Annotated in this window: 38 protein-coding genes, 1 other RNA gene and 1 CRISPR repeat array; of the genes, 7 read left to right on the top strand and 32 right to left on the bottom strand. The window is 63.5% G+C overall.

The features are described from left to right. Window positions 1-382: 382 nt before the first annotated feature. From RYL44_RS03745 to RYL44_RS03730, 4 genes are all read right to left on the bottom strand, one after another. Complete coding sequence (locus RYL44_RS03745; RefSeq protein ID WP_314975130.1) at window positions 383-2,995, bottom strand: leucine-rich repeat protein; 2,613 nt, start codon at window positions 2,993-2,995, stop codon at window positions 383-385. 385 nt (window positions 2,996-3,380) lie between these two features. Next, window positions 3,381-10,004, bottom strand: a complete 6,624-nt coding sequence (locus RYL44_RS03740; protein WP_314975129.1) for a leucine-rich repeat protein — start codon at window positions 10,002-10,004, stop codon at window positions 3,381-3,383. Window positions 10,005-10,353: 349 nt separating this feature from the next. Further along, window positions 10,354-10,671, bottom strand: coding sequence for a heavy metal-binding domain-containing protein (locus RYL44_RS03735; protein WP_073982743.1), 318 nt, complete (start codon window positions 10,669-10,671; stop codon window positions 10,354-10,356). A gap of 117 nt (window positions 10,672-10,788) precedes the next feature. Then, the gene (locus RYL44_RS03730) at window positions 10,789-11,436 is read right to left on the bottom strand and encodes a GyrI-like domain-containing protein (RefSeq protein ID WP_314975128.1); all 648 of its coding nucleotides are present in this window, start codon (window positions 11,434-11,436) and stop codon (window positions 10,789-10,791) included. Between the two features lie 87 nt (window positions 11,437-11,523). Between RYL44_RS03730 and RYL44_RS03725 the strand changes: the two genes are divergently transcribed. Next, on the top strand, window positions 11,524-12,351 hold the full coding sequence (locus RYL44_RS03725) for an alpha/beta fold hydrolase (RefSeq protein WP_390883778.1): 828 nt from the start codon (window positions 11,524-11,526) through the stop codon (window positions 12,349-12,351). Here RYL44_RS03725 and RYL44_RS03720 read toward each other — a convergent pair. The 6 genes from RYL44_RS03720 to RYL44_RS03695 all read right to left on the bottom strand — a co-directional run bounded on the left by RYL44_RS03720 (window position 12,348) and on the right by RYL44_RS03695 (window position 16,458). Next, a complete protein-coding gene (locus RYL44_RS03720; protein WP_314804811.1) occupies window positions 12,348-12,959 on the bottom strand; it encodes a class I SAM-dependent methyltransferase in 612 nt (203 codons plus the stop codon). The two genes, RYL44_RS03725 and RYL44_RS03720, sit on opposite strands and share 4 nt — an antisense overlap. A 214-nt stretch (window positions 12,960-13,173) precedes the next feature. Then, window positions 13,174-13,542 (bottom strand): iron ABC transporter, encoded by a 369-nt coding sequence (locus RYL44_RS03715; protein ID WP_314975127.1) that lies wholly within the window; start codon window positions 13,540-13,542, stop codon window positions 13,174-13,176. A gap of 123 nt (window positions 13,543-13,665) precedes the next feature. After that, the gene (locus tag RYL44_RS03710; RefSeq protein ID WP_073982745.1) at window positions 13,666-13,845 is read right to left on the bottom strand and encodes a hypothetical protein; all 180 of its coding nucleotides are present in this window, start codon (window positions 13,843-13,845) and stop codon (window positions 13,666-13,668) included. 94 nt (window positions 13,846-13,939) lie between these two features. After that, window positions 13,940-14,245 carry a metal-sensitive transcriptional regulator gene (locus RYL44_RS03705; protein ID WP_073982746.1) on the bottom strand — a complete coding sequence of 102 codons (306 nt, stop codon included), beginning with the start codon at window positions 14,243-14,245 and terminating at the stop codon, window positions 13,940-13,942. 2 nt (window positions 14,246-14,247) lie between these two features. After that, window positions 14,248-15,924, bottom strand: coding sequence for an FAD-dependent oxidoreductase (locus tag RYL44_RS03700; protein ID WP_314975126.1), 1,677 nt, complete (start codon window positions 15,922-15,924; stop codon window positions 14,248-14,250). 174 nt (window positions 15,925-16,098) lie between these two features. Next, on the bottom strand, window positions 16,099-16,458 hold the full coding sequence (locus RYL44_RS03695) for an iron ABC transporter (RefSeq protein ID WP_314975125.1): 360 nt from the start codon (window positions 16,456-16,458) through the stop codon (window positions 16,099-16,101). A 114-nt stretch (window positions 16,459-16,572) separates the two neighbouring features. On the opposite strand from RYL44_RS03695, the gene RYL44_RS03690 reads away from it, so the two are divergent. After that, window positions 16,573-16,833, top strand: coding sequence for a hypothetical protein (locus tag RYL44_RS03690; RefSeq protein WP_314975124.1), 261 nt, complete (start codon window positions 16,573-16,575; stop codon window positions 16,831-16,833). Window positions 16,834-16,913: 80 nt separating this feature from the next. On the opposite strand, the gene ssrA is transcribed toward RYL44_RS03690, so the two are convergent. The 15 genes from ssrA to RYL44_RS03615 form a co-directional block, all read right to left on the bottom strand. Further along, window positions 16,914-17,292: a transfer-messenger RNA gene (gene ssrA, locus RYL44_RS03685) on the bottom strand. A gap of 192 nt (window positions 17,293-17,484) precedes the next feature. Further along, window positions 17,485-19,689 (bottom strand): YhgE/Pip domain-containing protein, encoded by a 2,205-nt coding sequence (locus tag RYL44_RS03680; protein WP_314975123.1) that lies wholly within the window; start codon window positions 19,687-19,689, stop codon window positions 17,485-17,487. Next, complete coding sequence (locus RYL44_RS03675; RefSeq protein ID WP_314975122.1) at window positions 19,686-22,520, bottom strand: YhgE/Pip domain-containing protein; 2,835 nt, start codon at window positions 22,518-22,520, stop codon at window positions 19,686-19,688. Before RYL44_RS03675 ends, RYL44_RS03680 begins: the two co-directional genes overlap by 4 nt. A gap of 17 nt (window positions 22,521-22,537) precedes the next feature. After that, window positions 22,538-23,065, bottom strand: coding sequence for an SsrA-binding protein SmpB (gene smpB, locus RYL44_RS03670; RefSeq protein ID WP_073982751.1), 528 nt, complete (start codon window positions 23,063-23,065; stop codon window positions 22,538-22,540). A gap of 86 nt (window positions 23,066-23,151) precedes the next feature. Then, window positions 23,152-24,426, bottom strand: coding sequence for a peptidoglycan DD-metalloendopeptidase family protein (locus RYL44_RS03665; protein WP_276739429.1), 1,275 nt, complete (start codon window positions 24,424-24,426; stop codon window positions 23,152-23,154). Between the two features lie 5 nt (window positions 24,427-24,431). Next, on the bottom strand, window positions 24,432-25,346 hold the full coding sequence (gene ftsX / locus RYL44_RS03660; RefSeq protein WP_073982752.1) for a permease-like cell division protein FtsX: 915 nt from the start codon (window positions 25,344-25,346) through the stop codon (window positions 24,432-24,434). Window positions 25,347-25,351: 5 nt separating this feature from the next. Continuing rightward, the gene (gene ftsE / locus RYL44_RS03655; protein WP_073982753.1) at window positions 25,352-26,041 is read right to left on the bottom strand and encodes a cell division ATP-binding protein FtsE; all 690 of its coding nucleotides are present in this window, start codon (window positions 26,039-26,041) and stop codon (window positions 25,352-25,354) included. Window positions 26,042-26,230: 189 nt separating this feature from the next. Next, complete coding sequence (gene prfB / locus RYL44_RS03650) at window positions 26,231-27,352, bottom strand: peptide chain release factor 2 (protein WP_276739426.1); 1,122 nt, start codon at window positions 27,350-27,352, stop codon at window positions 26,231-26,233. Window positions 27,353-27,497: 145 nt separating this feature from the next. Then, complete coding sequence (gene gdhA / locus RYL44_RS03645) at window positions 27,498-28,859, bottom strand: NADP-specific glutamate dehydrogenase (protein ID WP_073982755.1); 1,362 nt, start codon at window positions 28,857-28,859, stop codon at window positions 27,498-27,500. 502 nt (window positions 28,860-29,361) lie between these two features. After that, window positions 29,362-29,760 (bottom strand): 1-hydroxy-2-methyl-2-(E)-butenyl 4-diphosphate synthase, encoded by a 399-nt coding sequence (locus RYL44_RS03640; RefSeq protein WP_276739421.1) that lies wholly within the window; start codon window positions 29,758-29,760, stop codon window positions 29,362-29,364. Continuing rightward, on the bottom strand, window positions 29,757-30,158 hold the full coding sequence (locus RYL44_RS03635; RefSeq protein WP_276739418.1) for an ABC transporter: 402 nt from the start codon (window positions 30,156-30,158) through the stop codon (window positions 29,757-29,759). The genes RYL44_RS03640 and RYL44_RS03635 overlap by 4 nt, the downstream gene beginning before the upstream one ends. Continuing rightward, the gene (locus tag RYL44_RS03630; RefSeq protein ID WP_200783457.1) at window positions 30,130-30,300 is read right to left on the bottom strand and encodes a hypothetical protein; all 171 of its coding nucleotides are present in this window, start codon (window positions 30,298-30,300) and stop codon (window positions 30,130-30,132) included. The genes RYL44_RS03635 and RYL44_RS03630 overlap by 29 nt, the downstream gene beginning before the upstream one ends. Window positions 30,301-30,327: 27 nt before the next feature. Further along, window positions 30,328-31,224 (bottom strand): type II secretion system F family protein, encoded by an 897-nt coding sequence (locus RYL44_RS03625; protein WP_314975121.1) that lies wholly within the window; start codon window positions 31,222-31,224, stop codon window positions 30,328-30,330. After that, window positions 31,221-32,099: a type II secretion system F family protein gene (locus RYL44_RS03620; RefSeq protein WP_314804992.1), complete on the bottom strand. Its 879-nt coding sequence runs from the start codon at window positions 32,097-32,099 to the stop codon at window positions 31,221-31,223. Before RYL44_RS03620 ends, RYL44_RS03625 begins: the two co-directional genes overlap by 4 nt. Then, window positions 32,084-33,298, bottom strand: a complete 1,215-nt coding sequence (locus RYL44_RS03615) for a CpaF family protein (RefSeq protein ID WP_276739411.1) — start codon at window positions 33,296-33,298, stop codon at window positions 32,084-32,086. Before RYL44_RS03615 ends, RYL44_RS03620 begins: the two co-directional genes overlap by 16 nt. 142 nt (window positions 33,299-33,440) lie before the next feature. On the opposite strand from RYL44_RS03615, the gene RYL44_RS03610 reads away from it, so the two are divergent. Further along, complete coding sequence (locus RYL44_RS03610) at window positions 33,441-34,661, top strand: phosphotransferase (RefSeq protein ID WP_314975120.1); 1,221 nt, start codon at window positions 33,441-33,443, stop codon at window positions 34,659-34,661. A gap of 320 nt (window positions 34,662-34,981) precedes the next feature. Here RYL44_RS03610 and RYL44_RS03605 read toward each other — a convergent pair whose 3' ends face one another. Genes RYL44_RS03605 through rfbA form a run of 3 tightly spaced genes read right to left on the bottom strand, consistent with a single transcriptional unit; the run spans window position 34,982 to window position 37,068 of the window. Continuing rightward, window positions 34,982-35,443, bottom strand: a complete 462-nt coding sequence (locus tag RYL44_RS03605) for a DUF2304 domain-containing protein (RefSeq protein WP_073982763.1) — start codon at window positions 35,441-35,443, stop codon at window positions 34,982-34,984. Continuing rightward, window positions 35,440-36,195 (bottom strand): glycosyltransferase family 2 protein, encoded by a 756-nt coding sequence (locus RYL44_RS03600; protein ID WP_276739406.1) that lies wholly within the window; start codon window positions 36,193-36,195, stop codon window positions 35,440-35,442. The genes RYL44_RS03605 and RYL44_RS03600 overlap by 4 nt, the downstream gene beginning before the upstream one ends. Beyond that, window positions 36,196-37,068 (bottom strand): glucose-1-phosphate thymidylyltransferase RfbA, encoded by an 873-nt coding sequence (gene rfbA, locus RYL44_RS03595; protein WP_073982992.1) that lies wholly within the window; start codon window positions 37,066-37,068, stop codon window positions 36,196-36,198. Window positions 37,069-37,264: 196 nt separating this feature from the next. Here rfbA and RYL44_RS03590 point away from each other — a divergent pair, with 196 nt between their 5' ends. Further along, window positions 37,265-38,692, top strand: coding sequence for a bifunctional dTDP-4-dehydrorhamnose 3,5-epimerase family protein/NAD(P)-dependent oxidoreductase (locus RYL44_RS03590; protein WP_314975119.1), 1,428 nt, complete (start codon window positions 37,265-37,267; stop codon window positions 38,690-38,692). Window positions 38,693-39,651: 959 nt separating this feature from the next. Continuing rightward, a CRISPR array of direct repeats spans window positions 39,652-41,580; the repeat unit is 37 nt; unit sequence GTCTTAATGCACCTTATGGCGCTCGGTGCTTTCTGAC. Between the two features lie 246 nt (window positions 41,581-41,826). Here the strand turns inward: RYL44_RS03590 and RYL44_RS03585 are convergent. From RYL44_RS03585 to RYL44_RS03575, 3 genes are all read right to left on the bottom strand, one after another. Further along, window positions 41,827-43,902 (bottom strand): N-acetylmuramoyl-L-alanine amidase, encoded by a 2,076-nt coding sequence (locus RYL44_RS03585; protein WP_314975118.1) that lies wholly within the window; start codon window positions 43,900-43,902, stop codon window positions 41,827-41,829. A gap of 237 nt (window positions 43,903-44,139) precedes the next feature. Continuing rightward, on the bottom strand, window positions 44,140-45,399 hold the full coding sequence (locus tag RYL44_RS03580) for a glycosyltransferase (RefSeq protein WP_314975117.1): 1,260 nt from the start codon (window positions 45,397-45,399) through the stop codon (window positions 44,140-44,142). Beyond that, window positions 45,393-46,697, bottom strand: coding sequence for a nucleotide sugar dehydrogenase (locus RYL44_RS03575; RefSeq protein ID WP_314975116.1), 1,305 nt, complete (start codon window positions 46,695-46,697; stop codon window positions 45,393-45,395). Before RYL44_RS03575 ends, RYL44_RS03580 begins: the two co-directional genes overlap by 7 nt. Window positions 46,698-46,746: 49 nt before the next feature. Between RYL44_RS03575 and RYL44_RS03570 the strand changes: the two genes are divergently transcribed. Then, the gene (locus RYL44_RS03570) at window positions 46,747-47,889 is read left to right on the top strand and encodes a glycosyltransferase family 4 protein (protein ID WP_314975115.1); all 1,143 of its coding nucleotides are present in this window, start codon (window positions 46,747-46,749) and stop codon (window positions 47,887-47,889) included. A 171-nt stretch (window positions 47,890-48,060) separates the two neighbouring features. On the opposite strand, the gene RYL44_RS03565 is transcribed toward RYL44_RS03570, so the two are convergent. Further along, window positions 48,061-49,329, bottom strand: a complete 1,269-nt coding sequence (locus RYL44_RS03565; RefSeq protein ID WP_314975114.1) for a lipopolysaccharide biosynthesis protein — start codon at window positions 49,327-49,329, stop codon at window positions 48,061-48,063. Between the two features lie 94 nt (window positions 49,330-49,423). Between RYL44_RS03565 and RYL44_RS03560 the strand changes: the two genes are divergently transcribed. Both RYL44_RS03560 and RYL44_RS03555 read left to right on the top strand, forming a co-directional pair. Continuing rightward, the gene (locus RYL44_RS03560) at window positions 49,424-50,554 is read left to right on the top strand and encodes a glycosyltransferase family 4 protein (protein WP_314975131.1); all 1,131 of its coding nucleotides are present in this window, start codon (window positions 49,424-49,426) and stop codon (window positions 50,552-50,554) included. 243 nt (window positions 50,555-50,797) lie between these two features. Next, window positions 50,798-51,378: NTP transferase domain-containing protein (locus RYL44_RS03555; protein WP_314975113.1), on the top strand; the 581-nt coding region annotated here is incomplete at its 3' end.

The following is a 51,378-nucleotide window of genomic DNA, read 5'->3' as shown; positions in this document are numbered from 1 at the left end:
GGCTTTGTAGCAACGAAAGACAGCCCAAAAACCAACACAACCTGACCTATAAGCCCGAACGCCCCACTGGGCGAGCTCACCACAGCCAAGCAGAAACACCGAGGGGCCAACCTCACGGTCGACCCCTCGGCGCATCCCATCAACACAGTGCACGTTCGCCCAAATAGCTCCTCAGAAGATTCATGCCGACGTGGCCGCTATGGCCGACGTCGCCTTTCCTTGTATGCCTCTACTGTAGGAAGCCAACCTTGCCAGAACGACAACACAACCTGAGAATTCCCTGAGACTTTTCATGCGGACACTGCCCGCAGCGACAGCGCCTGCGCCCCCGGAACACCGGCGACGCAGGCGCGCGGAAGAGGCTTGTCGCCCCTCTCCCGACTCAGCGGATTAGCTGACCGGTCTCGGAGAAGCGGTAGTACCGCCACCCGATCCAGACGCGGCCCGTTGCCATCTGGCCGCTGCCGGGCTTGAGGTAGTACCAGGAATCACCGTCCTTGAGCCAGCCGGTCTTCATTGCGCCGGTCTGCGGGTCAAGGTAGTACGAGTGCGAGCCAACCGTGACCCAGCCCGTGGCCATGGCACCCGTACTCGGGTCCATGTAGTACCAGGAGACCCCGTCGAGAACCCAACCGGTGACCTGGGCGCCCGAGACGTCGTGGTAGTACCACGAACCCTGCTCGAAGACCCAGCCGGTGCGCATGTAGCCGTCGGCGTCGAAGCGGTACACCTGGCCGTCGATGGTCTTGCTCGTGTTGGTTGGGTAGGTGCCATCCGCGTAGCGGTACCGCCAGCCGCGAGCGCCCCAGGCCCACTGGCCCTGCGCGGGCGTCGCGTCAGACGAGGCCTTCACGGTCGTCGAGGTCACGGCGTGGGGATCCTGACGCACGTCGAAGCGCAGCGACGCTTCAGCGCTGGTCGGGGTCCAGGTGTAGGAGAAAGTGGACGCGCTCTGGTCCGAGCTGCCCTGCATCGACGCCCAGTCCTGGAGGATCGTTTCGGTGCCGTCAGCGCTGACCTGCACGACGCGCAGCTCGCGCCCGCCCAGGGTGCCGCCCTGCGCGGAGACGTTGATGGTCGTCGGCGTGCCCACGGTGGTGGTGAGCGTGTACCCGGCCCCGGCCTCGTTGATGCCGGTGCCCGACACACTCACCTGAGGGGTCGTGTACTCGAAGAGGCTCTCCGTGTTGTAGCCGGCGTCCTTCATGGCCGTCTCGGTGAGCGTCCACGCCTTCGAGCCCTTGGGGGCGGCGACGTAGATCTCGGTGCCCGCCTTGAGGTCATCGTCCATGTCGGCGGCGAGCTTGATCTCCTCGACGGTCGAGGGCAGCACCAGGACGCGGGGAGTGTCGAACCAGAAGGTGAATCGGGTCATCCCCTCGCCGAAGTAGGCGCTGTCGGGACGCCCGTTGGAGGCCTTGCCCTCGTAGTAGAACTCGCCGTCGTTACCGCCGCGCACGATGATGTGGCGCGGGGTGGTGGTCCCACGCGGGGTCATCCACAGTTCCGTGACCTTCGTTCCCAGCTCGATCGTGTCCAGGCCGTTGTTGACCAGGCCGCGGGCAACCGTCACCGAGTCAGGAATGACGAGATCGGTGAGGTTCGTATCGCCATCGAAGGCGCCGTAGCCGATAGTCGTCAGCCCCTCGGGCAGGACGACGCGGCGCAGGGAAGTGTTGTTCGCGAAAGCAGAGTCAGCGATCGCGACCGTTCCGGCGGGAACCGTGACGTCGGCGTCCGTCTTCGTGGGCAGGTACAGGACGAGGGTGCGCCCCGCGTCATCCTTGCTGTACAGGACGCCGTCTTCTTGCGAGAAAACCGTGTTAGCGGGGTCCACGGTCAGCGAGGAGAGGCTGCTCGCGTCCACGAACGCGGATTCGCCGATGGTGGCAAGGCCCGAGCCCAAGTGGACAGACCTGAGGGCAGTGTTGGAGGAAAACGCCCCCTGACCGATCGAAGTCACCGAGTCGGGCAGCGTCACAGAGATGAGAGCCGTGCCCACGAAAGCATAGTCGCCGACATCGGTCAGTCGGTTCAGGTCGGGGCGGAAGTTCACCTCGGCGAGCGCCTTGTCGTAGCGGAATGCGCTATTGGACAGCGCCGTGGTGCCGCCCAGGTCGACGCGCTCCAGCTTAGGCATGTACCAGAAAGCCGTGTCGTCCATGGACTCGAAGCCGTCGGGCAGGGTCAGGGAGGTGATCTGCGAGCCCACGAACGCGCCCTTGTTCACGGAGCGCAGGCTCGAGGGCAGGGTCAGGGAGGTGATCTGCGCAGAGGAGAAGGCACCCTCGTCAATGGTCGAGGTTCCCTCAGCGACCGCGTAGGCCCCTCCCTTATTCTTTGCCTGCGGGTAAGTCGCCAGGTGTGTGCCGCCCTGCGCGTACAGGACACCGTCGAGGCTCTGGTAGTTCAGGTTCGCGGCGTCAACCTCGATGCTCTCCAGGAGCGGGGTTCGCGCGAATGCGGCGAAGAGGCCATCCTCCTCGACATTCGCACCGATGTGCACGGAGCGCAGCTTCTCCATGTCACTGAAAGTTTCCTGACCCACGGTCTTGACCGATCGCGGCAGCGTGACGCTCTCAAGAGCCGTGTATGTGAAGGCGCGGTCCCCGATCGTCTCCAGCTGCGAGGGGTGCGCATCCTCGTCCTGGAAGGTGACCTGGGTGAGCGGCTGGCCAGCGAATGCAGAGTCGTCGATCGCGCGCACACTCGCGGGAATCCACACGCTCGTCAGCTGCGCATTAGTGAAGGCGTTCGAGCTGATCTCGGTCACGCCCTCGGGGATACGAACGTCCGTCGCAGTGCCCGTGTACGACACGAGTACGCCGTCGGCGTCGATAGTGAATCCATCATTATTGGCTTGCGGCGCGGCGGCTACTTTCACCTGAGCGCCCGCGCTCGGGCTGGCCGCGAAAGCGGCGGGCATACTGACGGCGGTCAGCGACAGCGCACCGGCGAGCGCTAACGCCAGCACCGAAACTTTCCCACGGGACATAAGTGACCCTCTCTGTTGACATTGGGTAAAACAAAGGCCCATGCCATCATAGTGTAAAAACCCTGAACTATATCCCTCGTAGGAATATTCCGTCCGTCGCGAAACCCCCCTTCTTGCCACCCATCGTCTGTTAACCATCCGTTTTCCACGATGTATCAAAAGCAAGCTCATGACAACAGGGATACACGGACACAGTCAGACACGTGTCGCAAATGGCACGATCAATGTCACATAAGCATGCTAACCACATGGTCTGACAAACTCAATGCGCGTGTTTAGCAACGAATCAATCACGCCAGGCCACGCACGCCGCAGGCAGCTACGTCGAGGGGCCGGCCGACCGGCCCCCCGACGCCTTCTCGTCTCAACCGCTATGATCACGCGGTCATGTCCACTGGCCAGAATCAGAGAAGAAATACCATGTCTGCCCGATCCGCACCCACCCGGTGGCCATCGCACCCGAGGCCTTCAGGTAGTACCAGGAATCACCTCGGTGCAGCCAACCGGTGACCATAGCGCCATCAGCAGGATTGAAGTAGTACCAGGTCCCGCGGATCATCATCCACCCCGTCGCCATTGCGCCACTATCGGGATTCAAGAAGAACCACGAGGCACCGTCCCTCAGCCACCCGGTCGCCATCGCGCCACTGCCGGGCGTCATGTAGAACCAGGACGACCCGAGGCGCAACCAGCCAGTAGCCATCGCACCCGTCTCCTCATCCAGGTAGAACCACGACGAACCGTCCCTCACCCAGCCGAGCGCCTGAGCACCCGACTCCTGGTGATAAAACCACAAGCCGCGGTCCAGCACCCATCCAGTACGCATGTACCCATCCGCACCAAAACGGAACACAGAACCACCGATGGTTACCGCTTGGCTCGAGGGGAACGACCCATCAGCGTAGCGGTACCACCAACCCCGCGCATCACAGACCCACGCGCCACTCGTCGGGGCAGGCTCCGGGGCAGGCTCCGGGGTCGGAGCGGGGTCGGGGGTCGGGTCCGGCGTCGGCGCGGGGTCGGGCGTCGGAGCGGGGTCCGGCGTCGGAGCGGGGTCGGGCGTAGGCGCGGGGTCGGGGGTCGGAGCGGGAGCACCCAGCATCGCCAGTCGCACCTTGTTGGTCAGGTACGACGCGTCGCGCACCTCGACGCGCAGAGCCACATCAGTGCCCGACGGGGTCCACGGGAACGTCGCGGACGCACCCGCCGCGCGGTCACCGCCTACGCTCATGTCGGTCCAGTCACGTACCAGCGTTTCGGCGCCATCGGCACCGACCTCGAAAGCGCGAACCTGCTGGGTGCCCGCGATACCGCCCGTCACCGAGGCAGTAATCTCCACCGCAGACCCAGCCGGGTCCGCGAGCGTGTACCCCGCCTCGGCCTCGGCGATGCCCACGCCAGACAGAGCCACGGACGGCGCTGTGTAGGCGTGCAGCTGCGCCACATTAATACCAGCCGCTTCGAGCGCGGCCTTCGCGACAGCCCAAGCCTGCGAGTCCTCGCCGCCCGCAACGTAGACCCGCGTGTCCTCCTTCTTCTCATCGCTCAAATCCTGCTCGAGGTCGAGGCGGGTGAGCGTCGCAGGCAGGACGAGGACGCGCGGAACGTCCACGCCGAAGGAGATAGACGTCATGCCCTCGCCGAAGAAAGCACTCTCGCGACGCCCGTTCGTCGGCCAACCGTCGTACACGAAAGAGCCATCTACGCCGCCGCGCACGACGATGCGACGAGGCATCGGCACCCAGCTGCCCTCCATGCGAATCGAGCGCACCTTCGTACCGTACTCGACCAACTCCACGGAGTTGCCCACGACACCCGTTGAGGTCTCCACCGAATCCGGTATGACCAGCTCAGTCAGGGCCGCGGCACCACTGAAGGCATCGTCTCCGATAGTCCTCACCCCCTCGGGCAGGACGACGCGGGTCAGCGTCTTGTTGTTGGCAAACGCCGAGGCGCCGACCTCGACCGTGCCCGCGCGCACCGTGTAGTCGGTGATGGTATTCGCCGCCGGGGAGAGCAGGAGGTGCAGCCCGTCGGCGCCCGTGCGGTACAGGACGTTGCGCTCGGCCGAGTACACCGCGTTATCGGCGGACACGGTCAACGTGGCGATCGTGCGGTCGTTATACAGGGCGGTCTCGCCGAAGGAGGATACGCCCGCGCCGATGTGGAACGAGGCCAGGGCCGAGTTCTCCGAGAAAGCCTGCTCGCCAACCGTGGTCACCGAGTCGGGCAGACTCACGGTAGGAACCGCGGTGCGGCTCAACGCGAAGTCGCCAATCGTCGTCAGGCGCCCCAGCTCGGGACGGAAATTGACTCCATTCTTGGCGCTCGTGGACTCGAACGCGCTGCCACCCAGGGAGATCGCGCCTCCCAGATCAATGCTGTCCAGCTTGCCAGCAGAGCAGAAGGCACAGGTGCCGACCGTCTCGAACTTCTCGGGCAGGGTCAGCGCGGTGAGCGCGGAGAGGCGGAACGCCTCGTCCCCGATCACGCGCAGACTGTCGGGCAGCGCCACGGCGGTGATGCCCGCCTTCTGGAAGGCCTTGGGTGCGATGCTCGCGACCCCGTCCAGCACCGTGTACGAGCCGCCTGTGTTCTTGGCTGCCGGGTAGAGGATCAGGCGCGAGTGGTCCTTGGAGTACAAGACCCCGTCGATGCTCTCGTAGTTCGGGTTCGCGGGGTCGACCTCGATGCCGGTCAGCGCGGTAGTCTCTGCGTACCCCGAGGTCAGTGCATCAGCGGCGACGTTCGGCCCCAGCTTGATCGACGTGAGCGCCGAGTCGTAGTCGAAGACCTCAGCGCCGATCGTCACCACGGAGCGAGGCAGCTCAATGGCTTCCAGGCTCGTGTTCGCGAACGTGCGCTCACCGATCGTCGTGAGCTGGGAGGGGTGGGCCGGATCGTCCTGGAAGGTGACCTTCGTTAGCGAGGAGTACATGAAGGCCTCGTTGCCGATGCTGCGCACGGCGGCGGGAATCGTCACGTGTTCCACGGTCGAGCTCGCGAACGCACGCTCGCCGATGTCGGTGACGCCCTCGGGGATGACGACGTCGGTCGCACTGCCCTTGTAGGCCGTGAGAACGCCGTTCTCGTCGATCTCGAAGTCGTCGGCGTCGGCTGCTCGCACCGTGACGGGGATCGAGGCGGTCTTGGCAGCGCCCGCCGCGTCGGTGACGGTCGCGCTCAGCGTGCCCGCTCCAGCGTGATCTGCGCCCGTTACCGTGGCGCTCGTCGTTACCGCGACGCCGACGACCGTGGCCAGGTCGGCGGGTTCCACCGACCAGCTAATGTCGCGGCCCTGCAGGGAGGGCGCCAGGTAAGCCTTCACGGTGCCTTCCTCGCCCACCTTGACGGCCAGCGAGGATTGCTCCAGCTCAATGCCCACATCCTCGGAGATCGTGCGCACGTGGACCTGCGCGGCGGTCGACAGGCTCGGCTGGGTCGCGTCGGTTGCAGTGATGGTCGCGTCGCCCGCAGCCACCGCACTCACCTCGCCACTCTCGCTCACGGTTGCCACGGCCTCGTTCGAGGAAGACCACGCGAGGTCGGTGACGTTCGCGTTCGAGGGCTCGTAGGAGGCGGTGAGCACGAGCTTGTCGCCCGCGACGACCGTGGAGGTCTGCGGGGCAAGCGACAGGGAGGTCATCGGGATGGTCTGGAAGCGGATCTGCTGGCGGGTCTGGTTCTTGCCCCAGTCCCACGCGTACAGGTAGGAGGAAGCCGGGTCGGTAGAATCCGCGCGGTCGACCAGATCCTTCCAGGCGATCTCGTAGTGCTTGGAGTATGTGCCGTCAGGCTGACGGTTCGCGCCCGCGGCTTCCTTCTCGTCGTAATAGTGACGAGAGTCGGGAGACTCGGAGAAAGCGATGCCAGCCAGAGGCGAATGATCGGAGACATCGAAGGACACGACGCGCCCCTCGTCCTCGCCCATCACCGCAACGTTCGAGATGACGGGCGCCTGGGTGTCCAGGGAGAACTGCCAGGTCATCCGCTGGGTCGAGGACGAGGGAGCCACGGAGGAGGCCTCGATCGTCAGCGTGTAGCGCCCGTCGGGCAGCTCGTTGCCGGCCTCGTCGAAACCGTCGAAGACCGGATTGTTGCCCTCCTGGCTCTCGACGGGCACAACCGCGCCCGCGGAATAGTTGAACAAGGACTTCTTCGCACGCTCGAAGGCGTAGGAGCGCACAGTCTGGCCGGCCTCGTTCGTGTACGTGTAGGTCAGCTTCGGCGTGTTACGCAGCAGGCACGTGCGCGGCAGCATCTTGCTGGGCGCCTCCTGAGCGTCCGAGCGGGACATGATGAAGGAGGCGGGATCGACGACGCGAACATCATCCGGGTCCTGCCCAACCAGCGGGTTGAGCGCGCCCAGGGGAACGTCCGTCGCCGGGTTCATGAGGGTCGAGGAGCAGGCGTGCGAGTCGTTCGTCGTGCCGTCGTCCCACTTGCCGTCGAAAACGGCGGGCGCGCCCCACGACCCGTAGAAGCCCATGTAGGGAACGGTCAGGTCGGGTTGCCCGTCGCTGCTCGTGAAGGTGACGACTCCATCGATGAAGGTGCCCTTGGGAGCGTTGGCGTTCGCGTAGGAGGCGAAGGCCGAGCGCGGGGTCACCGTGACGGTCACGGTGGCGGTTCCCTGGGCGGGGACTGTCACCGAGTCGGCGGAGAAGGTCAGGTCGATGCCCTGCCCCGCCCAGTTCGTGGAATGCTGCGTGAAGAGCCCGTCCTCGACGATCTCGGACAGCGCCTGGCCGCCCAGGGTGTAGGAGCGGGCCTCGTTCGAGACGTTGGTTAGGCTCACCTGGAAGGTCCAGCCCTGCGTGCCATCCCCCAGGTCGGCCTTGGGGCGCGAGGGGTTCGCGGCGCCCACCACGGTCGGGTAAACGGACGAGGTCGTGGCTGCCAGGGCGTCCACCTGGCCTGCGCCGACGCGACGCGGCGAGTAGTAGGTGCCGTTGTTCTGGTCGACGTCGAGCAGCGGGTGGGCTGTGCCCATCAGGAAGTTCGTGACGATCGAGGTCTTCTCGGAGGCGCTCAGGTCGGCGAACGCGGGGTCCTCATTGATGCGCTGGCGCACGAGTGCGGCGATGCCCGCGACCTGCGGGGTCGCCATGGAGGTGCCGGACATGGAACGGTACTGGTTGCCCAGCACGGCGGCCATGATGTTACCGCCGGGGGCGGCCACCTCGGGCTTGAGTGTGAGATCCGGGGTGACGCCCCAGGACGTGAAGTCCGAGACCGTGGGGTTGGCGGAGGCCAGCGCGAGGCCCTCGTGCGGATTCGAGATGGAGATGGAGCGGGAGTCGGCGGCGCTGATGGCCGCGATCAGCACATCCTTCTCCTTCTTCGTGATAGTCACGGTTGGCATCGTGTGGGTGGACTCGATCGTGGCCACGTAGGGGGTGTCCGTGTCCTCGGAGTCCCCGATGATGAGGGCGGCGGGCTTCGAGCTCAGCTTGGTGAGCGCGCTGACCTTGGCCTCGTGCGTCATGTCGGCCCCGGTCGCGCTATCCGCCCCGCCACGGTCTTCAAGGACGATGGTTGTCGACAGGTCACCAGGATGCTGGACGAGCATCTGCTCCAGGGCGGCAGCGTCGCCAATCCCGCCGTAGATCAGCGTGTAGGTTCCCTCGGGGATGTCGAGCAGGCTGGGGACGACAGCGTCCTTGAGGCCGCGCGACTTGCGGTAGACGATCTGCTTGTCACCGTGGGTGAGGTAGGGCAGGGCGTCCTGGTTGTTCACCGATGCAACCGCCAGGGTCGAGGAGTAGGAGGCGGGTTCCGAGACTGTACCCGCGTCAGGGTCGCTCGCGTACGGTTGATTCTTCCCGCTCTTGTTGTCATAAGCACTCGAATATGAGTTGCCTGCAGCGGCGTTGACGGTCACGCCCGCGGCGGCGAGGTTCTTGTAAACCTCTGCGTAGACGGTGCCCGCCTCGGTTCCCATACCGGCGTCGTCGCCGAGGGAAAGGTTGATCGAGTCGGGCTTGATGATGACAGCGTCATCGAGGGCGGCGAGCACTGTGCTGTCCGGGATCGCACCATCCTTGTCGGCGGCGACCTTCGCGACGATGATCTGCGCGTTGGGGGCGGTACCCTGCAGGTCGGGCGCATTGGCGGCGGCGATCGAGGCGACGTGTGTGCCGTGGGAGAGATCCTTGGTGGAGGTGGGAAGCACGTTTGCGTCGTTGTCCGCGTAGTCGTAGACGAAGGGGATCTTCGAGTTCAGGTACGCGCCACTCTTGCCGTGGCTGAGCTTGCCCACGAGGGACTCGACGTCTCGCTGTGTCAAACGTACGGGCACACCCTCCATGGAACCGGAGAAGGCCTGGTGTGTAGCTTCGATACCCGTGTCGATAACCTCGATGACTTGTTTGTCACCCTTCTGTGTGCTCTGGTTTGCTCGGGTCATCTCCAGGGAGGAGGCGTTCTTCAGACCCGGGTTCACCGCGCCGACTTCGCTCGCCGCATTGTCGTCGTCCACGACCAGCGGCTTGAGGTGGCGCTCGATGAAGGCGGTCTTGACGCCCTCGGTGTTTTTGATGGCCTCGAGGGAGGAGGCGGGGGCACTGAACGCAAATCCGTCGAATGCATGGGTGTAGTCGGCGACATCGGTGACGTCGGCACCGGGGACCGCTTGCTCGACCGAGGTCTCGATGCGATCCTTGACCGTCTCATGCTTGGTCTGGGAGGAGAGTCCGAAAATCCTGCGATACCAAGGAATACCGACACTTCCATCCTCGAGCGCGACGATGATCGTCGCCGGGGTGTCGTCGGTACTCTCGGGCACAGCAGCCGGGTTAGGATCCCCGGCCTCGTCGGTTGCACCGGACTGGGGCCCGTCTGCCGATTGCGCCTCGTTCGACGAGGCCTGGGTGCCCTGGGCAGCCCCGGCGGCGACGCTGGGCGCCTGGGTTTCCTCCTCGGCGAAGGCCGCCGGGGTATTGACTGCGGTCGCGGCGAGGGCGCCGGTCACTACCAGCGCCAGTGCCATGATGGAACGATGGGACATCTCTGGCTCACTTGATTGACAACTGGGCATCGGATGCGTTCGCGTCGAAGCGAAACACCCACTGTCAAGACTAGAGTGACCAGTCGCAAGAACCTAGTCCCAGCCCTCTTTCCGCTCACCATGTGTCAAGAGCTTTACCCCACAGCATTCATAGGCTACACTGCCATGGCTAAGCGTTGCCTTAGTTTGATTTTTTCTCGGCCACCTCTGTAGGCCACCAGCTCCCCATCACCAAGCCACAGTGCACGGACCCAGAGACGAAAACCCGCAGGGAGGCCTCGGGCATCATCGCTCATGACCCTCCCTGCGAGTTCACGAATCAAGGTGGCGCCACCCCAGTGGCGCTTCGTCACAGGATAACGGCCGTTCCCGTCGCGATCGCTGCGAGCATGCCGTTATTCGTGCCAGCGGTGAAGTAGTCGACCTTCACGCCGACGACGGCGTTGGCGCCCATCGCCTGCGCGCGGGCACACATCTCGTTGACGGCGGTAGCCGACGCGTTACCGATCTCCTCCTCGTACTGGGAGGCACGCCCGCCGAACATGTTCGACAGGCCCGCGCCGAAGTCCTTGAACATGTTGACGCCAGCGAAGGTCTCGCCGGACACCATACCGATATAGCGCTTGATCGGGGTGCCCTCAACGGTCGGGGTCGTCACAACTAGCATCTTGTTCTCCTTTGGTTAAGTCGTGAACAGACCAACAATACCTATGCCCCCGCCACGGGGCCACCAGGGAAGCCCGAGCGGCGCGGCGGCCGTCTTGTCAGGCTCGGATGCCGCACCCTACTGCGCGGCTGCCGACCGGCGCTTAACGGGGTGCCGGATGATCGTCTTCAACTTGTCGGGGGCAACCCTGCGGGCGTCCGACAGGTAGACCTCGTGATGACGCCTCGCCTCCGACAGGTCGAGCTCATAGCCCGCCTCCCGCGCGTAAGCGTCCATGGCCTCGACCGTGGCTGGTTCACTGTCGTAGCTGCCCACGTGCAGGCACTGGACGCACAGCCCCTCATCCACCACAAGAAATTCGGCGATCGAGCAGTCAACCTTCTTTTTCTGCGTCGCCTCCTGGACCGCCCAGTCAAAGACCTCGCGCGTCACGAAGTCCGGCAGGCGAATGAGCGCGATCCAGTGGAAGGCCTCCTTGTGGGCGTAGTCGGCGCCCTCGACGCCGTCCTGCCACCAGAAACCCTCAAGGGGCGGCACGACGAAGTCAACGTAGCCGTCGATCTGGCGGGTACCCTTCTTACTCATCTTGATGGTGTAGGAGATGGCGTACAGGATCGCAATCGCTCGCTGGTAGGCGCCGTTGTCCTCGGTGGGGTCTCCGCTGCCGCGCACCGCCACGACGGTCATGGGAGGGACCTCGACGATGCTGGGTCCCTTCTTCGGGGCGTACAGTTCCTTGCATTCCTTCTTCACGTCGTAGGCCACGTCGCACTCCTTCGGTTGCCAGCCAGGATACCGCGATCCCCTCCCGTGAATCCACCTCCGCCGCGGCATCTCGGTGGTAGCATCTGATTGTCCACTCGATTCACGGGCGCGCCGGTGCGCCCGACGCTCATGCAGAGCAACGCCATGAAAATGCACGTCTACGACTCCAGCGCCGACGACTCCCCCACCGTCTTACTCATTCACCCGATGCTCTCCTCGGCCTCGGGCATAAAAATTGCGGTCGCCGACCACATGGGCGCGGGGCTGCGCTTCCTCGCGCCCGACCTGTCCGCCCACGGGGACGAGGCCTCGGCCCCCTACGTGTCAGCAGCCAACGAGGCGGCGGCGATCCACTCCTGGCTCGTGGAACACGATGCCACGCACCTGGCGCTCATGTTCGGGGCGTCACTCGGCGGGGTCATACTCTTTGAACTGCTGCGATTCCCCGACCTCTCCTTCGATCGGGTGTTTGTTGAAGGGGTGAGCTTCTACTCGGGCGGGCCCGTGGCCCGGGCGGGAGGAGCCGTCCTCGGCCGCGTCATGATCGCGAAGCGCCGCAAGGCCGCGCGCGACCCCGAGGTCGGGGTCCGCAAGCTCGCGCGCCTCTTCGGTGAGGAGGCCGCGCGCCCCATGACCCACTCGCTCATCGCGATGAGCGAGGAGAGCATCCGCGCGATCGCCCGCGACTGCTCACGGGTCGCTCTCCCTCCCCTCTCCCCCGCCACGTCGCGGCGCTGCACGTTCGCCTACGGGGACAAAGACTCGGACCTGCGCCTCGCGCGCCGCACGATCCCCCGGCTCTACCCCGACGCGGAGCTGCGCGTCTGGCCGGGATGGGGGCACTGCGAGCGCATGAGCCGCGACTCGGTCGCCTACGGGGCGATGCTACGCGAGCTCACGCTGGCCGGCCGCTAGTCCCGCCGCTTCCTATTGGGCAGGACGGCGATGACGCAGGGGATGCGGCCGCGCACGAGGCGGTAGCGGGCCTCGGCGTACCCCATCCCCTCGACAAACGCCCGGTACGAGGCCTGGGTGAAGCGCCGCTCAAAGCCGACGCCGAGGCGGGCAAGCAGAGCGGGGATCATGCCCTGCTTACGTTTCAGGGGCTCAATGTAGGTGGGGAGGATGATCGTCCCGCCGGGCCTGACGACGCGGGCGAGCTCGCGCAGGGCTTGCTCGGGGTCGGGCAGGAGGTGGATGACATTGCCGGCGACGGCGACATCGAACGAGTCATCGGCGTAGGGCAGGGCCGTGATGTCTGCTTGTTCAACGGTGACGTTCGAGCGCTTCGCGAGCTTCTTGCGGGCTTGCGCGAGCATGCCGTCGGAGTAGTCCGTGGCGACCAGGCGCGCGCAGGCGGGAGCGATGGCGGCGCTAATCGCGCCGGTGCCGCACGCGCACTCCAGGACCTCGTCGCCCGGGCCGATCATCTGTGCGACGGCGAGTGCCGTGCCCTCATACGAGGCTCGGTTCACCGTGTTTTCAAAAGCGTCGTACAGGGGCGCGACCCGATCCCAGAACATTGCTGAACACCTCCGTGTGCCTGTCGAACGCGTACACCGACGGTGACGCACCAGTACGCTACTGGGAATGCTACGCCCGCGGCTGCGATGCCGGTGCGAAACAAGGTTTTGTGCACGGCAACAGAAGCACGAGGACACATCCGGATAGGATGCACGCATCCGGATAGGCTATGCGCATCCGGATAGGTTACTAAGCTATCCGGATGTTCGTAACCTATCCGCGTCCTCGCGCGCGGCGCGCGTGGATGAGCGCGCCGACGCCGTGGGCCGCGAAGCCGAGGACGCTGTAGCCCACCCCGTAGATCAAGGCGCTGTCGTTCAAGAACAGGAACATCGGCGCCAGGAAGCACGCGAAGGGTGCGAGCAGCCACAGGAGGCTGAAGCCCTCCTTCACGCCGTCCCACGCGCCGAAGACCATCGCCAGGAGGGGCAGGATGACGAGCAGGATCAGGAACACGAGGCTCTTCACGATCTCCATCGAGTCCGAGATGCGCGAGACACCAAACCATGCCGCCGGTATCAGCAGGTAAATACCGAACAGCACGACGATACGAATCCACGTTGATTTTGTCGTCCACCTCATGACTCAATGATACCTGTGTCGCACGAATATAAACTCTCTTTGACACGTCAGCATGACGGTCGCTGAGAAATGCGCGAAAATCCGGCGTCACGGTGGGCGCAACGCTGCCAGAGGAGCGCAGGACTAGCTGAAGAAGCTGCCGAAGAAACCGCGCTTCTTCTCGGCGGCAGCATACTCCTCGTCGGTATGGTCCTTATCGCACCACTGATCCGCGGGCACCTTCTCCTTCACCGAGTCGATGTGCTTGCCGCAGCCCTTCCAGGTGGTCTTTCCGCAAACCTCGCAGGTGGTGGGTCGACACACGATATTTTCCTTCCCTTGTTGTGCTTCGAATCCGTCGGCGAATCCGCGCCATGGTGCTATGAGTTCTCCCCAGTGGGCTGGTTGCGGCGTCGCATTAGGCCAGCCGGAGGAACAACTGTTCGAGCTCTTCGAGCGTCACGCTCCCGGTTTTGACGAGAGATTCTACTGCTTCGGGCGCCAGAGCATCATCGTTTCCGTGGTCCGAGTCCGCGATCGTGCACTGGGACATAATCGTGGCGACCGCGAGGTAACTGGCGCGCTTCATCGCAGAGTTGACGGCCGCGAACTGGGTGAGCACGTCCCGGCAGTTCGCGTCCCCGCTCTCGATGTGCTCGATGAGGCCGTCGAGCTGCCCGCGAGCACGCTTCAGACGATTCAGGACCTGTGTCCGTGTTGCCATACTCAGTTCTTCTCCTTGACCAGTACAGCATCGGCCCGGTCTCCGAGCCATGCTCGCAGCGTCTGAATGCCGCCCGAAAGCATCGTCACGTTGAAACCTGCCGCGCGCACGATGCGGTAGCCGATCCAGGAGCGCACGCCGACGGCGCACATGACGACGAATGGCCGCTCTCCGACACTCTCGTCAACCCAGGTGCGGACTTCGTCCAGGCGGTCGCGCAGCTGCGTGTGCGGGATGTTCAGGGAGTTCGGCATGTGCCCGGTCGCGTACTCCCCCGGCGTGCGCACGTCGAGGATCGGCGTCTCCTCGGTCAGTGCATCCGGACCGGTCAGGACGAGCTCGCCGGTCAACACGTTGTGGGCGACCATGCCGGTCTGGTTGACGGGGTCCTTAGCCTGGCCGTACGGCGGCGCGTAGGCGAGGTCGAGGTCAATGAGGTCCGGAGCCTTCAAGCCTGCTCGCATGGCGGTCGCGATCACGTCGATGCGGCGGTCCACGCCGTCGGCGCCCGCGGCTTGCGCGCCGAGAATCTGCCCGCTGGTACCCACGTGCATGAGGATGTGCACGGGCTTGGCGTCCGGGAAGTAGCCCGCGTGCTGGTTCGCGTGCGTGTGCACCGTGAAGTACTGCGTGCCTGCCGCGTCCAGGGCCTGGCGATTCTCGCCCGTCATGGCGGCGGTGAGTCCGCCGACGCGGACGATCGCGGTGCCCTGGGGCCTCGGAATGGGGCGCGCGGTGACCGCGCCGCTTGCCGCGTCGGCGATCGCGTCGGCGATGAGGCGTCCGCCGCGGTTCGCGGGTCCAGCCAGGGCGACGGGGCGGTCGTGGTCGCGACCGACCGTGGCGTCGCCGACGGCGTACACGTCGCCTGCGCTCGTTCGCCCGCGGTCGTCGACGAGGATGTAGCCGCCCCTGGTCTCGATGCCGGCAGCCTCGGCGATGGCCGTGTCGGGGCGGACACCGGTCGATAGGACGATGACGTCGGCGCTCAGCTCGGTGCCGTCGGACAGGGTCACGGAGTCGTGGTCGTCTCCGTGGGAGATGGACTGGGCGGCGACTCCGGCGTGAACGTGCACGCCGAGTGCGCGCAGCTCCTGGGTGACCAGGGTTGCCATCTCGACCTCGAGGGGCGGCAGGACGTGCTCGGCGAACTCGACGAGGTGGGTCTCGAAGCCTCGGTGCGTGAGGGCCTCGGCGGCCTCGATGCCGATGAAACCGGCCCCCAGTACGAGGGCGCGAGTGCCCGGCGCCTCGCGGAGGGCAAGGGCGTCGTCGACCGTGCGCAGGGTGTGCACGCGCGGGGAGTCGAGGCCGTCGATCGGGGGCCGGGCGGCGAAGGCTCCCGGGGTGAGGATCAGGTAGTCGTAGGAAATCGTGTAGGCCTCGCCAGTTTTCGTGTTGGTGACTTCGACGGCGTGCGCGGCAGGGTTGATCGCACTGGCCTCGGAGTTGATGCGCACGTCGAGGTTGAGCGCCGCTTTGAGGGATTGCGGGGTGTGGAGGAGGAGCCTTGCGGGGTCGACTATCTCCCCGCCGACGTAGTACGGGAGTCCGCAGTTTGCGAAGGAGACGTATGGGCCTCGCTCCACAACGATGATGTCTGCTTCTTCATCGCGGCGACGTAGGCGCGCTGCCGCGCTCATGCCGCCCGCGACCCCTCCGACAACGACGACTCGCATGTGCCGCTCACTTTCTTTTTTGATCGGAAAATCGCCTCCAATAACTCGACTAAGAATACCCCTAGGGGTATCTGCTGGCAAGTAGTAACACCCACCTCTGCAACGAGCAGACCCCACGACCCGCACGACACCTCACGGGCGAGGCCCGAGCTAACAACCACGCAGAAGCAGCAACTAGCGCGAACCGGAGCGATGAAGAAGCGCACCCAGAACGTTCGCGACCAGTCCGAACACTGCGTAACACGCACCGTACTTCAAGGCACTGTCGCCAAAAAACAGAAACATCGGGGGCAGAAAGCACACAAACGGGGCAAGCAGCCACAGAAGACTGAACCCATCCTTCACGCCATCCCACGCGGCAACCGCGATCGTGAGCAGCGGCAGAGCAATAAAGAGGATCGTCAACGCGAGGGCTTGCGCATCATTATCCGCGTTGACCATCTGACGAACGCCGAACCAAATGCCCGTCGCCCCCATGTCCACACACGCCAGCACAACGATTCGCACCCACGTTGCTCTTGTCGCCCACCTCATACCATCAACATTACCGAACAACGAAGGTGAAACACAGGACCAGGCACCCGTGTCTCAACCATCCTGCGGTGACACCGCTCTACCGAAAACAAGCACATCAGCTAATGTCAACGCATGGACCATGACACGGTGACATCGTTTGTTCAAGACACCATCACAGAACTCGAACGGCGCAACGCCCTTGACGCCGTTGAATACCTGCGCATGATGCTCGAGTGCGACGGCCCCGACGTTGACGGCGCAGTCTCGTCGCTCGTCAAATACGGCGCGGTCACGGTCGCCTGGATTGATCGGCTCGCAGCGATCAACGAAAAATCTGCGGGACTCTTCGACGAAGAACTAGCGGAGCTGCGCGAGGGACTCTCGGGCGCCTAGGCCCGCTTCGCACCAAACACGAACGACTCGAACACACAGACAAAACCCCGGGCTTCCAACGGAAACCCGGGATTTGAGATGGGTGGAGATGGGGGGAATCGAACCCCCGTCCAATAGCCGACCCCGAATTCTTCTCCGAGCGCAGTCTACGACTTTATTTCTCAGCCCCCAGCGCCCGCGTAGACTCACCGCCAGATAGGCTCAGTTGATTGAGTGTCGGAGCAGCCCCACCAACATGGGCAGCCCCCAGTGGCTTCCTAAACGACGCCAGACACCGAGCCGGAAGCAACTCCCGGGCTGACGGACTAAAGGCTCAAGCTGCGAAATCAGGCAGCGAGAACGTAGTCGGTGCGATTCTGTTCGGCACCTATTGGTTTGCACGCATCGTTAACGAGTTGAGCGTACATTCTCGGCTCGCTTCACTTCGATCGACGACCACTGTCGAAACCGATCATCCCCTCTTGAGTTTTCAACTCTCCGACGCCCAGCATCACGCCAGACCGTCAGACACATCAGCATACGCCCACGCACCCCAAACGTCAAGGGAAAACAGGAGCCACCCGGGCGGCCGCGCGAAGCCCCGACAACGAGCCACCGCCTCGTCCCCGACGGAGCCCACCAGAGCCCCAGAGGCACCCGACAGCGCAAGCCTCACAGGAGTTTCGTCGACTCCAGTTTGGCCACCATACGCCGATTACTGCGCACCAGCAGCGGACGCAGCGCCAACCCCAGGAACGCGGCAAACACAATGAAAGACGCCAGAGACCACATGGCGTCCCCGTATTCGTGTCCCGAGTAGCCGGCGATGGCCGCACGCAACGCAGTGATCGCGTGCGTGGCAGGCAAGAACGGAGAGATCATCGAGAAAGACGACGGCAGGATTTCCAGCGGGAACGCTCCCCCAGCACCGGAGATCTGCAGGACAAGCAAGAGGACGCCCAACGCTTTGCCTGCGTTCCCAAACGTCGCAATGAGCGTATACAGCAGAAATGAGAACACGATGGCCGTCAGCCACAGAGTCCCCATGAACTCCAACGGATGATTGTGCTGCACCTTCAAGAAATACAGGTCACCCAGCCCCACCAAGGTCGCCTGAGCGAGCGCGATCGTCCCAAAGATCAGATAACGCCCCAAGAACCCCGATGACAAGCGCACGGGTGAAGAGACCAGAGCCGCACGAAGGGGGTCGTCCTCGGCCAAGCCCCAAGCGACGTTCTCGTCGGTCACGTCGGAGCGGATCGAGACGACCATGAGGACAGAGCCGACCCACAGGGCCAAGATCGAGTACATGGGCGCCATCTGGGAGCCGAAGTTCTCGACTGGAAACACGGGAGTCGTCTCGATCCCGACGGGCGCCGCGATCGCGGCAGCAAGCGCTTCAGGGTTGTTCCCAATGGCTGTCTGCAGCATCGTCAGGTCGCCGCTGGAGAGAGCCTCCGAAATGGATTCGTGCAGCGTATCCAGTTTACCGGCCGCGTCGCGCAGGTCTGTGCCCGCGCCAGTCAACGTATCGCGAATACCGGTGAGCTTATCGCGCGCACTATCGGAGCCGGTGGAAGTCGTCGAGGCCGCAGAAGACAAAGTTGCGCCCATCGCGCTCAGCGAGGCCTGCGCGGAAGACAGCGTCGAGGCCAGCTCGTCGAGCTTCGGTTTCAGGTTCGTGTTGTAGTCCTCGGACAGGCCATCGATAGACTGGTGCGCCTCACTGATGAGAGCGTTGACGGAATCGTGGTTAGTTGTCGCGTCCGTTGTTTTCGTAGACAGGTCGGTTGCCGCGCCACGCAGGTTAGTTGCCAATGTTCGCAAACGATCGGCAGCCCCCTGCAGTGAATCAAGGGTCGACTGGGACACGGGCGATCCGGGAAGCGCCGACAGCGTCGTCTTGATGGTCTCATAGGATGCCGCGTGGGAGTCCAAAACGTCCGCCTGCGAGTTCAGAGAGGTGGCCGCGTCGGTCGCTGTCGTCGTGCCCGTCGTGTACACGTTGTCAACCGCGCTCGACAGTGAATCGAGTGAGGTTTTGGACGACTCGATGGCGCTCGACACGGACGCGATAGCTGCCGTCGCGGCGGCGGTCAGCCCGCTGGTTCCTGCATCTGCGCTCGTCGCCGCGGACTTAGCGGGGGAGGTAGCGGTACTCACATTCGATATGAGCGTGTTCGTCGAATCGATGAGGGCGATCGACGAACTCACCATCGACGAGTATGAGTCAGCGCTGTCGGCGGCCGTACGCAGACGGGTGGCGATGGTCTGTACGCGGGTATCGAGGTTGGTGACGGCCCCGACGGCGCTCGGTGAGGACAGTGCCTCACCCATGGAAGTCGCCGTGTCCAGCGCGATCTCAGCCAGAGTCTGAGTAAAAACCTGATTAACCTGGGCGCTGACGGACTGCGCTCCCTGCCCCGCGAGCTTCGGGCTGATGCCGTTCTTCTTCTCGTTGACGTAGTAGGTCATCGGCGCGCTGGTCGCGTCGCCGTCGAAAAAGGTCAGCATGTCCTGCGAGAACTCAGCGGGGATGACAATCGCCGCGTAGTACTCACCTGAGCGCGTCCCCTCAATTGCCCCCTCTTCGCTGGCGATCACCCAGTCGAAATTCTCGTTGGTGCGCAGCGCGGCAACCACCTGGTCGCCGATGTTGATATGAAGAGGAACGAGATCCGATTTATACCCCTCGTCTGTGTTCGCAATGGCGATGCGCAGGGAACGCGTATTGCTGAAAGGATTCCAGGACGCGGCGACGTTAAACCACGTGAACAGGGAGGGAATAACAACAAGCCCGAAGATCACGACGATCGTGATGAGCGAGCTGCGCGCGCGCGACAGGTCAGCGCGGTAGATGGTCCACATGGTCTTCACGTCGTCTCCTCCCCGGCGGTGCCGATCGCGCAATCATCGGTGCCACTGTCATCTTCGCCCGCGAGGCCGGGGTCGGCCTGGTCGGTCTTGTGAGCCTGCGCCAAACTGTCCTCATTCACGAGGCCGGGGTCGGCCTCGTCCGGGTTCGTGTCCTGCTCTGCAGGATCGTCGCCCGCGAGGCCGGGATCGACCTCGTCCACGGTGGATTCGCCATCACCCCCGTGCTCAGCGTCATACAGCGCGAGCGAAGCCGCCAAGGCGGAAGAAATAGACGCCCCAACGGCGGCCACGCCAACCGCTATCCGAGAGCGCGCCCCCTTCACGCGGCGCGTAAGCAGGGAACGCACATCACCCTCGTCCATGGTGCCCAGGAGCTGCTGACGTTCCAGGGCCTGGCGCACGTACTGCAAGCCAATGAGGAACGTGATGACCGCGAGCACCCACACGATCCAGGCACCCAGAATCAGAGGAACCTCCGCCGCACTGGTGACCGACAGGACCGACAGGACGGCAGGAACCAGGACGCCGACAACGATCGCGCCTCGCCGGATGTGCGGGTAACGCCGTTCAAAGCGTGCCGCACGCGTGAACACGGACCGCTGAAAACCCTCATGGTCGGCCAGCGCCGCCACGATCTGGGTCAGGCGATAGCGATTGGAAGGCACACGCGTCTCCTCTGCAATGAATAAGCCGGAGGACGACAAATCCCGCGTGATCATCGCATTCAGATTCACCAAGTAGGGGCGCAACGCAAGACCGACAGTGAAGGCAACCAGGGCGTGCATTCCCAACGCCCCGAGTGCCATCACGAAATCATGACGATAAAAGCCGGCGACCGTCTCACGCAACGCGTTGATCCCGTACGTGAAAGGCAGCAGTGGGTGCAACATACGGAAGAAGGACGGCATCATTTCGATCGGATACAGGCCGGCAGCACCAGGAATCTGTATGACCACGATGACGACGCACAGGCCCTTGCCGATGTGCTGGAAGCAGGTCGCCAGCATGTAGACGATCGACACAAACACCACAGAGATGAGCATGGACGTACCGACGAAAGCTAGGCGCGACACCGTCTGAACCCCGATGATGAGGTCGCCGATCGACACCACGAGCGCCTGGATGAGACCGAAACACGCTAACAGCATCCAACGCCCCATGTATTTCGCCGACGAGGACACGGGACCCACACCGTCCTCATCCACGTCAAGTTTGACGAGGAGGACAAGGGAAAACGCCCCAATCCACAGCGCGAGATTCGTGAAAAGCGGCGCCATGGCCGATCCGTAGGCGGCGACCGGGAACACGGCCTCGGTCTCGATCGATGTCGGCGACGCCATGAAGGACGCGATCGACTCCGCGTTAGTGCCCAGAGAGGTGGCCAGGTCACGCAGCGTGTTGGAGGAGGAGATCGACGACAGGTCCGTGGTGGCCGTGTCCAGGTCGGTCTTGATTGTACCCAGGTTCGTGGCGCTGGTCGCCGTAGCGCTCTTCGCCTCAGTGAGCAGCGTATCCAGCTGGTCGAGCAGGGTAGACACCTGGTCACGTTGGCTGCTGAGCGTATCTAGCGAAGAACGCATCGACGAGGAGGCGCTGGAGAAGTTATCCAGGGCAGTCGAAAGCGTCGGGAGCTGGCCAGAGACACCCGCACGAGCGTTCGACACGGCAGTGGACACGGAGGAGGCTGCTGTCGACGCGGAGGTCAGCGCCGTCGAGACCGACGTCGAAGACCCAGACAGGTCCGTGTTGACGGTCGTCAAGTCTGCGATGGCCGTCGACAGCGAGGAGTTCTGGTTCGTCAGGTCCGTCAGCACGGTTCCAGCCACAGGCAGATTCCCCACGCCAGCTGCCTGCACGTCGGACAAAACAGTGCCAACCGACGTGTTGATCGAGTTTCCCTCCACGAGGAGCCCGTCGAGCTTACCCGTCGCCGCCTGCACAGCGCCGTCAAGACTGCCCGCATCCGCCGACAACCCCGCCAGCGCGTTCGTCGTGTTCGTGGAAAGCCCGTCAAGAACGGAACCCATCGAACCGGAGAAGGTCGCCAGGGAGGTACGCGAGTCCGTCACCAGTTGAACGGCAGTGTCCAGTGACGCCGACAAATCGGTGATCGCTGTATCCAGCTGTGTCAGCGTCGTGCGGGCAGACGACACGGATTCCTTCGCCGAGTCGATCGTTGTGCCCATGCCGGACAGGGACGTCGACGCGTTGCCCAGCTTCGTCGACGCCTCCCCCATCGACGTCATCAGCTCCGTGCGCGCAGCGTCCGCCTGATCCGCGATGCTCACCCCGGCCTCGGACGCCTTCTCCGACAACGCTTTAGCGACCGCAGAGACAAACGCTGAATTAATCTGGCGATCGAGCGCGGTCGCCCCCGCCCCCGTGATCTTGGGGGCGACCGCGTTGTTCTTCTCGTTGACGTAATACTGGATATTCGGCCGGACGTACGTTCCATCAACGACACCCGTCAAGTCGCGCGAAAACGAGGCCGGGATGACGAAAGCAGCATAGGAATCCCCGTGTTCCACCTCGGCGCGGGCCTCATCAGCGCTCACCAGATGCCAGCCCAACTGATCATTCTGCTTGAGCTTGTCCGAGACCATCGAGCCGACATTCACGGTCCCCAGGGTCTCCTTCGTCGCGCCCTCGTCCTCATTGGCCACGGCCACTTTGATCTGCGACGTGTTCGCATACGGGTCCCAAAAACCCACGATGTTGAACCACGCGTACAGCGCGGGGACGAAAGCCACACCGATGATGACAATCCACGCGACAGGCACTGTGACCAGTCTCAACAGATCGCGACGAAAAATCCTGACCGAACCGGGCACGCTATCGTCTTCTTTCGTTACCGCCGTGCTTGCTTGACATAGCGACGCATCGCTCGCTCGGCCTCGCGCTGATCCTGCTTCTCGCGCAACGCCTGGCGCTTATCCCACTCCTGCTTGCCCTTCGCCAGGGCAACCTCGACCTTCACGCGCCCACCAATGAAATACAGCTCCAAGGGCACGATCGTGTAGCCCTTAGCAGCCACACGGTCCTGCATCCGGCTGATCTCGGCGCGGTGCAGCAACAGCTTACGCTTGCGCGTCGGAGCATGGTTGGTCCACGACCCCTGCGAGTACAGGGGAATGTTAGCGCCGTACAACCACGCCTCTCCCCCATTGATTTCCACCCAAGCATCCACCAGGGAAGCACGCCCCATACGCAGAGCCTTGACCTCGGTGCCCATGAGGGCCAGGCCCGCCTCCCACGTGTCCTCGATCGTGTAGTCGTGGCGCGCCTTCTTGTTACGGGCGATCGTCTTCTTCGCGTCGGAGGCAGCCTTGGCACGCTGGCCCTCCGTCGGCTTGGGTTTCTTCCATTCCTTAGGCATGGCGCCTCCTCTCAGACTCGTGTGCGCACACCGTGCGCGAAGACCCCCGTAGCATGGGTCGCTACGGGGGTCTATCCTAACGCGGATTACAGGTAATTCATGGGTTCAACGTAGTTCCCATTCTCACGCACACCGAAATGCAGGTGGCAGCCGGTCGCGTACCCGGTTGAACCAACCTCGCCTAGCGCGTCACCCGCGTTGACGTATTGCCCCGGCGAGACATACTGTGCCTGCATGTGCAGGTACTCGGTGATGACGGAGTTCCCGCCGACAATGCCGTGGTTGATGTCCACGTAGTTACCTGCCGAATAGTCCGACGACACCGCGTTGACATAACCCGACGCAACGGCGCGAATAATCGTGCCGCAGCTAGCCGCCATGTCCGTGCCCGAATGCCCCTTCATGATGCCCAGCACCGGGTGGTAGCGCATACCGAAGGGGCTTGTCACGACGATCGGAATGTCGAGGGGGCTGCGGAAACCTGACGACGACGTGTACGACACGCCGGACGCCTGATTGGCCGCATCAATGGCGGCGAGCTCCGAGCTACGAGCCTCGTAGTCGGCCTGCGCCTGATCGAGCGAAGCCTGAACTTCACCTTTCTGGGCATCCCATTCGGACTGCTTAGTAGAAGCCTGTTCCTTCAAGGTGTTGAGTTCCGTGAGCTTGGCATCGGCATCGTCCTTAGCGGTCTGCGCGTCCGCTTCCGCCTGCGCGGCCTGCGCCTCGAGGTCGGCAATACGATCCGTGATCGCGCCTTGACGCGTAGACTGCGTGCGCTGAGATGAGGACACGTCCAGCGCCGCGGTCATTGTCTGATTCTCTGTTCGCAGCGCCATGTCGGCCGCAGCCGCGCGCTCCGTGATCGACTCGGTCCCGCCCGCCGTCAAAGCAACGGCGACTGGATCCACGTTCCCCTCTCGGAACTTGCGGCGCGCCAGCTCGGCGATCGCGCGCTGTGAGTCGTCGGCCTGAGTATTCGCAGCATCCAGCGAACCGTCGATACGGCTCTGTTCACCCTGCGCGGCGCTAAGCTGCCCCAGGATCGTCGCATGCTCGCGGGACTTGCTGTCGTATTCAGCAGCGGCAGAATCGTAGGCTGCCTGGGCGGCGGGAATCTGACCGTTGAGGTTTTGCAAGTCGATATATACCTGCGCCAGGGACGCATCGATTCCCTCCAGCTGAGACTGAAGCGCATTGACGGTCGCCTGGGCTTGCTCAGCGGCATTCGCGGCGGCCTCGCGGTCGCCGTCCGCGCGCGCGGGCAGCGTCTGACCCAAGGCCAGGAACGAGGCGAACACGAGGGCCAGAGCACCCGCGCGGATCGTTGTGGCACGGAAACGACGAGGAGAACGAGCCATGAGAATCACGCCTTGGTGTACTTCGCGAGCGAGAACGCAGAAGCGATCACCGCCAGAGCGACCGCCGCCAGGACCAAGACTGGCGTCATGATCGCCACCTCACTCATGCCGATAAAGTTCGTCCACTTGAAGGCGGGAGCCATCCATCCTTGGACAACAAAGTGCACGCCCGCGAACAAGGAACCGATCGCCAACGCCGCACCGACCAGCGCAGCGAGCGCGCCCTCAATCATGAACGGCGCTTGAATAAACAGGTTCGAGGCGCCCACGTAACGCATGATCTGGGTTTCCTGCTCGCGGCTCATTGCGCTCAGGCGAATTGTCGTAGAGATCAGCAAGATGGCGGCCACAACCATGATTGCGCCCAAGCCCAGGGCTGCTGTGCGAGCGGCACCCAGGACTCGGAACAGGGGTTCAACGACCTCACGCTGGTCACGGACCTCAGACACGCCAGCGGTCCCGGAGAACTCCTCCTTGACCACGGAATACTGCTCGGGGTTGACCAGCTTGATGCGGAAAGAGAACTGGAGCATGTCCGGGGTGGTCCACTGGGTCAGTGCATCGTTGCCGTTCAGACGCTGGAAGTTCTCGTAGGCCTCTTCCTTCGTCTCCTCATACACGTTAGCGACGTAGGGCGTCATCTCTGCCGACGCCAGCTTTTGGCGTACAGCGTCAATCTGCTCGTCTGTTGCCTCGACTGAGTTGCAGTTCGGGGCGGCATCGTTGATGGCACACATGTAGATAGTGACCTCAATCTTGTCATACCACTCCGACTTCATCTTGGACACCTGCATCTGCGTTAGGCCAGCGATGCCCACGAAGAGGAGGGACACGAAAGTCACGAGGATCACAGCAACGCTCATCGCGCGGTTACGCGACAGACCTTTTCCGACCTCGGACAGAATAAAACGAAGTTTCACTGGTCTTACCTCCCAGCCCCGTAGACGCCCCGGTTCTGGTCGCGCACAACGTCGCCGGCCTCCAACTCGATGACGCGCTTACGCATTTGGTTCACGATGTCCGCGTCGTGGGTGGCCATGACGACCGTGGTCCCGGAGCGGTTGATTCGGTCCAGCAGCCGCATGATGCCCAGAGACGTCTCCGGATCAAGGTTGCCGGTGGGTTCGTCCGCGAGCAGCAGCTCGGGGCGGTTCACCATGGCACGCGCGATGGCGACGCGTTGTTCCTCACCGCCCGAGAGCTCGTGGGGCAGGCGCGACTCCTTGCCGGACAGGCCCACCAGGTCCAGAGCATCGGGAACGGACGTCTCGATCGCGTGACGAGGCTTGCCGATGACCTGCATGGCCAGGGCGACGTTCTCGTACACGGTCTTGGAGGGCAGCAGACGGAAGTCCTGGAAAACGGTGCCGATCTTGCGACGTAACTTTGGCACTGCCCACGTGGACAGCTTGGACACGTCCTTGCCAAGCACCCATACTTTGCCGCTCGTTGCCTTCATTTCGCGCATGACAAGCTGTAGGAAAGTGGACTTGCCGGAACCCGACTTGCCGACGAGGAACACGAACTCTTCGCGCTCCACCTCCAGCGAGACGTGGTCCAGCGCGGGCTGGGCACCAGGCGTGTACACCATGGTGACATCATCAAAACGAATCATGGGACCATCCGATCGGGGTCAATAGTCCCTGTCAGGTTATGTAACGATGGGGTCACGTCCCGGCTGCGACACGCTGAAAAGCGGTGGTGTGGTACTCAGCCCGCCGCCCTCGTCCGCGTGCTCACACGAGCGGCCCGGGCCTCGGCAACGAATCGACGAGGCCCGGGCCGGATGCGCTTGTTCGCTGCCTTAGTCCCTGGCCGCGTTCTGTTCGTTCTTACGCCAGCGGATGCCGGCATTGATGAAGCCGTCAATGTCGCCGTCAAACACAGACTGGGGGTTACCGGACTCGTACTCGGTCCGCAGGTCCTTGACCATCTGATACGGCTGGAGCACGTAGGAGCGCATCTGGTCGCCCCACGACGCCTTCACGTCGCCGGCGAGTTCCTTCTTCTTGGCCTGCTCCTCCTCGTGACGCAACACGAGGAGACGAGACTGCAGGACTCGCAGCGCCGCCGCGCGGTTCTGAATTTGGGACTTCTCATCTTGCATGGACACGACGATGCCCGTAGGGATGTGGGTCATGCGCACGGCCGAGTCGGTCGTATTCACGGACTGGCCGCCAGGACCCGAGGAGCGGAAGACGTCAACTTTGAGTTCCGACTCGGGAATCTCAATATGGTCGGTTGTCTCGATGAGGGGAATAACCTCGACCGCAGCGAAGGATGTCTGACGGCGGCCTTGATTATCGAAGGGACTGATGCGCACGAGGCGGTGGGTACCCGCCTCAACACTCAGCGTGCCGTAGGCGTAGGGGGCCTGGACCTCGAAGGTCGCCGACTTCAGGCCAGCCTCTTCCGCGTAGGAAGTGTCCATCACCTTGGTGGGGTAGCCATGACGCTCCGCCCAACGCAAATACATGCGCAGCAAAATTTCGGCGAAGTCGGCTGCATCCACGCCGCCCGCGCCACTTCGGATCGTGATGACGGCGTTACGTTCGTCGTACTCACCGTCCAGCAGCGTACGGATCTCCAGATCGGACAGGTCCTTGTGTAACTTCTCCAGATCAGCTTCCGCCTCGGCGAGAATATCATCGCCCTCGTCGGGGTCTTCCGCGGCCATCTCCACCATGGCCTCGAGGTCGTCGATGCGTTCGCTCATCTGCATGACGCGGTCGAGCTCGCTCTGACGGTGGCTCAGCGCGCTCGTGACAGCCTGGGCGGCACTGGGGTCATCCCACAGGTCGGGAGCAGCCGCCTTCTCGTTCAGCTCAGCGATCTGCTCGCGCAGCTTGTCCGGCTGCACGACCGCGAGGATATTTTCCATCGTGGTTCGCAGGGACGGGATCTCTTCAGAAAATTCAATGGCCACACACCCAGAGTAACCGATTCCGCTCCCAACCAGGGGCGTGAGGAGCCCATCGGTGTCAGGCGTTACGCTGACGAGGCGCACATTCGCGCCATCGACGCCGGTGCCCCGACGCCGAAGACGTCGGGGCACCGAGCTGCGTGGTCGATCAGATGAGACCCATCGCAACCATCGCGTCGGCCACCTTACGGAAGCCCGCCAGGTTCGCGCCCGCCACGTAGTCACCGGGTACACCGAACTCGTCGGCTGTCGACACAGCGTTCGCGTGAATATCCACCATGATCTGGTGAAGCTTCGCGTCGGTCTGCTCGAAAGGCCACTGGGTACGACCGGAGTTCTGCTGCATCTCGAGACCGGAGGTGGCTACGCCACCAGCGTTGGAAGCCTTACCGGGGGCGTAGGCCACGCCCGCGGCCTGCAGGGCCTCGATCGCTTCGGGGGTGGTGGGCATGTTCGCGCCCTCGGCGACCAGCTGGACGCCGTTCTTGATCAGGGACTGCACGCCGGACAGGGGCAGCTCGTTCTGGGTCGCGCACGGCAGTGCGACGTCGCAGGGGACATCCCAGATGGAGCCATCGGACACGAAGGTGGCACCGGGACGCTCTGCCGCATAGTCGGAGACGCGCCCGCGACGCACCTCCTTAACGTCCTTGAGGAGGGCCACATCAATGCCAGCCTCGTCCACGACGTAGCCGGAGGAGTCAGACACGGCCACGACGGTCGCACCCAGCTGCTGGGCCTTCTCGGTCGCGTAGATCGCGACGTTGCCGGAGCCGGAGACGACGACACGCTTGCCGTCGAAGCTGGTGCCCTTCGCGGCCAGCATCTCAGCGGCGAAGTAAACGAGACCGTAGCCGGTGGCCTCAGTGCGCGCGAAGGATCCGCCCCAGGTCAGGCCCTTGCCAGTCAGGACACCCGCGTCGAAGCGGTTCTTCAGGCGCTTGTACTGGCCAAACAGGAAACCGATCTCGCGACCGCCCACGCCGATGTCGCCGGCGGGCACATCGGTGTCGGGACCAATATGGCGCGAAAGCTCGGTCATGAAGGACTGGCAAAAACGCATCACTTCGGCGTCGGACTTGCCCTTAGGATCGAAGTCTGCGCCACCCTTAGCGCCACCCATCGGCAGGCCGGTCAGGGCGTTCTTGAAAATCTGCTCAAAGCCCAGGAACTTGACAATGGACAGGTTCACGGAAGGATGGAAACGCAGGCCGCCCTTGTAGGGACCCAGCGCGGAATTGAACTGAACGCGGAAGCCGCGGTTCACATGCAGGCCACCCTTGTCGTCAGCCCACGGCACGCGGAACTGGATCTGGCGCTCAGGCTCAACGATGCGATCGATGACGGCCAGGTCGGCGTACTCGGGATGACGCTCGACGAGGGGAGCGATCGTCAGGAGAACCTCGTAGACTGCCTGATGAAATTCGGCTTGTGCGGGGTCACGGCGTTGGACCGATTCGAAGACGGATGCCAACGCAGGGTTAAGACGCGATGTATCAAAGGTGCTCATGGCTCAAAGTTTACGATTCGTTTACTCGCTCCCTCGTGATCATCCCACGATGTGACCGTCGCACAGGACACGTTTATGCCCAGCTCACAGCGGCCTCACCCGCGCACTCGACGTCCGCTCCAGCTCAGGAACCACCACGCCAACCAAAACGGGAGGAAGCGCACAAACGCGCGGACGAGCCCTCACAGACACCTCCACCTCCCCACTCGAAACGAACACTCCCGTGACGACCACCCCCTCCCCCACGCGACACGTGGACGACCCCAGTTCCACCAGCGCCACCTCCACCCGCGAACGCGCCCCCGCCTCGTCAATACCCGATTCCTGGCGCGCGATAACCGACGAAGCAGACGAACCACCCACGCCAGCACCAGCCAACGCATCCGCACACGACACCAGACGACGATCCTGCATCGCAACCTGAGTCAGCGACACCGTCACAAACAGGAGCAAACACACGAACGCACAACCCGCACACATTAAGACCCCGACGCGCCCCTCCTCACTCACGAGCAACCACCTCCCGCACGGGCGCGCTCGCACTCGAGAACACCTCAACACCCACCGCACCAAACCAGGCAGGCATAAACGGCAAAGGAACACGCACCGAAACACGGGCCTCGACAGTCGCTTCGCCGGACTCACAAGCCACGCACGAAGACGAAACCACCGGCGTAGCATCCACACCGAAATCTTCGACAATCAAAGACACCGCGCGCTCAGCATCCCCCTGACGCTGAGCATCCTCAGCAAGGATGCGGGCAGCTTCGCGCGCGCCAGCATCCACCGCCATCGCCCCAGCACTCACCTGCCCGAGCGCAAGAGCAACATACAGCAACGGGATAACGACCGCGACGAGAACACCCACAAACTCCACGCTCGCATCCCCGCGCTCACTCACGGCCCCTCCACGAGGCTGCGCCCGCGCACAGTCAACCATCGCGGACCAAGCCCACCCACGAGAGGCAACCGCGTGCGCACGGTGACGACAAGAACATCCGTGTCGCCGTCCGGCTCCCGCTCCACCTCAATCTCGCGGTCGCGTGAAGCACCAACAAGCGAATCAAGCAGCTCACTCGTGCGCGCGACCGCCTCCTCCTCGTCCCCGCCCAGCAGACCACCCCGTCGCGCCCCCTCGGACGCGGCGCTCACGCTCATTGTTCGCACATGCGAAGCGAAAGCCACCTGCACGAGCAGGAGGATGAGCACGACAACCAGCCCCTGGACGAGAACCGTGGAGACGACCTCCGACCCGCGCTCGGCATCCCTCTCAAATGCCCGAAATGGAATCCATCGCACGATTAAAAATCTCCACCAGACGTTCCGAGGCGACGCCCCAGATCAACACAACAAGGGCAGCCGTCATGAGCGTGATGAGCACCCAGCCGGGCACGTCGCCCCCTTCCCCCAACCTCCGGGCCTTAACGATCCACTTCTTCATGGTGTGTTCCTTTCCTCTCGCGAATAATCAGGGAGTGAAATCCAGGGCAATCAGACCCGGATAGAGCGCAAAAATGACGGTGACAGGCAATATCAGGAAAACAACAGGCACAAGCATCGCGATCTCTTTACGCCCGCCTTCTTCCATGAGCGCAGCGAGGGAACGCTCACGCTGGTCGCGCGCCTGGTCGTGCAGGACCGACGCCAGGGGCGAGCCGCGTTCGATCGCCGTCGTCAGCGTGCGAGTCAGGCGTGTCAACGCCGGGGATTCGGTGCGTTCATCAAGCTGGGCAAGGGCACGCACCGAGGGCATGCCGTTGCGGATATGCCCCGCCGTCAGCCCCAGCTCCGCCCCGAGGGGCCCACCCGCGCAACCGGCGACGCGCTCGATGGCGGCGGGAATCGACTCCCCGGCGGCGACCGCGAGCGCGAGGAGCTCCGCGCAGTCGGGTACGGCGGCGTCGATGAGCCTCTGACGTCGATTCGCTCGAACCGTGAGGGCACGGTCCATTCCCGCCACGCCAATCAAGGTGCCGACAAGGGCGCATGCGCACAGGGGAATGATCGAGGCGCGCAGGGACGAGGCCGGTCGCACTGTCATGGCGAGACAGGTCAGGATGAGCCCGGAGATGCCCGCCGTTGCTTGACGAAGACGGAACACAGAAACGTCGGGATTCATGCCGGCGAGGTCGAGCCTGCGTGCAACCGACTCCGAGGTGGAGCCGAGGGAATCGAGGGCCGAAGCGCCCGCGCGACGCAGCCAACGGGTGACGTCACGCGGGACTTCCTCACGGACTCGTCCCTGAGCGACGCGCTGCGCGAATGACACGTGGCACGCGAGGAGCGCCCGGATGATGACAGTCATACCGCTGACCGCGAGGACCGCAGCGAGGACGTCGAGCGCGCGCAGCTCCCACAGAGTCATCGTTGTCCTCCTAGGTGTCGCGGATCCGCGCTCAGCCGAGCGAGAGCCTTCATGGCAAGGTACGCAATGACGCAGACCCCCGCGCCGCCGAAGAGGACAGCGATGCCTCCGGGCGAGTTCCACACGTTGGCGCTCGCTCCCCCACCAGACAGGAGGAGAAGCACGATCCAGGGGGCGGCCACCCCCAGGCGGGCCGCGCCCACCGTCCAGGACTGGCGGGCTTCAAGCTCCCCGCGCACGCGCGCGTCCTCGCGTAGGAGGGTCGCCAGGTCTTGGAGGAGACGCGTCAGGTCGGCACCGCCCACGGATCGGGCGACGCGCAGCGCTTCGACGATGCGGTCCGCGACCGGGTCTCGTACCTCGTCCTTCATGCGGTCCAGGGCGCTGGCGAATCGCCCGTGCGCAGCGTAGTCACGGGAAAAAGCGTCGAAAGCGAAACGGACGGGTGCCGGACCCTCGTCTGCGAGGTCGCACAGGACCTGAGGCAGGGATGTTCCGGCTCGCACGCCGGAGACCATCGAATCGATGACTTCAGGCCAGGCGGCTCTCACTGTTTTCGCGCGCCCTGCGACGCGGGAGACCACCCACGCGTACGGCAGGAAAGCCACGCCGACCGACATGATGACAGCGACCGGCCACGCCCCCGTGACGATGAAGACCACCGCTGCAACCACCGCGCACAGGGCCAGGCTCAAGAGGACCAGGCCAGCGGCACTCAACCCTGGCACGCGTGCGCGCTCCACGTCCTCACTGAGCCGCTTCCAAGGCCCCCACACCGAGCGCTCCGGTGGCGGCGACAACAGCGGGGACAGAGCCAAGACGAGGCCGATACCGAAGACGAGTCCACACGACAGAGCAATCACCGTGGCCCCCATTCCAGGAGAGAACCCAGGTCGAAGCCTGCACCTGCGAAACGCTCGTGCAGGTCGAGTCCACCTGAGCCTCGCTCACAGCGTTCCCCGTCGAACGTAAAGAGTGTGGCCGTCTCGATACGGTCGCCCTCGACCCGCCCGGGCACCGCGAGAACCTCAGAGAGATAGCGCCTCCCGCCACGGCCTCGTTCCACGTGACACACGAGGTCAATCGAGGAAGCGAGCGTGGGCGTGACGAACCCCGTCGTCACGTTCTCCCCCGCCAGGAGCGGCAGGATCGAGAGCTTGTCGAGGGCCTCGCGCGCCGAATTTGCGTGCACGGTCGCCATGCCGGGCACGCCCGCGTTGAGGGCCACGAGCAGATCGAGCGCCTCGGGGCCTCGAACTTCACCAACGATCAGGCATTCGGGGCGCATGCGCAAGGACTCGCGCACGAGGTCACGCAGCGTAATCTCTCCCGTCCCCTCGGCTGCTGCGGGGCGAGTCTGCATGGCGACGTGGTCCCAGTTCGCCAGCCCAAGCTCGAAAACTTCCTCGCAGGAGATGACGCGCCGCGAACGCGGTAACTCACCGGCGAGAGCCCGCAGGAGCGTCGTCTTGCCCGCCTGCGTGCCGCCCGATACCAGCACTGACAGGCCGACGCCCACGGCGGCGGACAGGAAGTCCCGCATCGGCGGGGGCACCATGTCGGCGGCCACCAGGTCCTCCAGGGTGCGGGCGCGCTGGATGTGCTTACGAATGTTGACACTCCACGCCTGGCCGGTCACCGGTGGGATCGCGACGTGCAAGCGCTCTCCCCCAGCCAGCATCGCATCCACGAAAGGACTTGACAGGTCCAGGCGCCTGCCCGAGTGATGCAGCATCCGCTCCACGAGGGTGCGCACGTCCTCGTCGGTGAGGATGAGGCTGGTCAGTTCCGCGACGCCGGAGCGCGCCACGAACACGCGCGATGCCGAGTTAATCCAGATTTCTTCAACATCCGGGTCATCCATGAGCGCTTGCAGGGGACCCAGCCCACAGATGTCATCCATGAGGTCCGATTCGACCTGCTCGCGTTGTGTGGGGAGCATGTCGGGAGCATGAGCGTCAATGACGCGGTCGATCAGGTCGCGCACGGCCCGGGGGTCGCGCGCCGCATCGATGCCGCCCGCGGCCAGTCTCTCTCGAACCCGCGCGGCGAGTGTCCGCGTCACGGCTTCCATCCCTGAGCCTCCTCGCTACAGACAAAGCCAATGTGTCGAAAGTAACAGAGTTGTTCGGGAAGGAGCAAACTCCTGTCCCACAATCAGTGCAAGTTCCGCGCGGGGCACCCATCTGCACCGCCCGTCGCGATACGTTAAAGAAATGACGACCCCGAAGAGTCCCCTCGAATTGGCCGCATTGGCCACCACCGCCGTGCCCGGGATGCGCGTGAGCGCGCTACGCCCCCCGACCTACAGTGACGAACTCGCCTCCGTCACCGGCATCGAGGACACCGCCGGCAAACGCTGGATCGTCACATATCCCCACGAGGAAGTCTCCGGGCCAGCCCTCGAGGCCACGTCCGGCATCCTCGACCGCCTCGGAAAGGCATACGAGCACGACTACATCCCCTTCGATGTCCCACGCCTCGCCGGCCAGGCCACAATCCGCGGAGGCGGGGTCGTGTACGTGCACGGGGATCCGGGCGGGCACACTCCCACCCAGGACGAACTCGACAAGGACCTGCTGCTGCCCGCCTCACTTGGCCGCGCCCTCGCAGCCCTGCACAACCTGCCCGGCACTGTCTTTTCGGCGATCGGCCTCCCCTCCTATACGGCGATGGAATGCCGCGACCGCAATCTCGCTCTCCTCGACGAGGCCGCCCGCCAGGTCACGATCCCCGCGTCACTGTGGAACCGCTGGGAAGCAGCCCTCGAAGACGTCTCCCTGTGGCGCTTCCCCTCCGCACCAGTCCATGGGGACGTCCAGGAGCGCTGTTTGTCCGTCCAACGCGGCTCTGTCCTCGCTATCGGCGGATGGACCAGCGCGCACGTGGGCGACCCGGCGCTCGACATCGCATGGATTCAAGCCAGCGCATCCGACTCATTCCTTGAACGCTTCCGCGAAACCTACGGTCACGAGCGACGCGCCACCGACCTGCATGTCTTCACGCGCGCTCAGCTCCTCAGCGAGATCGCGCTGGTGCGCTGGCTCGTCCACGGCCTGCACGCCGAGGACACCTCCGTCGTCAACGAGGCCCGCGAGATGCTCGCCGACCTGGCCGCCGACCTTGACGGTGAGCCGCTGCTTCCCTCCCACGCGGCCGCCATGGGGTCACGCTCTTCATCTATCGACGAGGCCTCCCCCGCCGCAAGCGGTTCACGTCCCTCTCGCGCGCCCACCCATGATTCATCCCCCAACAGTCGCCCCATCAAATGGCACGACCGCAAGACCGCCGCGACCGGCGAGGAGCCAGAGGAGGACACCGGCGAACCAACCCAGCCCGTCTCAGCACTCGCCCGCAAGCTCACCCAAGGGGAAGCCGACCCCGCCGCCCCGACCGAACGCCTGCGGCTCGGCCCGGACGGCACCCTCATCTCGTAACTCGTCAACGGTCCTCACGCTGCGCCCGGCGCGACACACATGGCGTTGTGCGCCCGGCGTGCGTGTCGCGTTGTCGAATGAGCAACTGCGGCCCCCGGCCCACCGGCACAACCCCTGCCCCCGCCTCGCTCGGTGCGCGTCACACCACACCGAGCAGAAAACCAACACACAACAACACGACGGGAATCGGCCGCAACGACCCGCCACAAAACCCCGGACTTGGCAAGCGCGAACCCGCCGACATAGAGCGGGGTCCGTCAGGTTTATCCACCTGACGGACCCCGGCCTCGTCAATGGAGCGCTGAGCGGCGGCGCACCGGTCAGCGCTTCTTTTTGTTCTTCTTCCCCTGATGGGCAGACTTACCGCGAGGGGAAGCCGTCCCTTGGGAGGCGGCGGGTTCACCCTGTGAGGAGGTGCGCCCCTCGAGGATTTCGACGCGGCGTTCCAAGCGTTCTACTTGAAGGCGCAGGATCGCAGCCTCCTCGGTGAGGCGACGGCGGTCCTCATCCGAGCGCGACAAGTCCACTGAGAAACGCAGGGATAGGAGCAAGAGCATTACTCCCGCCAGGAAGAAACCCAGGTTCAGCGGGACGACGACGCCCAGCTGGAACGCGGTCCACTTCAGGATCGGGGGGAAGAGCGACAGCAGCGCCGTGAAGAATGCAATGCAGTACCACCACAGGCCGTAGCGTTCCTTCAGGCCCGAGTTGCGCATCTTCACGAACACCATCACCAGAATGATGATCGCGAAGACAAGTCCGAGAAGGTACGTGGGACTCATGCGCTCGCCTCCTGCCTCGGGGCAGTCTTTTCACCGGGGCGCGACAGGGACACCGCGAGGGCGAGGGTCGCTCGCATCAGGAAGAGCGCCGACTTAATCGGGTTGTGTGAGGGTTCGCCACCGGCACGCGGGTGCATCTGCACTCCGACCTCACGCACCACCAGATGGGAGCGGGCCGCGATGACGAGCGCGCCGATTGTGTCGCCCAAGTACTCTGCCGGGTAGTTGTGTGCGAACAGCGACAGGGCGCGTGGCCCGTAGAGTTTGAAGCCGCTGGTTGTGTCGGTCAGGCGTGTCTTGCACACGCGCGAGAGGATGAACGAGAACAGGTTCATCGCCCATTTGCGTGGGCCTCGTGCCCGGTAGTCGCCTTTGCCGGCGAAGCGCGAGCCGATCACCACGTCCGCGCCCTCGAGGGAGGCCGTCTCAATGAGGGTCTCGATCTCCGTCGGGTCGTGCTGTCCGTCCGCGTCGAGCTGGCAGGCGTACTCGTACCCCATGCGCTTGGCGTACTGGAAGCCGGCGCGCATGGCTCCGCCGACCCCCAGGTTGAGCGGCAGGTCAAGCACGGCCACCCCGGACGCGCGCGCAATGTCAGCGGTCGCGTCCGTGGACCCGTCGGATACGACCAGGATGTCCGCGAAGGACGGTTTTTCAACCTTCACGGATTCGAGGACGCCCGAGAGCACCTCCTCTTCGTTCCACGCGGGGATGACGATGAGGAGGCGTGAGTTAGCACTGGGGCGTGACACTCAGTTGTCCTCACGGTTGAGCAGATCGAGCAGGTAGGCTCCGTACCCGGACTTGACCAGGGGTTCAGCGCGCTGGCGCAGACCGTCGTCGTCGATGAAGCCCATGCGCCACGCGACTTCTTCGGGCGCGCCGATCTTCATGCCTTGACGGGCTTCGACTGTGCGCACGAAGGCCGTGGCGTCAGCGAGGGAGTCGAATGTGCCGGTGTCGAGCCACGCGGTGCCGCGCGGGAGGACCTCGACTTTGAGTTTGCCGGCTTCGAGGTAGGCGCGGTTCACGTCGGTGATTTCGTATTCGCCGCGCGCGCTGGGCTTGAGGTTGCGGGCGATGTCGATCACGTCGTTGTCGTAGAAGTACAGGCCGGGGACGGCGTAGTTGGACTTGGGTTTCTCGGGTTTCTCTTCGATTGAGAGCGCGTTGAATTCCTCGTCAAATTCGACGACGCCGTAGGCGTGCGGGTTAGAGACGTGGTAGGCGAATACGGCACCGCCGTCGGGGTCGACGTGGCGTCGCAGCTGTGTGCCCATTCCGGGGCCGTAGAAGATATTGTCGCCCAAGACCAGGGCCGCGGCGTCGGTGCCGACGTGGTCGGCACCGAGCACGAAGGCCTGTGCGAGGCCGTTGGGTTCGTGTTGGACGGCGTAGGAGATACTCACGCCGAGCTGGCTGCCGTCACCGAGCAGGCGGTGGAAGGACGGCGCGTCGTGGGGCGTGGTGATCACCAGAACGTCGGAGATACCGGCCAGCATGAGGGTTGACAGCGGGTAGTAGATCATCGGCTTGTCGTAGACGGGGACCAGCTGCTTCGATGTCCCCAGCGTGATCGGGTTCAGTCGGGTGCCGGACCCGCCTGCCAGGATGATGCCTTTCATGTTGCCTCCGCTTCCCGGCGCGTCCTCGTGTGGGTCGCGCATCAACGCTCATTATCCCTGCGAGTCGCACTTTTCCACAACTTTAGTCCTGTGGGCGAGGCTGGGACGGTGTACCCCCACCGTCGGGGTGCGAATCGGATAGTATTGGTAAGGATAGTTACGTCCCAACGACACCCACGCACACAGAGGAAGAATCATGGCGCCTACTGCTAAGCCCCTGGGGATTACGACTACGCCGATCCCCGGCTTTTTGCGCATCGATCTGACCGTTCACGGCGACAACCGAGGTTGGTTTAAGGAGAATTGGCAGCGCGAGAAGATGGTCTCGCTGGGCCTGCCGGATTTCGGACCCGTGCAGAACAATATTTCTTTTAATGACGAGGTCGGGGTGACGCGGGGCATTCACGCGGAGCCGTGGGATAAGTTCGTTTCGGTTGCGACTGGCCGCGTGTTCGGCGCGTGGGTTGATCTGCGCGAGGGGCCGTCGTTTGGCACGGTGTACACGACGATCATTGATCCGGGTGTGGCGGTGTTTGTGCCCAAGGGCGTGGGTAATTCGTATCAGACGTTGGAGCCGAACACGGCGTACACGTATCTGGTGAACGATCACTGGTCGCCGGATGCGAAGTACACGTTCCTGAACTTGGCTGATGAGACGGCTGCCGTGGATTGGCCGATTCCGTTGGATCGGGCGATTTTGTCGGAGAAGGATAAGGGGCATCCGCGCATGGCGGACGTGACGCCTTTCCCGGCGCCTGGCCCTGCGGGTCGCCGCGCGCTGGTGACGGGCGCGAATGGTCAGCTGGGTCGTGAGCTGATGCGTGCGTTGCCTGAGGCGGGCTTCACGGTCATGGGTGTTGATTTGCCTGAGGTGTCCATTTCGGATGCCGAGCAGGTCGCTGCCCTGCCGTGGGATGAGATCGACGTTGTGGTCAACGCGGCGGCGTGGACGAACGTGGACGGCGCGCAGACTCCGGAGGGGCGGCGTGCGACGTGGCAGGCGAATGCGACGGGTCCGGCGGTGTTGGCGCGTGAGGCGACGGCTCACGGGGTGACACTCGTGCACATTTCGACGGAGTACGTGTTTGATGGCACGCAGGAGGTGCACGTCGAGGACGAGGCTCCTTCGCCTTTGAGCGCGTACGGGCAGTCGAAGGCGGGCGGCGACGCGGCGGTGGCGTCGACTCCTAAGCACTACATTGTGCGTACGTCCTGGGTCGTGGGTGATGGCAAGAATTTCATTAAGACTATGGCGTCGCTGGCTGATCGCGGTGTTTGCCCGTCGGTTGTGTCGGATCAGGTGGGTCGTTTGACTTTCACTGCTGACTTGGCGCAGGGCATTATTCACCTGTTGACGAGTGAGGTGCCTTTCGGCATCTATAACCTGTCGGGTGAGGGTCCGGTGATGAGTTGGGCGCAGGTCGCTAAGCGGGTTTTTGAGTTGTGTGGTCGCGACCCGGAGGATGTCACGGAGGTGAGCACGGAGGAGTATTTCGCGGGCCGTGAGGCTGCGCCTCGTCCTCTGTCTTCGACGCTGGATCTGTCGAAGATTGAGGCCACTGGTTTCACGCCTGCGGATTCGTCGCAGCGTATTGATTCTTACGTGGCGTCGCTGCGCGGCTGATTGCGCGTGCGGCTCGGCCCCGGGCACCGACAGGTGCTCGGGGCCGTTGCTATGCCCGCGTTCACTGCGTGCGCGTAGGGCTACGGGGACTGCCCGCGCATGCCCTCAGGCGACGGTTGCGAATGGGAGCGGCGTATCTGGATAGGTTACGAACATCCGGATAGGTAACGAACATCTGGATAGGTTAATAACCTATCCGCATCTGAATAACCTATCCGGATGCGCACAACCTATCCACGAAAGCACGGGATAGCGGCACTCCACGCGGCCGATGCTGCGCTCCGCACACGGCCATGGCACCACTCACCTTATGGTGCTCCATGCTTTCTGACCGACGAGTGGAACGTCATTCAGCGTTTCCCGAAGGAGTCTTAATACGCCTTATGGCGCTCGGAGCGTTGTGATCCTGAGCCGTCTAAAGTTCTGTGACTGAGTCTGTTCGTGGCTCTTTGTGTAACTTTTGGTGGAGGGTGTGGATGGTTGCTTAAAAATGTTGCACGTAATTCGCGATCTGGTCTTTCAATGTTTGAAAGCTGGTTGTTGATATTCCGCGGTATCTGACGTCTATCGGCTATGGTCCGATCGGGAATTACGTGCGAAACTTTGTATGCTCGGTGCTTTCTGACTAGCGATTTTGGCGGCGTGTGTACCTGAGCCAATGCGGGGTCTTAATGCACCTTATGATGCTCGGAGCGTTATGATCCTGAGCCACCTAAAGTTCTGTGACTGAGTCTGTTCGTGGCTCTTTGTGTAACTTTTGGTGGAGGGTGTGGATGGTTGCTTAAAAATGTTGCACGTAATTCGCGATCTGGTCTTTCAATGTTTGAAAGCTGGTTGTTGATATTCCGCGGTATCTGACGTCTATCGGCTATGGTCCGATCAGGAATTACGTGCGAAATTTTGTATGCTCGGTGCTTTCTGTCCCCCTATCCGACGCTCACCTACACCGGCAATGGTCGGTCTTAATGCACCTTATGGCGCTCGGTGCTTTCTGACGCAGGATCAGCAGAGAACAGAGACTGCGGTGTATCAAAGTCTTAATGCACCTTATGGCGCTCGGTGCTTTCTGACTCGCCCTTAGGTTCGCCCTCAGAGATAAGATGTCTACGCGTCTTAATGCACCTTATGGCGCTCGGTGCTTTCTAACGGGCACGGCATGAAAGAGTTGAAGGTTGCGGGTTCGATTCCCGGTCTTAATGCACCTTATGGCGCTCGCTGCTTTCTGACACCAGGTCGTTGAGGTGACCGACTTTTGGAAGCTCACGTCTTAATGCACCTTATGGCGCTCGGTGCTTTCTAACACGTCATTTTGATCAACCGAAAGAACAAAGTGCCGATCGCGTCTTAATGCACCTTATGGCGCTCGGTGCTTTCTGACGTGGGTCAGGCATATTCTGTCGTGGGATCTGCGTCGCGGTCTTAATGCACCTTATGGCGCTCGGTGCTTTCTGACGGATGCTCAGGACTCGGTTCATGTTCTCGGGGCGAACCATTCGTCTTAATGCACCTTATGGCGCTCGGTGCTTTCTGACAAAGAACAACACTTAGCCACACTACGTGGGGATGAGAGGGTCTTAATGCACCTTATGGCGCTCGGTGCTTTCTGACGAATTGCCATGAGGAATAGTATTTGGTGCCGGAATTGTCTTAATGCACCTTATGGCGCTCGGTGCTTTCTGACCCGAGAACAGGCAGGACTCCACCTGGAAAACTGGCGTCGTCTTAATGCACCTTATGGCGCTCGGTGCTTTCTGACTGCTTCCGCTTGTCGCTATCGGCCTTGCTCCTGCCGCGTCTTAATGCACCTTATGGCGCTCGGTGCTTTCTGACATGCCAATCACGCAATCATCCTCGGAGTTACCGGATTGTCTTAATGCACCTTATGGCGCTCGGTGCTTTCTGACACCACATCACCGTGACCGCACCAGGCGGCCAGGCAGGGGAGTCTTAATGCACCTTATGGCGCTCGGTGCTTTCTGACTATCTTGACAAGGGCGCGGATGCATCCCTCAACACCATTATGTCTTAATGCACCTTATGGCGCTCGGTGCTTTCTGACTTAGGTTCGCCCTAAGAGATAAACTGGATGTTCTAGATGTGTCTTAATGCACCTTATGGCGCTCGGTGCTTTCTGACGCGCTATTCATGATCGATCTCAAGCACTATGTGCAGGAGTCTTAATGCACCTTATGGCGCTCGGTGCTTTCTAACTACGATGACGAACAGCTTGCGCAGATGGTGTACGAGTCTTAATGCACCTTATGGCGCTCGGTGCTATCTGACTCCAACAAGAGTAACAAGGATCAGCGTCTAGAGATCGTGTCTTAATGCACCTTATGGCGCTCGGTGCTTTCTGACCGGGTAGGCCCATGAGCCATTCCACGAAGCCGATGGACAGGTCTTAATGCACCTTATGGCGCTCGGTGCTTTCTGACCCGGCACATGGACGCGTATCGGCGTCGGCGCGGACTACGTCTTAATGCACCTTATGGCGCTCGGTGCTTTCTGACGCACAGGAACTGGCGTCGTCTTAATCGGGGCAGGCGTCGGTCTTAATGCACCTTATGGCGCTCGGTGCTTTCTGACCGCAAGATCGACCCCGCCTGGGAATGGTCACTCCTGACCAGTCTTAATGCACCTTATGGCGCTCGGTGCTTTCTGACCCACTTGCACGCCGCCGTCAGCGAGCAGGTCGCCGACAGGTCTTAATGCACCTTATGGCGCTCGGTGCTTTCTGACCTCGCGGCCGTCAAGGTCTGGCGCGATCCAGTCGCTGGGTCTTAATGCACCTTATGGCGCTCGGTGCTTTCTGACTCGTCAGCGTCATCATGTGGTGGGCTGGGTTCAACTAGTCTTAATGCACCTTATGGCGCTCGGTGCTTTCTGGCCGAAAAAGCACCCCTCCGACCAACAAGCACGCCGCCAGATTAGCAGACTTTTCGTTGCAATACAGCGCATCGCCACGGACAGCCAAAACAGCGCCGAACGCGCCGGAAACTCACACCAACGTCGGCGTTTCGCGCCGCAACCAACGCACACCCGCCACAACCACCAGAAACACCACACACAGACGCCGGGACCCACCACACCTCACAGCGCGACGAACCCCGGCCTCGTGACGGAAAACAAACCCCCTAGAAGTACGCGTTCAACATGGCTACCAGATCATTCCCATACCCGCGGGCAGCGGCCCAACCCGTATGATTCGGATTCTCTTGAATACCCAAGTACTCAACCACAGGAGCCGCACCCTTACGCACGTACGTGAAGCGAGGATCCACAACCGGATACGCCAACGACCCAACAGACACCGACGGATCCGCATAAGCGCGCAAATGCTGAACCTGAGCACGAATACCAGTACGCACATCCGAGAAAGAAGCACCCCGCGCGCCACCGCCAACCGCGCCAATGCCAGAGAAATTAAACTGGCCGACACTCACGTCGCCGCCAAACTGCAACCAACCCGTCTCCTTCATCGACTGAACAAACACCAACTCAGGCGACACGCCTTCAGCCACAGCCTCATCGTAAATGATGCCCGCAAAGTCACGGATCGAACCCGCGCCGCCAGACGCAAGAGACGACGGATACGAGTAACCCACCCGATCCCAAGCATCAACCATGTCATCAATAACCTCGGAACGCGAAGCCATAGGTGCAGTCATGATGAGACGCTGACCCGCCGCATTCGTCACAGCATCACCACGCGCGCCAGAACGAGTCGCCGCGTCCGAAGCAGGGGCGCCAGAGCCATCAACATAACCCAGCCACGCGCCAGACGAAGCAAACGAAGACGCCCTCCCCTCAACAGTCACAACACCCGTCGCCATCGCACCAGAGGACGAATCCAACCAATACCACGTACCGCCATCAAGCAGCCACCCGGTACTCATCGCACCAGACGCACCCAAGTGGTACCAGACGCCACCGACCTTCACCCAGCCCGTGAGCATAGTCCCCTCAGAATCCAAGTAATACCAGGTGCCACGATCCAACAACCAGCCAGTAGCCATCACACCACTCGGGAGCATGAAATACCACTGCCCGTCATCCTCAGTACGCTGCCAGCCGGTGAGCATACGCCCATCATCCTCAAAGAGATACCAGTCGGAGCCAACATTCGTCCAACCCACAGCCATCGCGCCGGACGCACTCAGCCAATACCAGTTATCACGGTAACGCAGCCAGCCGGTAGCCATAACGCCCTCACTGTCAAGGTAATACCAGGTCCGGCCATCCTTCACCCACCCGGTAGCCATGTCACCGTCAGGACGGAAATAACGCCACGAATCACCATCCTTCTTCCAGCCCGTCACCATCGCAGTGGAATCATCAAAGAAATAGCGGCGCCCATTAATCGTGGACCATCCACGCACCGTGCGCCCATCCGAAGCCGCCCAATACCAGCGACCCCCCGCAGTGAACCAGCCGGTCTTAGCGACACCGTCGCGCACAAAACGCCACGAATCCCCCGACCTCTCCCACGTCCCTTTACTAAGCCCATAAGTCTGAGCAATACCGGTCGCGTCAGCGACACCCAAGGACCGCACGAAAGCCGGATCACGCAACATCTGCGCATCCGACGGGGACGTAACGAAAGCGTGCTCAACGATGATGCCGGTCATATTCTCCTCGCGCGCCTGGCGAATAATCGCATAGTAGTCGCCCGTGGAACCATCCGGATAGTCATAGTAAGGATTATCGCGGGTCTTAATACCGCGCTCCTCGAGGCCAAGACCCGTGAGCTGATCCAGGATATTGCTGGAGAGCTTCCGACCCTGCGCATGAGTCGAATAGTTATAGGACGAGGAGTTCCCATACCAAACCTCAGCGCCGCGGGCGATCGGCGAGCCAGAGTTGAAATGAATCGACACGAGGGCATCGGCGTCCGCCGCTGCGGCCACCTGGACGCGGCTCGACAGATCAACGCCGAGATTCTCCGATGGCCTCGTGTCCGTCGTCCTCGTCATCACGACAGTGACGCCATCATACGTTTCTAGTTCCTGCTTCAAGGCCAGCGAGACCGCAAGGGTCAGGTCCTTCTCTTGTAGGCCATTGGCGACCGCGCCAGGATCGGACCCCCCGTGCCCGGGGTCGATGGCGATGATGATGCCGCTGGCCGCATGGGCGGGGGGCACAAGAGCCGCGACAGCGGCCCCCAGTGCCAGGGCCAGCCCGGCTGCGAGTTTTCTCCACGGGGTGCGCATAGTCATCCTTCGAGTTGCTAGTGTGACAACAGGGATTCTAGTTACTTATGTTGTAACTGTAAACATGAAAATTGTTACACGTACAGACTGGCACGAACTGCACACCAAATGATTGCTCAGTAAGACTCGGTGAGAGCTAAGACTCGCCATCCACCACAGCCCTCCGACGAAGCCACGCCTGCCACACGCACCCACGCCCGGCTGGTTCGCCCCTCAGGGCACCCCTCGCACCGCCCCTCAGGGCACCCCTCGCACCGCCGCGCCCACCGCTCGCACCACAGCAGCCGCCGCACGCGACGACACATCGACGCAACGATGCGCACGCACCCAGGCGCGCGCCCCCTCAGGACCCACCCACCTCACAGAGCCGGACGCGACAGCAACCATGGCCTCGGCAACCTGTCCAACATCAAGGCCACACGCCACACCCAACCCGCCCTCGCGCACGTCGCGAGCCGCCTGCCCGGGTCCGGCGTAGATGACGGGAGTCCCCTGCGCGAGCGACGCAAGAATCTTCGTCGGATAGGCATAGTCGTAGCCGCCCGGGCGCAGCGACGCCAACGTGGCGGTAGCACGCGCCATCCACCGATCCGCCTCCAACGCGCTCACCGCGGGCACGAGGATGACCCCCGCAACCCCCCGAGCGCGCGCAGCCAATTCGTCCCAGCCGCTGCCCTGCCCGACGAACACGAGGCGAGCATCCCCCAAACGCGATCGCGCACGCTCGAAAGCACCGACGAACACCTCGGGGGCCAACCAGTGGGCAACCGTACCCGCATAAACAAAAACGGGACCGGAGCAGCTGGGGAAACCACCCGGAAAACCTGCAGCCACGACCCCGGGAACACGCACGCCGTTGGGGACGACCGCAACGCGAGCGGCACCCAACTCGCGCGCACGGCGAGCAACCCCGTCAGACACAGCAATGACGCGGCGCGCTCCACGCAACGCAAAAGATTCAAGGCCAGCAACCGCGCGCACAACCGGGCGCCACACCCCCGCCACGGCCGCAGCATCCGAAACGATGTCCGCACAATAATAAACGTAGGGCACATGACGCAACGCACACGCCAGGCGTACGGCGACACCCGTCGTAGGCGGAGGTTCACAGACAACCACATCGGGGCGCGGCCCCGTCAGCAGGCGCACACACAGGGGAACATCGAACGACAAATAAGACGCATAGCCTCGCACTGCTCCGGTGCGGTCACGCAGCACGGGAGCACGCCTGATCGTCACGAAACCATGGCCGCCCCCCTCCCCCCGCGCCCTCGACTTCACCCAAACTCGCCGGCCCCCCGAGAAGTCACCCCGTGAAGCGAAGGCCCCGCGGCGCACATCAACACCAGCGTCGCGCGCGACGCTGGGAGCCAGGCGCGCGGTCAGGACACGCACGCGCTCACCCCCAGCAGCCAGAGCACGGGCGAGCGCCCCGAGGCGCAGCGCCGCCGCGGTCGGTTCAGGCGTGAACGTGCGGGTAGCCAGGGTGACTAGCATACGGGAGCTTCTCCCCCACCAATGGTGATGCGCGGAGTCCCAGCCCAGGCCTCGGCCGACGTAACGGCGCGCCCGTCGACGAGGAGACGCACGCCAGGCAGATCCGCGGGAGTCAAGTCCCGGTAGCACGCGTGGTCAGCCTGAATAATGGCCACGTCCACTGCGCCGCCAAGGTGATACGCCTGCCAACCGTAAGACGCAAGCTCCTCGTCCGTGTACAAAGGATCATGAACGCACACCTGCGCCCCGGCCTCGCGTAGCGCGCCGACGACGCCAAACACGCCGGAGAACGCAGTTTCCTTGACGCCGCCACGGTAGGCGGCGCCCAACACGGCGACACGCAGACCCGCCAGGGAACCCAGCAACGCGGCGGCGCGCCAGACCGCATACGCGGGCATCTCAGCGTTCGCGGCGCGCGCGGCAACCACGATGGTCGCGTCCGGATCCCCCGCCACATACAAGCGCGGATAAACGGGAATGCAATGCCCACCGACCGCGATCCCGGGCCGGTGAATGTGAGAATACGGCTGAGAGTTGCACGCCTCAATGACGCGAGCAACATCGACGCCGATCGTGTCCGCGTAGCGTGCGAACTGGTTAGCCAAACCAATATTGACATCCCTGTAGGTGGTTTCCGCGAGCTTGGCCATCTCCGCGGCCTCCGCCCCACCCATGGGCCACACTCCGTTGGGGCGCGGCAGATCGTCACGCTTCTCGAAAGAAAGGACCGCCTCGTAGAAGGAGACGCCGCGAGCCTCGCCGGATTCGCTCAGCCCCCCAACCAGCTTCGGATAGCGCGCCAGATCCGCGAAGACGCGGCCTGTCAGGACGCGCTCAGGCGAGAAAACCACATCGAAATCGCGCCCCTCGACCAGGCCGGACACCTCTTCGATGAGGGGCTTGTAGCGTCCACGCGTCGCACCCACCGGCAGAGTCGTCTCGTAGGAGACGAGCGTGCCGGGACTCAGGTGAGCGGCCATGGAACGCGTCGCGGCGTCCATGATCGAAAAATCGGGGCGACTGCGATCATCAACGACCAGAGGAACGACCATGATGACCGCGTCGGCGCCCGGGATTGCCTCACCGTACTCGGTCGTGGCGCGCAAGGCACCCGAAGCGACAAGCGGCGGCAGATACTGGGCCAGGTGCGCCTCGCCCGGAAAAGGCTCAGCACCCCCGTTGACCAGGTCGACCACCCGCGGATTCACGTCCACGCCGACAACGCCGTGACCGCTGCGCGCATAGTGCACCGCCAGCGGCAACCCAATCTTGCCCATCCCGACGACCGCGATCCGCATGCGTCTCCCCCCTTTTCTGGCTCTGGCCTCGTCAAACACCCCCAGTGTAATGCCCCTCCACACCTACAATGGGGGCGTGGATCGCGCGCTCAATCTCCTCCTCTACCCCTCAAACCTGGCCTCACCGGGACGCCTGGTAAAAATCGCGCGCTCACTATCCCCGCTTTTCTCGCAGACGCACATCGTCGGCATCGACCAGGGCAACCTACCCACAGACGAGGCCCTGTCCCCCACCGTGCACCTGACGCGGATTCGGGGTGCCTCGCTGGGCGCGCCCCTGGGCGGGCTGCGGGTCGTCTGCGCGTGGGGCGCGCGGGTGTATCGGCGGTACACACGCCACCGCGTGGCAGCCGTATCCGCGCAGAACCTGTTCCTCCTGCCGCTCGCGCACGCGTTGGCGCGACGCACAGGCGCGATCTTCGCGTATAACGCGCACGAGCTGGAGACGGAGACGGTGGGGTCCGCGGGGCTGCGCCAGCGCCTGCAGCGTCGCATCGAACGCCGTTACATCCGCCGCGCGGACGTCGTGTCCGTGGTCAACGAGTCAATCGCACAGTGGTACCGCGAGGCCTACCCGGGTGTGGATCCGATCGTGGTGACGAACGCGCCGACGGGGACGGGCGGGGTGATCGACCTGCGCGCGCGGCTGGGTATCCCGCACGACGCGCTCCTATATCTACACGCGGGCTACCTGGCACCGGGGCGCAATATTGCGCTGATTCTGCGCGCGTTCGCGCAGGTGAGCGGCGCACACGTCGTCTTCGTTGGCGCAGGCGCCCTGCTGCCCGAGGTCGAGCGTGCCCAAGCGGCGCATCCGAACATTCACCGCCTACCACCCGTGGAACCGGACCAAGTCCTGGCCATGACGCGCGGCGCGGACGTGGCGTTGTGCCTCATTGAGTCCGGGTGCGTCTCACACCGCATGTCCACGCCCAATAAGATGATGGAGGCCTTTGCGGCCGGCATCCCTGCACTGTGTTCTCCCCTGCCCGAAGCGCGCCGTTACCTGGGTGACCAGGCCGACACGTGGGTGTTGGCGGACCCCCAACGCCAACTGGCCGCCGCACTGGAGGCCATCACCCGAGCCGACATTGACGCATTCGTTCCCCCAGCGATCCCCGCGTGGGAAGAGGGCGCCGCGCGCCTACGCGGCGCCTACGAGCAGGCCCTCGCGGCGCGAACCCGCCGCTAGGACACCCCGTTTCACGAGCGTTTCACGAAGCCGCGCCCCCGTTTCACGAGCGTTTCACGAAGCCGCGCCCCCGTTTCACGAGCGTTTCACGAAGCCGCGCCCCCGTTTCACGAACGTTTCACGAAGCCGCGCCCCCGTTTCACGAGCGTTTCACGAGGCCGTGTTACGGTGTCAGGCGCGCCTCCCCCGGTCATAGGAGCGCGCGGTCACGACGGCCATGACAAGCATGACAGTGAGGAGCACCGCCATCAGCGCACCCAGCACGCTCATCGTGGTCTCAATCCCGTAAGGGCTCACTGCGAGCCACGCCAGGGGTGCAGCGCAGTAGACGCACGCGAAGGCCAGCATACGGCGCTGATGATAGGTCGCCACGAAAACGTTGGAGAGCGGGGAGGTAGCAACGGTCAGCGCCAACCAGGGCGCCAGGGAACGCGCGAAGTACCCCGCCTCCCCCCATCGCCCCCCGAACACAAAGGGAAAGAGCCAGGGGCTGATACCGGCGATTAACGCGAACACCGGGATAGACGCCCCCAGGGCCATCGCCCCCACCCGACAGACGACGCGGGTCATCTCCCCGACCGGGGTGTCAGACAGACGCGGCAGGTACACCTGAGACAGCGCCCCTGCGATGAGGGCAACGGGAGCCTGCAAGACCATCCACGCCATGTTGAACTGCCCAAGAGAGGCCACAGAATACGAAGCAATCAACATCGGGATCACGCTCGTGCGCAGCGCGTCGACGACGACGTTTGGCACGCCGACGAGCGCCATCTTCCGATAGCGGGAGGCAACTTCGCGTAAGGAAGGATCCGAGGCCTCGGCCGCGCTGGCGTCGCGGACACACCAAGACAGGTAGGCCACCGCGATTCCCTGTCCGGCCAGAGTCGCGCCGATGGCAGCACCCAACCCACCGGAGGTCAGAGCGCCACACACCAGTTGAAGCGCGGCAATGCCAAGGGACCGTACAACGGATGAACTTGCGAGGACGCGGAAACGGCGGTGCCGAGTCAGCCAGTAAGAGCACACCTGCCCCTGGGCGAGAAACAGGATCGAGACGCCGGCGGCGAGCATCCACCCCGCAAGCGCCTCCCCATAGCGCACCGACACCCATGGCCGGGCGCACGCGGCCACGAGGGTGGTCAGCGCGGAAGCTACCAGCACGCAGCGCGAGGACAGGCGAAACAGGGAGCGAGCCGAGGCCTCGTCCCCTGGGGCGGGCAGGACGATACTGAGGTCGAAGCGAACCCCCGCGACGGCCGCTCCGAGCGCCGCGGCGGACGTGAAAAGACCCAGGTATCCCAGGTCAGCGTCCGTGTAGAGGCGGGCGACGCCGATTTGGGCGACGAACGCGATTGCCTGCGCGAGGAGGGTGCCGCTGACAAGCGTCAGCACTTGGCGTGCCACGCCCGTGCGCGCGGGCGGGGTGGGGGCGTTCGTCATGCGTTCATTTAATCACCAGGTCGCCCACCCTAGCCCGTAGGATGGGGGCATGCCCTCCCCCGCGCGACCAGCGCTGCATCCTCGGACAGATTCCATGAAGGTCGCTCTGACGAAGGGAACGCTGCTGGTTCCCCCGACGTATTTCGCGCTCGCGCACGCGCGCGCTATGCCGGAATGCGATTGGCGAGCATTCACTTTGGCGGCGCGGGTTGACGATCCGACGATCGCGTTCCCCATAGCCGTGGCTTCTCCGGGGGCTTTGTCTCCCTTCCTTGCGCAGCGTTTGGTATCCCAGGCGCGAGGTTTGGGTGCGATGCGCCGCGCCATCACGTCTTGGGGGCCTGACGTTATCCACCAGCATCAGGCCACCTGGTCGCTGCCTGCCGTGGGGGCCGCGCGCAAGACGGGCGCGCCGCTGGTCGTGACGCTGCACGGCGGGGACGCCTACCCGCGGCTCGGAGGGGGCCTGGGTGCGGCCTGGAACGCACTCAACCGCCGGGCGGCTTTCGGGGGCGCCACGCAGCTCTTGGCTGTGTCGCGTTACCTGGCTGATGTTGCCGTGGGTGCGGGGGCGGATTGGGGGCGCCTCGCGGTTCACTACCAGGGGGTGGATACCGACTGGTGGACGCCTTCCCCTAACGCCGCGTCGGGTTTGTTCCAGGGTCTTGGCTGTGATGCGCCCGATGTTCCTGTCGTGTTGTTTGTGGGCGCGCTCAGTCGTCTGAAGGGCGTGGATGATCTGATCGCAGCATCCGTTTCCCTGGTTGGTCGATGCCCGCATCGTCTGGTGCTCGTGGGTGACGGGCCGCTGGCGTCCGTGCTGCATGGGAGGGTTCCCGCGCACGTGACGTTGACCGGGGGGCTGGGTCGGGAGCGTGTGCGCGAGTGGATGCGCTGCGCCCGCGTCTTAGTTTTGCCGACGAAGCCGACGCGGGGGCGCGAGGAGGCGGCCGGTCTGGTGTTGCTCGAGGCGCAGGCGTGCGGGGTGCCTGTGATTGCCTACCGTACGGGTGGTACGCCGGAAATGGTGGCCTCGGGCGCCTGTACGTTGACGGGCGAGCGTTCGCCGGGTGCGTTGGCCTGCTCCATTAACGAGGCTGTGGCGTGGTCGGATGAGGAGCGCGCGGATCGCGCGATGGCGTGTCGGGCGTGGGTCGTCCGTGAGCGTTCTCTGCGTGCGTCGGTGGATCAGCTGCGCGCTATTTACGAGGCCGTGGCGCGTTAGTCGACGCGCTTGGGCTGGATGCGTCTGGCGCGCAAGGTTTCTTCTGTCAAGGGGTATTAGTGGAGCGGAGGCGCAGTATGGTGGGACTGTTACCAGCTCCAGCATCGAACTGTCAAAAGCTCAGTGAGGACACCTGCCGATCGATTGTGTGGAAACCACCACCAAATGTTCATGTTTCTGCGAACGAGTGTTACGCTCGAACACATAGCAGATAGCTGATCCTCGTGAACGAAAGGTGATCGCATGCCCTCGACGAACGTTGGCACTCTCAGCGAACCCCAATTCAACATCCTGACCGCCCTGGCGCGGGAAGGCACCCCCCTGACGCAACGCGCACTGTCCGTGGCCACCAACATGAGCCTAGGCCGCGTCAACACCGCAACCCGCGAATGCGAAGCATCCGGCTACATCCAAGACCGCGCCCTCACCGACGCAGGGCGGGCAGCTCTGGAACCCTACCGCGTCACGGGAGCCGTCATCATGGCCGCCGGCCTGTCCTCCCGATTCGCCCCCATCAGCTACGAACGCCCCAAGGGAACACTGAAAGTACGCGGCGAAATCCTGGTCGAGCGCCAGATCCGCCAACTCCACGAGGTCGGCATCACAAACATCGCGCTGGTCGTCGGCTACAAGAAGGAATACTACTTCTACCTGGCCGACAAATACGGCGTCGACATCGTCGTCAACCGCGAGTACGCCACACGCAACAACAACGGGTCCCTGTGGCGCGTGAAAGAACGCCTGGACAACACCTACGTGTGCTCCTCGGACGACTACTTCACGACCAACCCCTTCGAACCCTACGTCTACAAGTCCTACTACTC

The sequence above is a fragment of the Actinomyces bouchesdurhonensis genome (assembly GCF_963540955.1).
Taxonomy (GTDB): domain Bacteria; phylum Actinomycetota; class Actinomycetes; order Actinomycetales; family Actinomycetaceae; genus Pauljensenia; species Pauljensenia bouchesdurhonensis.
This window is presented reverse-complemented; position numbering and strand designations above follow the sequence as displayed.

Coding starts and splice junctions, on each gene's coding strand:
- RYL44_RS03630 (WP_200783457.1), bottom strand. CDS start 30,300: ATGAAGAAGTGGATCGTTAAGGCCCGGAGGTTGGGGGAAGGGGGCGAC.
- RYL44_RS03560 (WP_314975131.1), top strand. CDS start 49,424: ATGAAGGTCGCTCTGACGAAGGGAACGCTGCTGGTTCCCCCGACGTAT.
- RYL44_RS03735 (WP_073982743.1), bottom strand. CDS start 10,671: ATGCTAGTTGTGACGACCCCGACCGTTGAGGGCACCCCGATCAAGCGC.
- RYL44_RS03605 (WP_073982763.1), bottom strand. CDS start 35,443: ATGAGTCCCACGTACCTTCTCGGACTTGTCTTCGCGATCATCATTCTG.
- gdhA (WP_073982755.1), bottom strand. CDS start 28,859: ATGAGCACCTTTGATACATCGCGTCTTAACCCTGCGTTGGCATCCGTC.
- RYL44_RS03700 (WP_314975126.1), bottom strand. CDS start 15,924: ATGCGAGTCGTCGTTGTCGGAGGGGTCGCGGGCGGCATGAGCGCGGCA.
- RYL44_RS03690 (WP_314975124.1), top strand. CDS start 16,573: ATGGACCATGACACGGTGACATCGTTTGTTCAAGACACCATCACAGAA.
- RYL44_RS03620 (WP_314804992.1), bottom strand. CDS start 32,099: ATGGGGGCCACGGTGATTGCTCTGTCGTGTGGACTCGTCTTCGGTATC.
- smpB (WP_073982751.1), bottom strand. CDS start 23,065: ATGCCTAAGGAATGGAAGAAACCCAAGCCGACGGAGGGCCAGCGTGCC.
- RYL44_RS03705 (WP_073982746.1), bottom strand. CDS start 14,245: ATGGCAACACGGACACAGGTCCTGAATCGTCTGAAGCGTGCTCGCGGG.
- RYL44_RS03665 (WP_276739429.1), bottom strand. CDS start 24,426: ATGGCTCGTTCTCCTCGTCGTTTCCGTGCCACAACGATCCGCGCGGGT.
- RYL44_RS03740 (WP_314975129.1), bottom strand. CDS start 10,004: ATGTCCCATCGTTCCATCATGGCACTGGCGCTGGTAGTGACCGGCGCC.
- RYL44_RS03745 (WP_314975130.1), bottom strand. CDS start 2,995: ATGTCCCGTGGGAAAGTTTCGGTGCTGGCGTTAGCGCTCGCCGGTGCG.
- RYL44_RS03575 (WP_314975116.1), bottom strand. CDS start 46,697: ATGCGGATCGCGGTCGTCGGGATGGGCAAGATTGGGTTGCCGCTGGCG.
- RYL44_RS03580 (WP_314975117.1), bottom strand. CDS start 45,399: ATGCTAGTCACCCTGGCTACCCGCACGTTCACGCCTGAACCGACCGCG.
- RYL44_RS03565 (WP_314975114.1), bottom strand. CDS start 49,329: ATGACGAACGCCCCCACCCCGCCCGCGCGCACGGGCGTGGCACGCCAA.
- rfbA (WP_073982992.1), bottom strand. CDS start 37,068: ATGAAAGGCATCATCCTGGCAGGCGGGTCCGGCACCCGACTGAACCCG.
- RYL44_RS03585 (WP_314975118.1), bottom strand. CDS start 43,902: ATGCGCACCCCGTGGAGAAAACTCGCAGCCGGGCTGGCCCTGGCACTG.
- RYL44_RS03720 (WP_314804811.1), bottom strand. CDS start 12,959: ATGTTCTGGGATCGGGTCGCGCCCCTGTACGACGCTTTTGAAAACACG.
- RYL44_RS03590 (WP_314975119.1), top strand. CDS start 37,265: ATGGCGCCTACTGCTAAGCCCCTGGGGATTACGACTACGCCGATCCCC.
- RYL44_RS03695 (WP_314975125.1), bottom strand. CDS start 16,458: ATGAGGTGGGCGACAAGAGCAACGTGGGTGCGAATCGTTGTGCTGGCG.
- RYL44_RS03615 (WP_276739411.1), bottom strand. CDS start 33,298: ATGGAAGCCGTGACGCGGACACTCGCCGCGCGGGTTCGAGAGAGACTG.
- ftsE (WP_073982753.1), bottom strand. CDS start 26,041: ATGATTCGTTTTGATGATGTCACCATGGTGTACACGCCTGGTGCCCAG.
- RYL44_RS03625 (WP_314975121.1), bottom strand. CDS start 31,224: ATGACTCTGTGGGAGCTGCGCGCGCTCGACGTCCTCGCTGCGGTCCTC.
- RYL44_RS03610 (WP_314975120.1), top strand. CDS start 33,441: ATGACGACCCCGAAGAGTCCCCTCGAATTGGCCGCATTGGCCACCACC.
- RYL44_RS03715 (WP_314975127.1), bottom strand. CDS start 13,542: ATGAGGTGGACGACAAAATCAACGTGGATTCGTATCGTCGTGCTGTTC.
- RYL44_RS03570 (WP_314975115.1), top strand. CDS start 46,747: ATGCCCCTCCACACCTACAATGGGGGCGTGGATCGCGCGCTCAATCTC.